The sequence below is a fragment of the Streptomyces sp. NPDC017991 genome (assembly GCF_044328075.1).
Lineage (GTDB): Bacteria > Actinomycetota > Actinomycetes > Streptomycetales > Streptomycetaceae > Streptomyces.
Genome location: NZ_JBIRGP010000006.1, coordinates 494574 through 543926, shown reverse-complemented (window position 1 = coordinate 543926; position 49353 = coordinate 494574). Strand labels below are relative to the sequence as shown.

The following is a 49353-nucleotide window of genomic DNA, read 5'->3' as shown; positions in this document are numbered from 1 at the left end:
ACCCGCTACGACAAGACCGCCGAGTCCTACCAAGCAGCCGTCACACTCGCCTCGCTCCTGATGTGGGCGTGACATTTGAAGACAACTCCTAGGGGCGCGGGGAACAGCGCAATCTCTGTCTTTCAGGGGCGCGGGGAACGGCGCAGTCTTCGTCTTTCAGGGGCGCGGGGAACGGCGCAGTCTTTGTCCTTCAGGGGCGCGGGGAACGGCGCGACCAGCCACAACGCACCCCGCACCCGCCCCACAACCCCAACCACCCCCCCCCCGTGGGCACCCCACCTCGGGGGCGCCGCCACCCCTGGGCGCCCCCACCCCGTGGGCCCCCTCACGCCCCCGCCCGGAGGGACCCGGCCAACTCCGCGATGTCCACCAGCATGCGCGAAGCGTCCGCCTCCCTCCCCGTGAACAACCGAAAGGCGTCCGCAGCCTGAAAGACAGCCATCCCCCCACCATCGAGCACCGCGCACCCGGCCCCCCGCGCGACGCGCAGCAACTCGGTCTCCAACGGCCGGTAGACCACCTCGGCCACCCACAACCCGGGCCGCAGCAACTCCGCCGCGAACGGCAGTCCAGGATGCGCGGCCATCCCCGTGGGCGTGGCATGCACAACGCCGTCGGCCCCGGCGAGCAGCGCGGGCAACCGCTCCGGACCACCGGCGTCCACCCGCCCCGCACCGAACTGCCGATTCAGTCCGGCGGCAAGCGAGCCGGCCCGCTCCGGCAGCGCGTCCACCACGGTGACGGACCCCGCGCCGAGCGTCAGCAGGGCGTGCGCGACGGCGGCCCCCGCTCCCCCCGCGCCCAGCTGCACCACCCGCTCCAGCGGAGCGTCGGGCAGCCCGCGCGCGAAGGACGCCGCGAACCCGGTGACATCCGTGTTGTGCCCGATCGCGCGCCCACCGTCGAAGACGACGGTGTTCACCGCGCCGAGCGCCTCGGCCTGCGGAGCGAGCGCGTCCAGGTGCTCGATGACGAGCTGCTTGCAGGGGTGGGTGATGTTCAGCCCGTCGAAACCGAGGTCCCTGGCGGAGCGCACCAGGTCGCCCACGGCCTCCGGCGGGACTCCGAGTTCGTCGATGTCGATGAGCCGGTACACATAGCGCAGGCCCTGCCGGTCGGCCTCCCGCTCGTGCAGGGCCGGGCTGAGCGAAGGGCCGACGCCCGCGCCGATCAGTCCGACGAGATACGAGTCCTTGACCACGGCGACCACGACGGACCTCCCGAGCAGCTCACTAATGTACGAACCAGTACGTTAGCTATACCAGCATCCCGCGGTCACGGGAAGGCCCGCCGGACACCCAGGGCCGCGCGCCGCCGCCTGCTTCTAGAATCGCGGGCACCGGCCCCTCGCCCGAGAGAACCCGAAAGGGCCGGAAAGAACCCGAAGGAACTCGATGACCAGCGTCGAAGAACCGGCAAGGCCGAACGGACGCATCCGTGACGCCGCCCGCACGAGGGCCGAGATCCTCGACGTGGCGACCCAGGAGTTCGCCCGGGCCGGCTACGACGGGGCCCGGGTCGACGAGATCGCCGCCCGCACCCGGACCACGAAGCGGATGATCTATTACTACTTCGGCGGCAAGGAGCAGCTGTTCACCGCCGTGCTGGAGCGCTCGTACGGTGTCATCCGCGAGGCCGAGCAGGGGCTCGACGTCGAGCATCTGGACCCGGTCGCGGCCATCCGGCGGCTGGCGGAGCTGACCTTCGACCACCACGAGGCGCACCCGGACTTCATCCGCCTGGTCAGCATCGAGAACATCCACGGGGCCGCGCACATCGCCGGCTCCGAGAAGCTCGGCAGGATCGGCTCGCCCGCGCTCGACGTGATCCGCCGCATCCTGGAGTCGGGGCGGGAGTCGGGCCTGTTCACGGCGGACGTCGACGCCGTTGACCTGCACGCGATGATCAGCTCGTTCTGCTTCTTCCGGGTCGCCAACCGGCACACCTTCGGCGCCCTGTTCGGCCGCGACCTGGTCGACTCCGCGCAGCGGGAGCACTACCGGAGCATGCTCGGCGACATGGTCATCGCCTACCTGACGGCGGACCGCACGGCCGGCTGAGTATCGGCAAGATCCTTCGGCACGACCTCTTGACACGTGGGAAACGTGAGCGCAACATCCGTAGCCAGCCACTACTAACTACCCAGTGGGTTAATTAAACGGGCAGCACCCCGGCACGGCCGTCCCACCACCCCCGGGATCCGCCGCTGCTGCCCCCCTCTCCCCCCAGCTCACCCGATCACCGCTCATCGCTCACCGCTCATCACCCTCCTCCCGCTCACTCCGCCTACGTTGGAGTTCCCCCGAAGGAGCACCGCCGTGTCCGTCCCCGCAGCACCCCTCGACGCGCCACCCGGTCAGCCGAGGAAGGCAGCGACAGCCGCCTGGATCGGCAGCGCGCTGGAGTACTACGACTTCTTCATCTACGGGAGCGCGGCAGCGCTGATCTTCCCGGAGGTCTTCTTCGACGAGTCCGACCCGGCCACGGCGACCCTGCTGTCGCTGGCCACGTTCGGGGTCGCGTACGCGGCCCGCCCGGTCGGGGCGCTGTTCCTCGGGCACTTCGGCGACAAGGTCGGCCGCAAGAAGATCATGGTCTTCACGCTGATCCTGATGGGCGTGTCAACGTTCCTCATCGGCTGTCTGCCCACGCGCGACCAGGTCGGCACACTGGCGCCGGTACTGCTGGTCCTGTGCCGGGTCCTGCAGGGCATCTCGGCCGCCGGTGAGCAGGCCAGCGCCAACTCCATGTCGCTCGAACACGCGCCACCGGACAAACGCGGCTTCTTCACCAGCTTCACCCTCAGCGGCACCCAGGGCGGCCAGCTGCTCGCCACGCTGGTCTTCATCCCGGTCGCCGCGATGCCCGAGGACCAGCTGCTCGCCTGGGGCTGGCGCATCCCGTTCTGGATGAGCATCGCGGTCGCCGTCGTCGGCTACGTGATCCGCCGCACCCTCCAGGAGACGCCGACCTTCACCCAGCAGGCCGCCACCGAGGGCGTCGTGAAGATGCCCCTGGCCGTGCTGATGCGCGAGCACTGGGCGGACGTCCTGCGGGTGGTCGCGGCGGCCCTCGTCGCCTCGGTCAGCACGATCTTCACGGTGTGGGCGCTCGCCTACGCGACCAGTGACGCGGTCGGTATGGACCGCACGTCGATGCTGTGGGTGGGCGCGCTGGCCAACCTCGTCGCGCTCGGCGCGATCCCGCTGTGGGCCACCCTGTCCGACCGCATCGGCCGCCGCCCGGTCTTCGTGATCGGTGCCGCGGGCAGCGGCGTACTGATGTTCCTCTACCTGTGGGCCATCTCCACGGGCTCCTACCCGCTGGTCCTGGTCCTCGGCATCGTCACCTTCGGTGTCGTCTACAGCGCCGCGAACGGTGTCTGGCCGTCCTTCTACGGCGAGATGTTCTCGACCAGGGTCCGTCTGTCGGGCATGGCCATCGGCACGCAGATCGGCTTCGCGATCGCGGGTTTCGCGGTGACGTTCGCCGCGCAGATCGCGGGCCCGGACGGAGACGACTGGCTGTCCGTGGCCCTGTTCACGGCCGCGCTGTGCGTCCCACCGGTGATCGCCGCACTGACGGCCCGCGAGACACACAAGGTCCCGACGGACCGACTGGGCGAGCGGACCCCTCAGGATTCACCTGACGTCCTCAGCCCTTCAGGCGTCTGAGGAGCGCCGGACGCCCTCAGCGCCGGGCGCCCTCAGCCCCTCCGGCGTCTGAGGAGCGGGGGTTCGGGGGCGGAGACCCCGAGTCAGTGACGGGACCGGGCAGGGGCGGCGGGGGCGAAACCCCCACCGCCCCTCCCCGGTCCCCCGTCAGCTCCCCCCGACAGCCAACGTGAGCCCCGGCTCCCCACATGCATCCGCCGCCCCGAGCACTGCGGTGAACGCCCCCGCCCGCACCACCAGCCCTTCCCCATCCCCCTCCACCCGCTCACAGACCACACCCAACGGCTCGGCGGCCACGGCCCCGTACCGCACAGCGAACACATCGAGCCCCTCCGGCGAGTCCGCCGAGACCCCGACCTCCAGCGCACTGGTCGTCCGCACATGCCGCCACCCGGCGTCAGGATCCCCGTACCCCCGCGGATCGGCGGCCAGCTCGAACGCGGCCTGCTGCTGCGTGAGTTCGCCGCGCGCGTCGAAGGAATCCGCAGCGCCCCGCCGCGGATGGGTCAGCCGCAGCTCGCCGACCGCCGCGACGAGCGGGAAGTCGGCCACCCGCCGGAACCGGTCGCCGTCGGCGGCGACATACGGCATGCCCGCGAGCAGGTACCGTTCCCCGCCGAGCCGTTCGACGATCACGGTCATCCACAGCCGCGTCCCGTCCGTGACGTACAACGACCGCACCCGGCGCAGCACTTGGTCCCGCCCGACGACGGGCTTGGTCACGAGCTTGGCGGCCAGCCCACCGACACGGTGGTCCGCCACCCGCACCGCACCCATCGGACGGCACAGCAGGAAGCCGTCCGCGGCGGGGCCGACGACGGGCCCGAAGCCGTGCTGCCGGTTGACGGCGGCCGCGATGAGCGCGGTACCGCCGGCCTCGATCACCGAGGGGGTCATCCGGTCGTCGAACGACACCGTGACCGTGCCGGAGCGCAGTTGGTGGCAGGCGAGTGCCGTGTTCGGGGCGCGGTGCCAGCCCGGGGTGTCCTGGATCTGCCAGACGAGCATGAACGCGAAGTGTCCGTCGACTCCTCCGTCGGCCCCGACCGCGTGCCGGCTCCAGCGCGTGTCCCCGGCGTAGCGGCCGATGTCCGCGCCGACACGGCGGCCGAAGTACCGCAGCCCGAGGACGGATTCGAAGGCGGAGTGCTGCTCGCTGTAGCGCGGGCCGCCGATGTCGAAGCCGCTCCCGCAGACCCGCGCGTCGATGTAACGGGCGAGGGTGTCGCCGTCCTGTGCGAAGACCTCCTCGCCGCTGACCCGGTGGGCCTGGGCGAGGAAGGACAGGGAGATCGGCCCGTAGTTGTTGTCGTAGGCGCCCCCGTGCTCGGGAGGCAGCGGCGCGCCCCGGTCCCGTACGCGCCGGGCCCGGATCTCGTCGAGGTACAGCCGCAGGGCCCGCTGCCGGACCGGCTCGCCCTCCTCGGGCGGGAGATGGCGGGCGAGCATCAGCCCGCCGACCACACAGCCGATGGCCTGGTTCGAGGCGTCCTGCGGGTTGAAGACGGTGACCTCGGTCAGCCAGCGCCAGTATCCGCCCGCCACGCCCAGGAGTTCGCGGTACTGCTCGTCGTCGACGAGCCCGCCGGAGGACGCGTCCAGGACGTTGACGGCCTGGAGCAGCGCCCACACCGTGCTCGGCCAGTCCCCGACGGGGTGCGCCCCGGGCTCCAGCACGTAACGGGCGTACGGGAGACCGGAGTCGCGTGCCGTCAGGTTCGGGTAGCCGGGGTTGTCCTCGGTGAAGACGCGCTCGCGCAGATGGAAGCGGAGGCTGCGGCGCACGGCCTCCGGCAGGCGCGGGTCCTTGGTGCGGTGCCAGGCGAGCGCGAGCAGGGAGGTGATACCGAGCGAGGTGTCGCCGATGTCGTCGCCGGCGGCCGGGTTCTCCAGGTTGCCCTCGGGGGTGAGACGGGCCAGGGCCGCCTCGGTGACGCCGGCCAGCACGGCGTCGTACGCGGCCGGGTCGTCCGCGAGGTCGTGCAGCGGGCCGCGCTGATGGAGGAGGTGCACGTACTAGCCCTTCATACCGGAGGTGGCCAGGCCTTCCACGAGCCGCTTCTGGAAGATCAGGAAGCAGATGAGGGTGGGCAGCAGAGCGAGCGTCGACATGGCGAACATCGCGCCGTACGAGGAGCCGCTCGTCTGGTCCAGGAACAGCGTCAGGCCGAGTGGGACGGTGAACTTGTCGTTCTGCTGGAGGTAGACGAGCTGGTGCAGGAAGTCGTCGTACGTCCAGATGAAGGTGAAGATCGTGGTGGTGATCAGCGCCGGTTTCATCAGGGGCAGGATGATCTTCCAGTAGATCTGGAAGGGGTTGGCGCCGTCCATCATGGCCGCCTGGTCCAGCTCACGCGGGATGGACCGGATGAACTGCACCATCAGGAAGATGAAGAAGGCGTCCACCGCGAGGAACTTCGGCACGATCAGCGGCAGGAACGTGTTGATCCAGGTCAGGTTGTAGAAGATCGTGTACTGCGGGATCAGCACGGCCTGGGTGGGCAGCATCAGCGTGCCGAGCATCAGGCCGAACCAGATCTTCTTGCCGCGGAACTCGAAGCGCGCGAAGGCGTAGGCGGCCAGCGAGCAGGAGATGACGTTCCCGATCACCGCGCCGATCGTGACGATCAGCGAGTTGGTGATGTAGAGGGAGAAGGAGTTGCCGGAGCCGCTCCAGCCCTCGGAGTAGTTCTCGGGGCGCAGCGAGCCGGGGACGAGCCCCGGCTGGGTGAAGATCTCGGTGTCGGGCTTGAGCGAGCTGCTCAGCATCCACAGCAGCGGATAGAGCATGACGATCGCCACACCGATGAGCACGGTGTGGATGAAGATGCGGCGCGTTCCGGTGGCCGCACGCAGCTTTCGCAGCGGCGGCTTCGAGCTCCGCGGCGGCGACTTCGAGGGCCGGGTCGGGGTGATGGCGGACATGGGAGGGAAGGCTCCTCGCTCTGACGTCGGTCCGGCGTCGGTCGGTCGTCGTCGGACGTCAGTCGTCGTAGTGGACCCAGTAGCGGCTGGCGATGAAGTTGACCGCCGTGAACCCCGCGATGACCAGGAACAGCACCCAGGCGAGCGCGGAGGCGTATCCCATCTGGAGGTCGGTGAAGCCCTTCTTGTACAGGTAGAGGCTGTACAGCATGGTCGAGTTGAGGGGGCCGCCGGAGCCGTTGCTGATGACGAAGGCGGGGGTGAACGTCTTGAACGCGTCGATGATCTGCAGGACCACGTTGAAGAAGACGATCGGTGTCAGCAGCGGCAGGGTGATCCTGAAGAAGCGGGTGACGGGCGTGACGCCGTCGATCGCGGCCGCCTCGTACACGTCCTTGGGCAGTTGCTTGAGGCCGGCGAGGAAGATGACCATCGGGGTGCCGAACTGCCAGACGGCCAGCAGGATCAGTGTGTAGATCGCGGTGTCGGGGCTGGAGATCCAGTCCTGGCCCGCGATGCCGAACCAGGCGAGGAAGTCGTTGAAGAGGCCGTCGCCGCCGAAGACCTGCCGCCACACGATGGCGATGGCCACCGCGCCGCCGAGCAGGGACGGCAGATAGAAGGCGGCCCGGTACAGGCCGATGCCCCGCAGGTCCCGGTTGAGCAGCATCGCCACACCGAGGGCGAGTGCCAGCTTCAGCGGCACCGAGACGACGACGTACAGCAGCGTGGCGTGCACCGAGTCCCAGAAGACCGGGTCCTCGGTGAACATCTTGTCGTAGTTGTCCACCCCCACCCACCGCGCGGGCGTCAGCAGGTCGAAGTCGGTGAAGGACAGGTACAGCGAGTCCAGCATCGGGTAGATCGTCAGCCCGAACAGGCCGATGAACCAGGGGGCCAGGAAGGCGTACGGCCACCAGCCCCCGCCCCGCCGTCTGGCGAGGCGGCGGCGCATACGGTCACGCTCCCGCTGGTCGGAGGGGGTCACGGGAGCGGCCTGCTCCTCGACGCCCCCGCCGCTCTTCGCAACGGTCATACTCATCTCTCCCTGACCCTCTCGCGTCGTGCTGTCGTGCTGTCGTACGGCGAAGGCTGAGCCGTACCTTACGAAGCCCGCCACGGCTCCAGCGCCTTCGAGGGGGCGGGCCTCGGCGCTTTCAGCGGCGCGGGCACCAGCGCCTTCAGGGGCGCGGGGAACGGCGCAGCCTTTAGGGGCGCGGGGACCTGCGCGACCAGCCACAGCGGACCCGCAGCTTCGAACGGCCCCACCCCGAGCGGCGCTGGTGCCGTGGCAGGCACTAGCCTTCGAGGATCCCCGCGGACTGATCGAAGAACGCCCCGAGCTGCGCCTTGATCGACTTCTTCCCGAAGGCCACCGCCAGGTTCGACTGGAACAACAGGTCCCAGATCTGGTCGGCCCCCTGCGGCGGAGGCGCGGGCGCCGCGAGCGCGTCGCCCGCCTTGCCGACCCGCTGCGCGATGTAGTCCGCGTTGGCCATGTTCAGCTTGTCCGTCTCGGTCAGCCCGGACGCGATCAGTCCACGCGCCTTCTCCGTCGGCGGAATCCCCCGCAGCAGCTGCATGTCCTTGATCGCGGTGGCGTCCTGGGCGAAGTACGACATGATCTTCACCGAGTCGGCGACCTTCTTGCTGGCCTTCGTCGCGCTCAGCAGCACACCGCCGTTGACGAAGTTGCCCTCGCGGGCGCCGGAGAAGTCGCCCTGCGGAGTGGGCAGGAAGTCGAGCTGCGCGTCGGTGATGGAGCCGCCCGCGCCGTAGACACCGGAGTCGAAGGTGAACAGCGCCTTGCCGATGACGACCGCGTTCTTGGTGAGGTCGTTGTGCGCGGCGGAGGTGATCGCCGGCGGCGGGGAGGCGTTGGCCTCGCGCATCTCGGCCCAGTACTCCCACCACTCCTGGAGGGTGTCGGCGGTGAAGCCGAGCTTCTTGCCGTCCTCGCTGAAGAAGGTCTCGCCCTTCTCCCGCGCGAAGACCTCGAAGCACTGGAGGGTGGAGCCGCCGCCGTCGTCGACGCCGTAGATCTTGCCGCCGCTCTTCTTGTGGACGTCGGTGCCGATCTTCTTCAGGTCGGCCCAGGTCCATTCGCGGTCGGGCAGTTCCAGGCCGAGCTTCTCAAGGCCGGTGCGGTTGACGGTGAGCTGGTTGACTCCGATGCCGGACGGCACACCGTAGAGCTTGCCGTCGACGGTGCCCGCGGCGAGGAGCGTCTTGGAGAAACCGGTCAGGTCCAGGCTCTTGCCGACGTACGAGTCGATCGGGGCGAGGACACCCTTGCGGGCGTACTGCGCGACCAGCGCGGTGTCCATCTGGAGCAGGTCGGGGGCGCTGCCGCCGGCGATGTTGGTGTTGAACTTGTCGAAGTATCCGTCGTAGCCGGAGTAGGTCGGCCGGATCTTGATCTTCGGGTTCTTCTTCTGGAAGGCGGCAAGCACCTTCTTGTAGGCCGCGTGCCGGTCGTCGCTGCCCCACCAGATCATGGTCAGGTCGCTGCTGGTGCTGCCGGCGCCGGTGCCTCCGCTGCAGGCACTCAGCGAGGTGCCGAGTGCGCCGGCGACTGCGATGCCGCTCGCGGAGCGGAACAGGGTTCTGCGCGAGATCTGGTGACCCACCGGGTCCTCCTGAAGGTGCGTTACGGATCCCCTGGCCGTCGAGCGGCTCGGGTCTTTGTCCCTGGGGTGGGGCTTTCCGGCGTGCGGCCTCGCCCGGCCGCATCGCTCTGACGAGTGGGGGTCCCCGGCCCAGGTTCCGTCGTCACATTCGCGTCGTCCGCCCGATGGGTGGGCCGGATGGCGCCCTGCTGGGGCACTGCCCGGCCGAAGCCTGGGGGAGGGAATGTGGCGACAGGCCCTGGGGCCGCAGCCGCACGAGCGCGCCCTCGCACGGCTGCCGTACGTCGCGTACGGCGGGACGCCTCACCCAGGGCCGGGTCCCGCCGACCATGGAAAGCGCTTGTCCGGACATTGGCAGACCCGCGGCTGACCCGTCAATGCTTGACTCGCACCCCACCGGTCACGGTTTCGATTCCATGGGCCACGGCGAGGCGGCTCGCACCGGCCACGGTCCCGCTGTCGCCGACCATGCTGCTGACCACCTCGGTGGGCCAGCTGAGCCGCGCCAGTTCGTCCCGTACACCGGGCAGGAGCTGCGGAAACGCGCCGATGGCGCCACCCAGCACGATCAGTCCCGGGTCCAGCACAGCGACCACCGCGGCGGCCAGCCGGCCGATGTCGGCGGCGTGCCGGCCGACCACGGCACGGGCCGTGGAGTGCCCCTCCTCGGCGAGGGCGAAGAGCCGCTCGGGAGTGCGGGGGCAGGGGCCGTCGGCGCCCCGCCAGGCCTCCTCGGCCCGGCGCAGGAGCGAACGGGAGCCCATCCGCTCCTCCAGGGCCTCCCTGCGCGGTTCGCGGCCGTCGTCCCACGGGTAGGGCAGCCGGGCCAGCTCGCCCGCGGCGCCGTTCGCGCCGCGCAGCACCCGGCCGCCGATGACGATGCCGAGGCCGATCCCCACACCGATCCGCAGATAGCCGAACGAGTCACGGTCGCGGGCGGCGCCCTGGTGCAGTTCGGCGAGCGCGGCGCAGTTGACGTTGTTCTCCAGGTGGACGGGGACCTCGGGCGGCAGCGCGACCGCCATGGCGTCGAAGGCGGGTCCTGCCTTCTCGGTCGCGGGGCGCATCCCGGTGCCGTCCCGGTCCCGCGTGGTGACGTCTCCGACGGCGACGACGACGGCGCGCAGCGGGGCTCCGGCGGGCAGGGCGCCGAGAGCCGCCCGGACCGTGTCGGCGGAGTCCGCCCGGGGCCCGGTGCCCCGGGCGAGCAGCGTGCCGTCCAGGGCGCAGCCACGCACCCGCGTGTGGGTGGGGCCGAGATCGACGGCGAGCACGGCACCCGCGGCCGGGCCGAGGCCGTAGACGGCGGCGGAGCGGCCCGTGCCGCCGGAGGCGGTGCCGGAGCAGGCGGCCAGGTCGGCGCTCTCCAGCTCGGCCACGGCGGTGGAGACGGTCGGTTTGGACAGACCCGCGCCGGCCGCCAGCTGGGGGCGGGTCGCGGTGCCCGACGCGGCCAGTACGGCGAACACCGCGCGGGCGCTCTCGCTCAGGTTCATGCTCTCCCTCAGGTCATGCCGCGGCGGTCCGCCGCTCGGGTCTGTCCGGCCCTCGTCGCAACCGTTGTACGGCATGGGTTCCGCAACCCTTGACGCACCCTACTTCGTTAGTTAACTTCCTAACGAACTCGTGCGGTACTCGCCTGCCGCACTCCCCCGAAGCCCGTCCCGGGGCTTCCCTAGTCGTTGTTCACAGGCACGGTTCGCCCGCCGTTCGCTTCGCCCGCGCGCACCGCGTACCGCGGTGTCGCGCGCCGACGAAGGAGACTCGTGCCGGACTTCACGCCCGTCGCCGTCGGTATCGACGGGGGCGGCACCACGACGCGTGTGCGCGCGAGCCGGAGGTGACTCCGGCTCCGGGCCGGGCCCGATCACGTGCGCCGGCGCGGTCGCTGTCTCCGTGGCTGCTTCTGTGGCTGCTTCTGCGGCTGTCGCGGGCACAGTCGCCGATCACGTGCGCGAGAGCACGGGATGGAGACCGCACGATCCGGTGTCCGCCGTCGCCTGGCCGGCCGTGCTGATGGACGACGTACTGCCCCGGGGCACCCGCCCGGCCACGGTGGCCGTCGGTGGGCACGCCTGTGGGACACCCCGCCGGTGCGAGGAGATCCGCTCCGCTCTCCACACGCTCCTGCGGATCCCTGCCGTGTCGTCGGCGACGCCGAACTCCTCGTCCCCGCCGCGGGTCCGGACAAGGGCGCCGGCCTCGTCGCCGGAACCGGCTCGGTCCCGGTGGGTGTGCTGCCCGACGGCACCGGGATCCAGGTGGGCGGCTGGGGCGCGGTGCTCGGCGACGAGGACGGGTCGGCCGGTCTCGTGCGAGGCCGCGCGTGCTCCGTGGGCGGCACACGACCGGGGCGAGCCGCCGGACACCCTCGCCGCCCGGCTGACCGCCGCGTTCGGGGTGCCCGAAGTGCCCGCGCCGGGCACGGCGTCGGAGAGTGCGGCCGATGTCTCCGCGGAGTGGGGACGCCATGCCCCCCGTGTGTTCGCGGCGGCCGAGGAAGTCGTTCAACTCGCGTTCATCGCTCCGGGATCAGCTCGCCTGATCGGCACAGCCGAGTTCATTCCTTCCGTCCCTTTCATCGCTTCCGCCTGACGTCAGCACGATCAGAAGGAGAGGCACCTCCATGCCCGGTGCGCACCCCCGTCCCCCTCGCGGCAGAACCCGTACCGGTACCGATACCGGGATCGACCGGCGCGTGTTCCTGCGGGGCTCCGTGGGCGTCTCGGCCGGACTGATCGCGGCCCCCGCGGTCGCCGCCTGGCCCGCCACCGCGTCGGCTTCGACAGCGGCGGCGACGGCAACAGCAACAGCAACAGCAACGGCGGCAACGAACACGTCCGCCGCCTTCGTGGACGCGTACACCACGAACGTCGTCGGCAACCTCACGTCCGAGACCAACGCGGCCGTGCACATCCTCGACGGCTTCGCGCGCATCTGGAAGACGGGAGCGGCCTGGGACACCGGCACCCCGCTGATGCCCGAGGTCCTGCGCGCCAACATGCGCTACTGCGCCCGCGTCACCCGGCGCCGCACCGAGGCCGAGGCGCGGACGGCCTTCGTCCAGGACCGCCAGCACCAGAGTTACGCGGTGATCGCCGGCCTGGGCCCGCTCGCCGACCTCTACCGGAGCGGGGCCAGGGCCGTCACCGGCATCACCTCGGCGCCGGACGGCATCCCGGCGGGCCGGATCAACGACACGCTCCCGGCCGACGCGCCCACGGGCTCCGCGCTGGGCGCCGGTTCGCACACCTCGGACCTCGGCAAGGTCGCCGAGCTGGTCGACACCGTGCGCGGCCCGTTCGCGTCGAGCAACCCGTCCAAGCTCGCCTACCAGTACCCGCGCCCGTGGCGCATGACCGAGGACAGCCGGATCGTCGCCGCGGGAGCGACCGACGAACTGGGCTTCCCCGTCTACGAGTCCGACGTCGTGGTCGTCCCCCAGCTGCTGAGGCAGCGCGGCACCGACCCCGCCGACGACGGGGGCTTCACCAGCGGCCACACGAACGCCTTCCACCTCGCGGCCCTGTCCCTGGCGTACGCGGTTCCCGAGCGGTTCCAGGAGTTGGTGGCCCGTGCCTCCGAACTCGCCCACACGCGCATCGTGTCGGGCATGCACTCCACCGTCGACGTGGTGGGCGGCCGGGTCCTCGCCACGGCTCTCGCGGCGGCGGCGCTCGCCGATCCCGCGAACGCCGGACTGAAGGCGGCGGCCCGCGCCCAGGCTGCCGCGTACTTCCAGGAGCGGACCGGCTCGACCGCGGACACCCTCTACGCCTACGCGCATTCGGCGGGCCCGGACACCGACCCGTACGCGGACCGCGCCACCAACTGGGCAGCGGTCGAACCCCGGTTGACGTACGTGCTGCCCAGGCGGTCCGCGCACGACCGTATGAGCGTGCCGAAGGGCGCCGAGGTGCTGCTGGAGACGCGGCTGCCCTATCTCACCGCGGCCCAGCGGCGCGAGGTGCTGCGGACGACCGCGCTGCCCGCCGGATACGTCCTGCTGGACGGCTTCGAGAAGTGGGGGCGGCTGAACCTCTTCGCCGCCGCCGACGGGTACGGGGCCTTCGACACCGACGTGCGGGTCACACTGGACGCCGCCGCGGGGGGCTTCGGCGCCGCCGACACCTGGCGCAACGGCATCGGCGGCCGGGGCGGGCTCGTCAAACGCGGCAGCGGAACGTTGTGCCTTGCCGGCGACAACGAGTACACCGGGGGCACCACGCTGGAGGAGGGCGTCCTCGCGACCGCCTCGGCCTCCGCGCTGGGACGCGGTGACGTACGGGCCGGGGGCGGGACCCTGCGGGTGACCTCGCCCCTGCGGGTGCGGGGAGCGTACGCCCAGGCGTCCGGTACGACGCTGGAGGTGACGCTCGCGGGTGACGGGGCGCCGGCGCTCACGGTGGACCGCCGTGTGCTGCTCGACCGGGGCGGCCGGCTCGTCGTACACCTCGACGGGTCGTACCGGCCGCGGAGGGGCACGGTCCTTCCCGTGATCGGGGCGCGGGCGTTGCGCGGGCGGTTCGGCGAGGTCGTGGTGGACGGGGTCCGCGCCGAAGCGGTCTTCACGTCCCGGGGGGTGTCGGTCCGGCTTCCGTAACCGGCCACCCCACACGACCGCTCCCCGAAGAGCCCACGTCCTTCGCCTGCGGTCCGGTGGGGGCCGATCCTCGCGCCCGTACGCATGCGTCTGATTCGCCTGCGGGCCGGTGGGGGCTGAGCGCGCAGTTCCCCGCGCCCCTAAAGACCCCGCCCCCCAAGGGGCGCGGGGAACTGCGCGGCCCGCCCCCACCGGCCCGCAGCCGAACACACTTCCGTAAGTCGGTTCAGTGGCCCTCTATCGCCCATGCCCGGCCGGCGTCAGCGCGCGCCCCGGGCGCCGTCGGCGCGGCCAGCCAGTCGGCCACCGCGGCAGCGATCGGCTGACCCGACTCGATCTGCACGAATCCGAACTGTCCCGACTGGTTGCACTCCAGGAACCACCACATCCCCTCGGCGTCCTCCGCGAAGTCGAAGGCTCCGAAGGCCAGCTGGGCCTCCCGGAGGTAGGTGCGGACCCCGGCGGCGACGGACGACGGCGTGTCCACCGGCTGCCACAGGGCGTCCGAGGTCGCGAACCGGACATCCACCTCGTCGGGGTCGGAGTCCGGGGCGACCGTCTTGCGCGCGGCGAACATCCGGTCGCCGACACAGGTCAGCCTGATGTCCGCCCGCTTGTCGACCCGCCGTTGGAGCAGGGTGGGGCCGAAGGCGACGGCCGTGAAGTCCGTGTCCGGCGCGACCCTGCTGGTGGGGACCGCCCGGGGCGGTTCCTGCGGGTGCGCGCCCGACACGGGCTTGACCACGAGATCCGGGAAGCGGTCCGCGAAGTCACGGGCGGCCTGCGGGAACGTCGTGATCAAAGTCGCGGGTACGGGCAGACCGCAGCGCTGGGCCAGGGACAACTGCCAGGGCTTGTGACGGGCCCGGCGGGCCGCGTCGGGGTGGTTCATCCAGCGTGCGCCGGTGGACCGCAGCATGCCGTAGAGCGCCTGCGCGGACTCCTCGGTCAGCCAGTCGGAGGGCTCGGCGGCACGGGAAGCGGCCGCACCGGGCCTGCGGACCCAGACGGACCGCAGCCCACCCATGCTCACCAGCCGGCCGCCGGCGGACAGATGCCCGCGAAAGCCGCCGCGCACATACTCGCCCGACAGGGCCACCGGGCCGGGCAGGTCCGCGGGATCGAGGCGGACGACGGGAACTCCGTGTCCGTCGAGCTCCGCCACCACCATGTCCGCGGTCACATCCTGTTCGCACGTCAGGATCAGAACCGTCATCTTCGGGGGTCCGGAATCAGTCGTCGAAGTGGGTCTTGGAGCCCGCTGTGGAAGTCGTGGACCCCAACTCCCGCAACACGGCGTAGTCATGCGCGGCCAGTCGTCCGTCCGGAAGGACATTCAATTGCAGTCTGGAGTCATAGGCGTACGGAACGCTGACCTCCAAATGCTGTGCCGGACGGGCGTAGTTGAGCGCGAACGGTCGCATCGGTTCTCCTTGCTCGGTGCGGACCCGGCGAAGCGGATCGTGACGCTCCGGCGTCACGTTACCTGGCGGGCCCACAGGGCTTCCACGGAGATATACGAATCGAACTGGCGAATGGTTGCCTCACGCTGCGTAGTCATCGGACGGGTACGGTCCGTGACGTGAGCCGGCCGCGTCGATCGTCCGTGCACAGGGCAGCCATTCATCTCTGAAGACGCAGGTCCAAGAGTTACGGATCCGAGGTGGAGCCGCAGTTCAGCGCACTGACGCACACGTTCCTCCGCCGCGCGCCCCGCGCGCCGGTGTGGTGTCCCGGGACCGGTGGTGCTTGGGCACACCGGTCCACGAGCCCTCGTACGGGTCCGGCCGCGGCCGTGAATTTCATTCGGAGGACACCCCCCACACAACTGCTTTCGTAGCGCTTCCCGACCTCCACGCCTCGCCGCCGACCGTTCGCAGGCATCCCTTTTCCGCCGCTTTCGGACCGTCAACCGGAGGCAGGCACGGACCAGTTGCGGCAGGAAGTGGATCCGGCGGAGGCCGGTCCGGACCCGGCGGCCCTGGACCGTCTCGACCGGTGCTTCGCCGTCGCGTGAACGACGGCCTTCTTCCCGGGTACCTCGTTTCCATGACTCGTCACGGACGTGTCGCGCATCTCACGTGGCCGCTGCCGGCAGGCTCAGCCGTCGGACCGGAGCGTGAAGTCGACTCCCCCGTCCGTCAGTTCGCTGAGCCATGCCCCGGAGCGCTCAGGCGTCTCCGCCGCGCGGCTGAGGCCCGGGGGCAGGGTGCCTCGCAGGATCGCCCGCACGCCGACCGCCAGCGTCCGTGAGACGCAACGCGCCATCGCGCTCTCCTGTGCGTCCCCCTGCGTGTCCAGGAGGTAGCGTCCCGACCAGGAGCGTCCCGAGCCGTCGCGTACGTCCAGGGTCACCGCGAGGACCACCCGGTCGCGGTCGGCGTCGGTGGTCGGGTGGCGGGCGGCCAGTTCCCGGGACAGTTCGGCGATCCGCCGGTCGTCGCCTTCGCGGAGTTCCGCGAAGACCGGCTGCCACGCGTCGAGCCAGCCGTCGAGGCGCAGGGTGCCGCGGACGAACGTCTGCGGCTTCCAGGCAGGCGGCAGCCCGTACTGCCCGACGAACGGGACGCTGTCGCGGTTCGGGTAGACCTCGAAGGACTCCCCGTCCACCACATGGGGCCGGGTGGCCTCCCAGGGGCGCGGGGCCGTCGTCTCGGCGCCGGACTCGATGTAACGGGCGGGCGAGCGCAGGGCGTTGAGGACGCCCGCCGGGGCCCAGCTGAAGCGGTATCTGAAGTCGTTCGGGACGGCGGGAACGCCTCCGCAGTACGAGGTGAGGCTCACCTCGGCCGCGGTGTCCGCGCCGATCTCCGCGCGGGCTCGGGCGATGAGGCTGTGCGCGAAGAGGTGGTCGATGCCGGGGTCGAGGCCCGCCTCGGTGAGGACGACGACACCGGCAGCCGTGGCCGCCTGGACCTGGTCCAGTACGGCGTCGGAGACATAGCTGGAGCAGGCGAAGTGGGCGCGGCCCTCCACACAGGCGGCGAGCAGTCCCGCGTGCTCGGGGGCGGGCAGCATGGAGACCACCACGTCCCCGGGGGCCAGCTCGGCGGTGAGGGCCCCCGGAGTGTACGCGCGGGGCTCGGCGCGACCGGTGAGGCCGAGCGCCGCCAGGGCCCGCCCGGCCCGCTCCTCGGTGCGGTGCCACAGCCGTACGCGGTCGGCCGCCCCGCAGAGCGCGGCGAGCCCGCTGCCGGTGGACAGGCCCGCGCCGATCCAGTGGACGGTCCCGGACGGCGGCACGAGTACGGGCCTGGATGCGGGCCCGGGTGCGGCGGTCTCAGGCATCGCCCACCCCTTCGTCCGATGCGTCGAGTTCCCGGCACGCCTGTGTGAACCGGTCCAGACAGCGGCCCCACGCGCCACCCACCCCGAACTCCTGGAGCAGGGGCGTCAGTGCCGCCGAGAAGTCCTCACTCGCCTCCTCGGGCAGCAGGGACGGCAGGTTGTCGATGGCGATGAGATCGAGGGCGGGCCGTTCGTGGAGACGCCGTACGGGCTCCGCCCAGTCGGTGACCGTGTCGTAGACCGGCAGGACGTTGTACGGGGACCCGACGTCGCAGGTCACGTCGCACACCGTGCGCAGGCGGCGGTCCTGCTCGGCGAGGTCCTTGTCGGTGAGGAAAGGTGTGGAGGGGCCTGTGGTGAGCACCGTGTTCACCATCAACTCGTGGGCCAGCAGGGCAGGTCGGTCCAGGGCACGGGTCTCGGGGAGGTCCCAGCAGGTGGGTTCGAGGCCCGCCTCGGCGAGCGCCGCCCGTGCCCCGCGTCCGGAGCGGCCCAGCGCCCCGATCACCAGCGGGGCGAACCGTTCGTCGCCGGGGGCCGGGTGGAGCCCGTCGTCCAGTTCCTTCTTCGGCAGGGGCCGCAGTGGAACCGTCAGCCTGCCCCGGTGGTGCAGGACCGCGAGGGCGGCGCCCACATAGCCCGCCCAGTAGCCGAAGGCGGCGAGCCTGCGTCCGTCCTCGTCCACCAGGTACTCCAGGTCGAACAGTCTCCCGCCGCCCGCGACGAAGCGCCGCAGCAGCGCCCCGGCGCCCGGCTGTGCCTTGTACGCGTGCCCGAAGAAGATGTGCCGGTGCCGCAGCTCCCCCGGCCCGTCGGGTCCGTCCGGCAGTTCCTTGAGGCCGACGACCACCGCGTCCGCCGGTGCCCCGGTCCAGGAGCCCGCCCCGACGACACGGCAGCCGGCCTCCTCGTACGCCTCGGCGGGGAAGATCCGCTGCGGGGACTCCTCGACGGTGAGCGTCACGCCGGCCCCGACGAGCCGCCGGGCGTCGGACGGCACGACCGGGGTGCGCCGCTCGGTCGTACGGGTCTCGTGGCGCAGCCACAGGTGCAGCTCGGTCATACGAGGTTGACCTCCGGTCTCGGGGCGTCGGCGGCGAACCGGTCGGCACGCAGCGGGGTGATGTCGACGAACGGATCGTCCCCCAGGTACAGATCGCGGACCACCTCTCCGACGGCGGGTCCCTGGAGGAAGCCGTGCCCGGAGAACCCGGTCGCGTAGAGGAAACGGGAGACCTGGCCGGCCTCGCCGATCAGTGCGTTGTGGTCCGGGGTGATCTCGTACAGGCCGGCCCAGCCCCCTGTCCTGCGCACGTCGAGCAGGGCGGGGGCGCGGCGCTCCATGGCCTCGTACAGGCGGGGGATCCAGCGGTCGTGCGTCTCGACGGCGAAGCCGGGCCGCTCGTCGGGGTCGGACATGCCGACGAGGAGGCCGGGGCCCTCGGTGTGGAAGTACAGGCTGCTGGTGAAGTCGATGGTCATGGGGAGGTCCGGCGGGAGGCCGGGGACCGGTTCGGTGACGGCGATCTGGCGGCGCAGCGGCTCCACCGGCAGGTCCACGCCGGCCATCGCGCCGACGGCCCGGGACCAGGCGCCGGCCGCGCAGACGACGGTGGACGTGGCGATCCGGCCCTGTCGGGTGACGACGGCCGTGATGTCGTCACCGCGCTTGTCGATGGCGGTGACCTCGCAGTGCCGGACGATCGTCGCGCCGTGGCGGCGGGCGGCGTCCGCGTATCCGTGCACCACGGCCTCGGGGGTGCAGTGGCCGTCGTCCGGGGAGAAGGCGGCGGCCAGCAGTCCGTCGGTGGTGATCAGCGGTGCGAGCCGGCGCGCCTCGGCCGGGTCGGTCATACGGCTGGGCACACCGAGGCCGTTCTGCAGTTGGACCCCGGCCTCGAACGCCTCGACCTCCTCGGGCGTCGACAGCAGGAAGAGGTAGCCGACGCGGCGCAGTCCGATGGCGTGGCCCGTCTCCTCCTCGAAGCGGGCGAACGCCTCCAGGCTGCGGGCGCCGAGCTGGATGTTGAGTTCGTCGGAGAACTGCGCGCGGACGCCTCCCGCGGCGCGCGCGGTGGACCCGGAGGCCAGTTCGTCCCGTTCGACCAGGACCACGTCGGGCACGCCTGCCCGCGCCAGGTGACAGGCGATGCTGGTCCCCATCACCCCGCCGCCGATGACGACGACTCCCGCGCGCCCCGGCACGGCGGTCACGGGCGGCACGTCCTGCGGTCCGAGGTCATCCCCCATTCCTTCCCCTGTCCGCGCCGGTGTCACCCCATCCGGCGTCTCCGGACGGGCCTGCCGGCCGCCGCGCACCGTGCGTCGGACCGGCGGCGCGCGGGGCGGCTGCGGTGAGGAGGGGCCGGGCGGTCCCGAAGGGCGACCGGGCGGGTCAGACCCGGTGGCCCACCACCGCGTCCAGGTGCGGCAGGTCGTGGTCCAGGCGCTCGCGCTTGGTGCGCAGGTAGGTGATGTTGTCGTCGCAGGGCGGGATCAGCAGCGGCACCTGCGCGTCGACCCGGATGCCGTTGCGGATCAAGGCCTCCCGCTTGCGCGGGTTGTTGGACATCAGCCGTACCGAGCGGACACCGAGGTCGTGCAGCATGTCCGCGCCCACGCCGTAGTCGCGGGCGTCCACGGGCAGTCCGAGCGCGAGGTTCGCCTCCACCGTGTCGAGGCCCTCCGACTGGAGCTTCATCGCCTGGAGCTTGGCCAGCAGACCGATGCCGCGGCCCTCGTGCCCCCGGAGGTAGATGAGGACACCGCGGCCCTCCGCGGCGATCTCCCGCAGCGCGGTGGTGAGTTGCGGGCCGCACTCGCAGTGCCGGGACCCGAACGCGTCACCGGTCAGGCATTCGGAGTGCAGCCGGGTGAGTACTCCCTCGCCCCGGGCGCCCCTGATGTCACCGTGGACCAGGGCCACTTGTTCGTCTCCGCGAGTACGGTCCAGGTAGCCGACGGCCTCGAAATCGCCGTACACGGTGGGCAGCGGAGAACTTACGACCCGCTCGACACCCGAGGACTGGGATTTCCCGGCGAGTGCGCCATCTATTTCTGTCATGATTCTGGTTCCTAAGCAGAGACGAAAGGTCGCGAGAACATGGTCAATTCGGACGGTTCGGAAATACGGCTCACGGCGTCAGGGCCATTGCCGACGGACACCACGGAGGACGTGCGCACGCGAGGCGCCGGTGTCGCCCGGCAGGTCGCCGTGCTCCCCGTCGGCAGCTTCGAGCAGCACGGCCGGTATCTTCCGCTGTCGACCGACACGCTCGTAGCGTGTGCGATCGCCCGGGAGGTCGCTGCCGCATTCCCCGTTCATCTCCTTCCTCCGGTGACGATCTCCTGCTCCCACGAACACGCGGCCTGGCCGGGAACGGTGAGCATTTCCTCCGTGACACTCCATGCGATGGTGCGGGACATAGCCGATTCGCTGCGCCGGTCGGGCGTGGACACACTCGTACTGATCAATGGTCATGGCGGCAATTACGTGTTGGGCAATGTCGTTCAGGAATCCTCCGCCGCCGGTGCTCGAATGGCTCTGTTCCCGGCGGTCGAGGACTGGGAAACGGCGCGGGAGGCGGCCGGGGTGGAGACCTCGCTGCTCACCGATATGCATGCGGGGGAAATCGAGACCTCCATTCTGCTGCACACCGATCCCCAATATCTCAGGCCCGGTTACGAGACCTCCGACTTCGTCGCCGACGACCGGCGGCATCTGCTCTCCCTCGGCATGTCGGCCTATACCAGGTCCGGTGTCATCGGCCGCCCTTCGAGAGCGTCCGCCGAGAAGGGGAAGGAACTTCTCGCCTCGCTCGCCGACTCCTTCGGAGCGTACTTCTCCCTGCTGACATCCGACTCCGACGTACCGCTCGTGCCGCTCGCATCGCACGTACCGCCGGCCGTCGATCCGCACTGAGCGTCCCCGTTCCCTTCGGCGCGGACCAGAAGCGCCTCCCCCGGTGACCGCGGCAGCGCGTCCGGGTCCGCGCCGGCCGCCGCCTCGCCGGTCTCCCGCGGGCCGCGCAGTCCCACGTACCAGCGCCCCACCAGGACGGCGACGCCGGGCAGGCTCGCGGCGAAGCTGAGGACGCCGTAGACGACGGCGACGGTCAGGCCCTGGGTGGCACCCAGGCCCGCGGCGCCGAACGCCCAGGCGGTGACGCCCTCCCGGGGTCCCCAGCCGCCGACGTTCAGCGGCAGTCCCATGGCGATCAGGGCCAGCAGCGCCAGGGGCACCAACTCGGCGGCGGGCGCGGCCGATCCGGCCGCCCGGGCCGCGAGCAGGAACATCAGGACGTGTCCCGCGAGGACCACGACGGACGAGATCACCACGCCCGGCCAGCTCCCGCGCGCCAGCAGCGCCCCGCGGGCCTCGGTGAGCGCGCCCCGCACGGCCCGGTAGCGGCGGGAGGTGCGCGGCGCCCTGCCCCTGCCGCGGACGGCGCCCACGGTGACGACCCCGCACACCGAGACGACGGCCAGCAGCGCGACGAGGTGCCTGGTCTCCGACAGGACGGGCGAGGGCTGGGTGAGCAGGACGGCCACGCCGACCGCGGCCAGGACGGCCTGTCCCGCGACCCGTTCGAGGACGACCGCGCGCACACCGCGTCCGACGTCCCCGGCGCTCTGCCCGTGCCGTACCGCCCGGTGCACGTCCCCGAGGACGCCACCGGGCAGCGCCGCGTTGAGGAACAGCGCGCGGTAGTAGTCGGCGACGGCCGCGCCCAGCGGCAGTTCGAGGCGCAGGCCCCGGGCCACCACGCACCAGCGCCAGGCGCTGAACACCGTGGTGAGCAGACCGATGCCGAGCGCCGCGAGGAGTGTCACCCCGTCGATGCGGCGCAGGCCGTCCAGGAAGACTCCGGTGCCCAGACGCCAGGTCAGCACCGTGAGGATGACGACACCGGCGATCGTGCCGAAGTGGGTGCGCAGGAACCGGACGCCGGAGCGGGCGCCGCCCGGCCGGCCGCCGCGCGGACGCGCGACGGGTTCGCCGGGGTCCGCACCGGCGTGGGTCCGCTCCGTCGCCTCGTCCGGGTCGCTGCCGCGGACCGACGCCGACAGCTCCTCGTCCAGGGCGGCCAGTGACCGTTCCTCCCGCGCCACGGTTCCCGCGCTCATCACGATCCCCCGGCCGGCCGGGCCAGCGCGAGCAGATCGCTGTGGTGGACCACCACGGTCAGCTCCCCCGCCTCGCAGGCCGCGAGACGCTCACGCAGATACGTCTCTGCCCGGGCGGCCAGTTCGGGGCGCTGCTCGACGGCCGCGCCGACCCAGCCGCGCAGCCACTCCGCCGTCAGCGCGGACTCGTCCCGGCCGAGCTGCCAGGCGCTGGGGTGCACCCGTACGGTCGCGCCGTGCCCGGAGAAGGCGTCGCAGGCGGCGCTGACCGCCTCCGGCCCGAGGAGTCCTCCGCGCCGCTGGTGGTCGTTGAACGCGTCGGCGATCTCGGCGTCCAGCGGGTCGGCCGGGGTGAGTTCGACCCGGCCCGCCACCGAGAGGGTGAGGAGGGCGGGGCAGCCGGCTCCGGCGCAGGCCGCGGCCAGTGCCTCGATCTCCTCGGCGTTGAGGACGTCGAGGAGCGCGGAGGCCGTCACCAGCGAGGCCCCGGCCAGGGCGTCGACGGTCAGCCGGCCGACATCGCCGCGCTGTGTCTCCACCGTCACCCGGCTGCCGTCGGCGGCCGAACGGGGCGAGCCGACGGCCGCGAAGTGCAGCAGATACGGGTCCCGGTCGTGCAGCACCCAGTGCTGGGGGCCGTCGAGCCGGGGCGCGAGCCAGCGTCCCATGGAGCCGGTGCCGCAGCCGAGGTCGTGGATGACGAACCCGCCCGCCCGTCCCGGCAGGTTCGCGAGCCGGATCCGCAGCGGATCGAGCAGCTCGGACGCCCGGGCCGAGGCGTCGACGCCCTCCCGCAACTGCAGCCACTCGGGGGCGTAACGGGTGGTGTCGTCGGTGGCCTCGCCGCGGGTGCGGTCGCCCAGCCGAATCGTTCCTGTGTCCTGTCCGCGCTCCCCCGCCCCCGGGCCCTCCGTCGGCGCCGTGCTCGTACTGACGTCCGTGCTCGTGCTCGTACTAGTGCTCGTACTGGTGCTGGTGCTGGTGCCGCTCATGCCGCCCCCCTCCTTGCCTCGCTCTTCAGTCGCCCCATGACACCCGACAGACTCCGGGCCGTGGCGGCCCAGCCGCCCAGTGATGCCCGGCGGGCCCGCGCGGCTGCCTTGAGGCGCCGGCGTACGTCGGGCTCGCCGAACCAGCCGCGCAGTTCCGCGGCGAGGGCCGCGGGGTTCTCCGGCGGGACGAGCAGACCGGGCACCCCGCCGTCGGGCGCGCGCCCGACCGCCTCGGGGAGACCGCCGACGTCCGTGGCCAGTACGGGGATCCCGCGGGCCAGCGCCTCGGTGACGGCCATGCCGTACGTCTCGGCGTAAGAGGTGAGGACCATCAGGTCGGCGGAGGCGTAGCTGGCGTCGAGTGCGGCACCGGACCGGGGTCCGGCCAGCTCCAGCCGGTCGCCGAGTCCGTGCTGCTCGATCAGGGCCCGCAGTCCGTCCACGTACTCGGGGTCGTGGTCGAGGCCGCCGACGAGGGCGCAGGTCCAGGGCAGGTCGGTGACGGTGGCGAGGGCCTCGATCAGCCGGTGCTGGCCCTTGCGCGGGGTGACCGAGGCGACGCACAGCAGTCGCGAGACGCCGTCGGTGCCGGGGGCGAGGGGCGCGATGTCGGCGCCGGGGGTGGCGACATGGACGCGGTCGGGCGCCAGTCCGTGGTGGGCGACGAGCCTGCGGGCCGCCCACTCGCTGGTGGCCACGACCGCCGGCACGGCACGCAGGGTGTGGCGCTCCCGGGCGTCCAGGTCCGCGGCCACCTCGGGCGTGAGCCCGGTCTCGTCGCCGAGCGGCAGATGTACGAGGACGACCAGCCGCAGCCGTTCGGCCTCCGGGATGATGATCTCGGGGACAGCGCAGGCGACGATCCCGTCGAGCAGGACGACCGTGCCGTCGGCCAGCTCCGCGAGAATGCGGGCCAGTTCGTCACGGGCGGGCGCCTGGGGCCGGGGCCAGCTTCCGTCGACGGCGTGCTTGTGCACCTGCCAGCCGAAGCCGGGCAGATCGAGGCTGACGCGGGCGTCGTAGACGTTGCCGCCGCTCGGCATGGTCGAGTCGTTGACCCCGCCGGGCATCACGAAGTGCATGGCGCGCAGGGACATGGGGATGATGTCGGCGTATGAGCTCACAGGGCACGCTCGTAACTCGCCCAGGCGATGTGCGACTCGTGCAGGGTGACCGTGATGCCGGCCAGTCCGCGGGCTCCTTCGCCCAGTGCTCCCTTTTCCACTCGCTCGGCGAGGCGGTCGGCGACGACCTTCGCCAGGAACTCCGTGGAGGTGTTGGTGTCGGCGAACACCGGCTCGTTGTCGAGGTTCCGGTAGTTCATCTCGGCCACCACCTCCCCCAGTTCCCTGGTGGCCAGTCCGATGTCGACGACGATGTTGTCGTCGTCCAGCTCGGCGCGGCGGAACGTGGCGTCCACGAGGAACGTCGCTCCGTGCAGTCGCTGTGCGGGTCCGAAGACCTCTCCGCGGAAGCTGTGGGCGATCATCAGGTGATCGCGGACGGTGATGCTGAACAACGGACGACCCTCCAGGTGCGGTGCGTCTGACCCCTCTGCCGGGGCGTGCTCTGTAGTACGGCCGGTCCGTTCTCCGTGTTCACAGCGTTCGGGTCGGAGTTTCGGACGCGTTCACCGAGACAGGGGCGCCAGCGGGGCGCGTGGTGCGAACTTGATTATCGGCGTTGGATTTTGACTACTCGGCGTGCGGATGTGACCGCTTGCGAGCGGAGTTGACGGGCAGTCCCGGTTCGGGACCGGGCCCGGAACTATGTCGTGCTCGGGTCTACGTCGTGCTCGGGTCTACGTCGTGCTCGGGTCCACGTCGTACCGCACGAGATGACACATCGCGGTCGTCTCGCCCGTGGTGAGCCCGGCCATCGCCGCGGGCAGGTCCTCGAAGGCGCACTCGCCCGTGATCAGGGTGTCGAACGCGGGGTCGGCGAGGAGTTCGAGGGAGAGCGCGAGCCGGTCGGCGTAGGTGCGGCGGGAGCTCCTGGCGGGCGAGACCGACCCGACCTGGCTGCTGCGGACGGTGAGACGGCGGGAGTGGAACGCCTCGCCGAGCGGCAGGGTGACCTTGCGGTCGCCGTACCAGCTCAGTTCGAGGACCGTGCCCTCCGGGGCGAGGAGTTCGAGGGCGCGGGAGAGCCCGGCCTCGGTGGCGCTCGCGTGGACCACCAGGTCGCGGTCCCCGGCGGCGTCCTCCGGGAGCGCGAACCCGATGCCCAGGGCCCGTGCGATCTCCGCGCGTGCCGGGTCGGCGTCGACCAGCTGGACGCGGGCGGCGGGATACCGGGCCAGCAGCGCGGCGACGCTCGCGCCGACCATGCCCGCGCCGACCACGGAGATCCGGTCACCGATCAGCGGCGCCGCGTCCCAGAGGGCGTTGACGGCCGTCTCCACCGTGCCGGCCAGTACGGCGCGTGAGGCGGGCACGTTCTCGGGCACGGGCGTGACGGCGCTCGCGGGGACGACGTACCTGCTCTGGTGCGGGTAGAGGCAGAAGACGGTCCGTCCGAGGAGTTCGGCGGGCCCCTCCTCCACGGTGCCGACATTCAGGTAGCCGTACTTGACGGGCCCGGGGAAGTCGCCCTCCTGGAAGGGCGCCCGCATGGCGGCGTACTGGCTCTCCGGGACCCCTCCGCGGAAGACGAGCGTCTCCGTGCCACGGCTCACCCCGGAGAAGAGTGTGCGCACCAGAACCTCGTCCTCGGCGGGTTCCGGCAGGTGGGTGTCCCGGAGTTCGCCACGGCCGGGAGAGCTGAGCCAGAAGGCGCGGGCGGAGCGGTCCATTCGGCATCCTCCTGAGTAGTTCATGTGAATCGGCTGAGGAAACGGGCTGAACGATCGGGCGGCGAGCCACGTACCGACCTTTGCGAAGCCGCGCACAAGGTACGCGGCAATGATCGTCTCTGTCACCTGGCCGGAGGATGTGCGGTGGCCCTGAACAACACGTACGACGCGAGGCTCTTGCAGCAGGAGACGGCCGTGGGAGCGGGCGTGCAGCTGCTGTTGCTGACCGTGCTCGGCACGGCCATCGGCCTGGGCCCCGCGGGCTGGCTCACCGGGCTGGCGTTCGGACTCGCGACCTGGGCGGTGCTCTCACGCGCCCTGCACCGCACGCGGCCCCGCTCCTTCGGGGCCGCCAACCGTGTGACGCTCGGCCGGGCGACCCTGGTCGGCGGGGTGACCGCCCTGGTCGCCGACTCCTTCCAGAGCCCGCCGCCGGTCACGGTCCTGGTGGCGCTCACCGCGGTCGCCCTGATCCTCGACGCGGTCGACGGCAAGGTCGCCCGTCGCACCGGCTCCTCCACGGCGCTGGGCGCGCGCTTCGACATGGAGGTCGACGCGTTCCTCATCCTGGTGCTCAGCGTGTACGTCGCCACGACGGTCGGGCCCTGGGCCCTGCTCATCGGCGGTATGCGGTACGCCTTCGTGGCCGCCGCCAAGTTCCTGCCCTGGCTGAACAACGCGCTCCCGCCGAGCACCGCGCGCAAGACGGTGGCCGCGCTCCAGGGAGTCCTGCTGCTCCTCGCGGGCTCGGGGATCCTCCCGTACGTCCTGACGTTCGGGGTCGTCGCCCTGGCGCTGGCCCTGCTGACCTGGTCGTTCGGCCGGGACATCGGATGGCTGTGGCACACGCGGGGCCCTGCGGGGCGCGCAGCGGTACGGGCGGAGCTGGACCTCGTCCGCGAGACGGCGACGGCGGGCGCGCCGTAGCCCCGGCCCCGTCCGCGGCACCCTCTACCGGCACGCCGCAACCGTAGCCCCGTGAGGGGCGCGGGGAACTGCGCACTCAGCCCCCACTGACCCGCGGTCGGCGTACGACGTCGACCGCGGGTCACACGTGGCTGAGCGTGCAGTTCAGCGGGCCCCGTAAGGGGCGCGGGGAACTGCGCGAGCAACCCCCACCGACCCGCAGACGGCATACGACGCCGACCGCGGGTCAGATGTGGCTGAGCGCGCAGTTCCCCGCGCCCCCTCGGTGGGGATCCATCAAGCGATCTTGTTCAGTTCGGCGATCTCCTCGTCCGGCAGGACCAGGTCTGCCGCCGCGATGTTCTCCCGCAGGTGCGCCCGCGAGGACGTGCCCGGGATGAGGACGATCGACGGCGAGCGCTGCAACAGCCAGGCCAGAGCGACCTGCTGGGGCGACGCGCCCAGCCGCGCGGCGACCTCCGTCAGGATCGACGACTGCAGCGGGCTGAAGCCGCCGAGCGGGAAGAACGGCGCGAACGCGATCCCCTCCGCCGCGCACCGCGCGACGAGGGCGTCGTCCTGGCGGTTGGCCAGGTTGTAGAGGTTCTGCACGGTGACGACCGGCGCGATGGCCTGCGCCTCGGTCAGCTGGGCATCGGACACGGAGCTGACGCCGAGATGCCGGATCAGCCCCTGCTCCCGCAGCTCCGCCAGCGCGCCGAACTGGTCGCTCAGCGGCTCCTCGTCCGTGCCCTCGGCGGAGCCGACCCGCAGGTTCACCACGTCGAGCGCCTCCACGCCGAGGCGCTGGAGGTTCTCCCGGACCTGGGCCTTGAGGTCCTCGGGTTCCCGCGCGAAGATCCAGGCGCCGTCGTCGCCGCGGCGGGCGCCGACCTTGGTCACGATGCGCAGGTCGTCGGGGTAGGGGTGCAGGGCCTCCTTGATGATCTCGTTGACCACGAACGGTCCGTAGTAGTCACTGGTGTCGATGTGGGTGATGCCCCGCTCGACGGCCTCCCGCAGCACCGCGACGGCCTCGTCCCGGTCCTTGGGGGGCCCGAACGCGTGGGGGCCCGCCAGCTGCATGGCCCCGTACCCCATGCGGGTGAGGGTCAGGTCGTCGGCCAGGGTGAGGGTGCCGCCGGAGAGCGTGCCGGTCACGTCCGTCATGGTGATGCCTCTCGCTGTACTTCTCGACTCCTTGCACCTCGACTCTGCGCCGGGCAGGACGCGGACGGCAGTACCCCGCTGTTCCTGGGAGTGGCAGGGACAGTCACCCGCGCCGGGACGGAACTACGGTGGAGGTATGAACGGCACGAACGTCCTCGGAGAGTTCCTGCGCGCCCGCCGGGCCCTGGTGCGGCCGGAGGACGCGGGTATCCGCGGCGGCGGCCTGCGGCGCGTCCCGGGCCTGCGCCGCGAGGAGGTCGCGATGCTCTCCGGCATCAGCGCCGACTACTACCTGCGCCTGGAGCAGGGCCGCGACCGCAATCCGTCGCTCCAGGTCCTCGAAGCCCTGGCCGACGTCCTGAATCTGGACGCCAGTGCCACGGAACATCTGATCGGACTTGCCCGGGCCCGGCCGTCGCAGGCTCGCGGGACGGGTTCCACGGCGGGTCGCGGACGCGGGGCCGCGCGCAGGCCCGAGGCCGTGCCGCCCGACATCCTTCAGCTCATGGAGGCATGGCCGAACAATCCCGCCTACGTCGAGAACAGGTTCACCGACGTGCTGGCCGCCAACGCGCTGGCCAGGGCCCTGTCCCCGAACCACGCCCCCGGCAGCAACATCATGCGGGCCGTCCTCCTCGACGAGAGCGAACGGGAGCTGCGCCGGGACTGGGACGAGCTGACCGAGGCGGGGGTCGCCGCGCTGCGGGCCAATGTCGGGCCCGACGTCGACGATCCCCGCCTGGTGGAACTCGTGGGCGAGCTGTCCGTACGCAGTGAGCGTTTCCGGTATCTGTGGGGCCGGCACGACGTGCGGCCCAAGCAGTCACGTCTCCTGCGGCTGCGCCATCCGAAGGTCGGCGACTTCGAGCTGCACTCCAGCAAGCTGGGCATCGTCGGATCGGACGGACTGATCCTGAAGGTCTTCCAGGCCGCGCCCGGCAGCCGGGACGCCGAACTCCTCGCCATACTGGGGAGTCTGACGGCGTCCGGCGAGGCGGACCGGGACCCGGCCGACTCCGAGAGCCGCCGGGCCGTCGAGGACCAGTGACGTCAGTTGCGTACGGCGGGGGCGATGGTCTCCTGGTTCGTACGCGCCAACTCCAGCTCCACGCTCAGGCCCTTGTCCGGCTGCTGGTCGCCGGAGGCGCGGGGCTTGCCTGCCATACGGCGTACGTGCTGGACCGGGACGAGCAGCGCGGCCAGTGCCGCGGCCAGGCACAGCAGTGCCAGCAGGGTGAACCCGTGGGTGTAGCCGGAGGCCTCCGGCAGACCCGAGGACTGCAGGTGGCCGGTGACCAGGACGCTGGTCACCGCGGCGCCGATGGACCCGCCGATGGTGCGGATGTTGGCGTTCATCCCGGTCGCGGCGCCGGTCTGCTCGGCCGGGACACTGCCGACGATCAGGTTGGCCATCGAGGCGAAGGCCAGGCCGATACCGAGCCCGAACACACCTGACACGAAGGCCACCTGCCACTGCTCGTCATGCCACAGGGCGAGGAATCCGCAGGCGACGGCACCGAGCGCGGCACCGGTCGTGAGCAGCTTCTTGGCTCCCACCACGGGTTCCAGCCGGCCGCTCAGGATGCCCGAGAAGAACATGGCGACCAGCATCGGCAGCATGAGCAGTCCGGACGCGGTCACGCTCGCACCGAATCCGTACCCGGCGGAGCTGGGCGTCTGGACGAAGGCGGGCAGGAAGGACCAGATCGAGTACATGCCCGCGCCGAACAGCAGCGCGGCGGTGTTCGTGGTCCACACGGCGGGCAGCCGCATGACCTTGAGGTCGATCAGCGGCGAGCGCGAGCGTGCCTCGGAGAGCAGCCACAGGACGAAGAGGACGACCGCGGCGGCGAACAGCCCGATCACCCGGCCCGAACCCCAGCCCCACCGGGTCGCCTGGCTGAGCGGCAGGAGCAGCGCCACCAGCCAGGCCGACAGCAGGATCGCGCCGAGCCAGTTCACGCGGCCCTCGGCACGCCTGGGCGACTCGGGGACGTAACGGAGGGCTATGAGCGTGGTCGCCGCGACGACTCCGACGGGCAGCCAGAACAGCCACCGGTAGTCGAGCGCGGTCACGATGGGACCGGCCGCGACCATGCCGACACCGCCGCCCGCGGCGATCACGGCGGACAGGTTGCTGATGCTGGGGCTCACCCGGGCCGGGGCGAACTCGTCGCGGATGATGCCGAAGGACAGCGGGAACAGCGCGCCGCCTATGCCCTGGACGACCCGGGCGACGATCAGTACGCCGATGGTCGGGGCGAGCGCGGCGATCAGACAGCCGATCATCACGGTCACCAGGACGGCGACGAGGGTGCGCTTCTTGCCGATCAGGTCGCCGACCCGGCCGAGGATCGGGGTGAAGACCGAGGCGGACAGCAGGTACGCCGTCATCACCCAGGTCGCGGTGGACTGCGAGGTGTGCAGTTCGTGCTGGACGGTCGGCAGGGCCGGCGCGATCAGCGACTGGAGCATGGAGAAGACGCCCGCACCGGTCGCGAGGACCGCGAAGGTGAGGCGGGTGGACTTGCGGGGCATGAAAAAGCCTCTCCGAACTGGTTGCGGCCCGGGTCCTGTCGTCACGTTCCCGTCGTCCGCGCATGCCGGAGCGGCGCGGGACGCGGTGTTGGTCGTGGGACGGGCCCCCTGTCCGAGGCGGCCGGAAGCGGCAGCCGGGGGCGGGGGAAGGTCGCGGAAGGTGTCAGGGAGTGTCAGGGGCGGGCGGTGCGCTCGGCGCGCGGCCCGGACGCGGAGACGGGGGTGGCGTCGTGCCGGCGGCGCGTGCGGCCGCACGTGTCCCCGGTGGACGCACCCCGCACTGCTAAAGTGGAGGTACCCCTCCACTGTAGCGGAGGCACACCTCCGCTTCAACCTCGTCCCGCCCGGGAGGCAGCAGTGACCGCCCAGTCGTTTCCCATCAGCGAGATCGTCGCGACCCGGCGGCCCTACCGGAAGGACGCGGCGCGCAACTACGACGCGCTGCTCGCCGCCGCCCGTGAGGCCTTCGCGGAGCACGGCGCGGAGGCCTCCCTGGAGGACATCGCCCGTCGCGCGGGCGTCGGCATCGGCACGCTCTACCGCAACTTCCCCACCCGCAGACACCTCTTCGAGAGCCTGTACGCGGACGAGGTCAACTCCCTGTGCGAGGTCGCCCAGGAGGTCGCGGACCTCGAACCGTGGGAGGCGCTGACGGCCTGGCTGGACCGGTTCGCCGGCTACATGGTGACCAAGCGGGCCGTGCGCGAGGCCCTGAACGACGAGTCGGCGATCTTCGCCGCCTGCCGCGAGTCGATGTACGCGGCCGGCACCCCGCTGTTCGAACGGGCCCAGCGGGCCGGCGAGGCGCGTACGGACATGACCTTCGTCGATCTGCTGCGCATGGTCGCGGGCATCACCGCGACGACGTTCGACGACGACGCCCAGCGCGACCGGGTGATGGCCATCGCCCTGGACGGTGTACGCGTCTCCCACTGACCTGCCGAGGGTCCGCCCGCTCCAGGGGCCTCGGCGGGCCCTCCTCCCTGCGGAGGATGCCTTCGCGGAGGAGGCGGCCGAAAACGGTTCCTCCCCAGGCCAGAGGGGCGGCCCCGGCGGTCCGTCTACCGTGGGGGCCATGACCCTGATGGACTCGTTCGCCGGACGGCGTGTGCCCCCGGCCGTCACGGACGCGGGTCTGGCTCTGCTCTTCACCGCGGGGGCGTTCGTCCCGCTCGTCCCGATGCCGGCCGACGTGCCCGCACTGCGCACCCCGGACGCCCTGTTCGTCGTACTCGCCCTGCTGTCCGCACTGCCGCTGGCCGTCCACCGGCGCTTCCCCCTGCCGGTTCTGCTGGTCATGACGGTGGCGGTGGCCGCGCTCCAGGGACGGCACTACATCCCGCACCTGTCGGGTCCGCAGGGCACCTCCATCGGACCCTCCTACATGGGCGTGGCCACGGCGGTTCTCCTGACCGCCCTGCGGGGCGCGCCCAGGACGGCCACCCTGGTCGTGGCCGTGGTCATCCCGGCCGCGGCCGTCACCGAGGCGGTCCTCGCGCCGGACGGGCACCGCATCGCCACCCTGCTGGCGGACGGCGTGCTGCTGGTCGCGGCGTGGGCTCTCGGCCGGCTGACCCGGGCGCGCGCCGCCATTCGCGACCAGGCACTGGAACGGGCCTCGGCGCTGGGCCGCGCCCAGGAGGCCAACGCGCGCGCCGCCGTCATGGAGGAGCGGGCCCGGATCGCCCGCGAGCTGCACGACATCGTCGCGCACAACGTCAGTTTGATGGTCGTCCAGACGATCGCCGCCGACCGGATCCAGGACCGCGACGGCGACAAGGCCCACGAGCTGCACGGCACGATCGAGGAGACGGGCCGGGCGACCGTCACCGAACTGCGCAGACTCCTCGACGTGCTGCGTACGGAGGACGAGGCGGACGCCGATCCGAGCAAGGAGCCGCCGCAGCCCACCGTGGAGGCCCTGCCCGCGCTGGTGGACGCGGTGCGCGCGGCGGGCCTCACCGTGGACTTCACGACGACCGGGACACCCGCCGAACTACCGGCCGGCTCGCACCTGACCGTCTACCGCGTCGTGCAGGAGGGGCTCACCAACACGCTCAAGCACGCCGGCCACACCCACGCCGAACTGACCGTCGCCTGGGAGCGCAGGCACCGGCGGCTCACCGTCCGGCTCTGCGACGACGGGCCCCGGCCGGGCGAGGGGGCGGCGCCGCGCCGGGCCGACCTGCCCGACGGGCCCGGTCACGGACTGCTCGGCATGCGGGAACGCATCGGTGCCGTGGGCGGTTCACTGCACACCGGCCCGCGCCCGGGCGGCGGCTACTGCGTGCACGCGGTCGTACCGCTGCCGGCGTCGACGCCGGCACACACACCAGCAGCGGCACCGACACCGGTACCGGACGATCCCCCGTACGACATCGCGGGGCACTACGAAGGGCACTCCCCGCATGCAAGCCATCCGCGTCCTGCTGGTCGATGACCAGCCCATGATCCGGACGGGGTTCCGGCTCATCCTCGAAGCGGAACCGGACATCGCGGTCGTCGGTGAGGCGGCGGACGGCGTCGAGGCCGTCGAGAGCGCCCGGTCCCTGAGCCCGGACATCGTCCTGATGGACATCCGGATGCCGAACATGGACGGCGTCGAGGCCACGCGCCGTATCGCGGAGACGGGCTCGCCGAGCCGCATCGTCATCCTCACCACGTTCGACCTGGACGCCCACGTGGTGGACGCCCTGCGCGCGGGGGCCAGCGCCTTCCTCGTCAAGGACGGGCCGGCCGACTCGCTCGTCGGCGCCATCCGTACCGTGGCCGCCGGTGACGCCGTGCTCTCGCCCCGGGTCACCCACCGGTTGCTCGACCGCTTCGCCCATCTCGGCGCGCCCGCGTCCCCGGACGTACCGTCCCGCCTCGGCGCGCTCACCAGCCGTGAACTCGATGTGCTGCGGGCCCTGACCCGTGGACTGTCCAACGCGGAGATCGCACTGGAACTGGGCGTGGGAGAGACGACGGTCAAGACGCACATCGCGCACATCCTGGAGAAGTACGGGCTCCGCGACCGGGTGCAGGCCGTCATCCTGGCGTACGACTGCGGGCTGGTGGTGCCGCGCAGCCCCCGGTGAGTCAGTACTCCAGTTCCGGCCGCAGGCGCAGCGGGCCGCCGACGGTGTGCAGATGCCTCAGCACCTGGGCGTACGAGTCGAGGAGGCTCGTCTCGTGGTACGCGACGCCGTGCCGGGCGCAGAAGGCGCGGACGAGTTCCTGGGCGTGGCGCAGGCTGGGGCGCGGCATGGACGGGAACAGGTGGTGCTCGATCTGGTAGTTCAGTCCGCCGAGGGCCAGGTCGGTGAGCCGGTGGCCGCGGATGTTGCGTGACGTCAGTACCTGCCGGCGCAGGAAGTCGATCTTGTCGTCCTTGCCGAACAGGGCCATGCCCTTGTGGTTGGGGGCGAACGAGCACCCCATGTACAGCCCGAAGAGTCCCTGGTGCACCGCGATGAAGGCCACGGCCTGGAGCGGGGTCAGGACCAGGAACAGGGCGGCGAGATAGCCGGCGATGTGCGTCGTCAGCAGGGCCGCCTCGGCCAGCCTGGTCACGCGCCCGGTACGCGTACGGCCGCGCTCGAAGGTGGCCTGTACGCCGGCGACCTTCAGGGCCAGTCCCTCAAGCAGCAGCATGGGGAAGAACAGCCAGGCCTGGTGGCGGCCCAGCCAGGCGTACGCGCCGCTGCGGACGCGGGCCTGGTCCTCGGTGAAGGCGATCGCGCCGTCGGCGATGTCGGGGTCGCGGTCGACGTGGTTGGGGTGGGAGTGGTGCCGGGTGTGCTTGTTGATCCACCAGCCGTAGCTGAGGCCGACCAGCAGGTCGGCGTGGACGCGGCCGAGCACGTTGTTGACCCGCTTGGAGGAGGCGATCTGGTGGTGTCCGGCGTCGTGCCCGATGAACGCGGTCTGGGTGAACATCACCGCGAGGAACGCGGCGGTCACCAGCTGCCACCACGACTGTCCGATCAGCGCGAAGGCGGTCCATCCGGCGGCCAGCAGGAGCAGGTTCGCCCCGACCTTGACCGAGTAGTAGACCGGGCGCCGCTTCAGCAGCCCGCTCTGCCTGACCTCGCGGGAGAGCGCGGCGTAGTCGCTGCCGCGGCGGGCGGGCGGAGGCTTGGTCATACGGGCGGGATCGCCCGGTCGGGCGCCCCGGTCGATGGTGTCGGTGTTGCTCACGTGCTTCCTCTCGGGGTGCGGGCGGGCCTACTGCGCGCCGCGGGGCACCCGGGTCTCATCGGCCGGGCAGGGCTCGTCGGCCGGGCGGGGCTTGTCGGTATGGCACCGGATGCACCCCGAGGCAGGCCCGCGTACGGGTCTGCCTCGGAAAGGGCCTGCCACGGTGGCCCGGGGAGGGGGCTCCTCAGAGCGCGCGGACCTGGTCCGCCTGCATTCCCTTGGGACCCTGGCTGGCCGTGAACTCCACCTTCTGGTTCTCCTCCAGGGAGCGGAACCCCTCGGTGTCGATGGCCGAGTGGTGCACGAAGATGTCCTCGCCGCCCTCATCGGGGGCGATGAAGCCGAAGCCCTTCTCCGCGTTGAACCACTTCACTGTTCCAAGAGCCATGTGATGTCTCCTTCGAATCGAGATGACGAGCTGAGCGGAGAGCGCGCGCGTTCGCGCGACTCCGGGTTGCTGGTCGCCAGTCGTCGAAGAAAACCCCCGAAAACGACATAGCGCCCGCTGTCAGAACTCCGCGGGCGCTTCCACGTTCGCAAACTTCAACTACAACCACTCTCCACAACGTCCGGTGTGCCGGTTACGTTCCCGATGGGCGGAAAAGGCCAGGAGCCCGGCTTCGGCCGCTTCCCGGCGGGTCGGCGCCGAATGCGGGAGGGAGTACGGTTGCGTCACCGGGCGCACCTCGTATGCCGTCATCCGTTTCGGCGTCGCACTCGGAGAACGGCAATGGCCGACGCAGATCGAATCCGGCCGGAAATGAGCCGCACGATGCCTTCTGGCTCGTACCGTCCCGCCGCCTCCCGCAGTCCCTTCCGCACCCGGCGATAGCGACCCTCCCAGCTCCTCGGACGCCTCCGGGCATTCGGGAGCCTCGTGCACGGTCCGACCAGACCCGAATACAGAGGACACGGGACACATGTACTCACAGGACGCGATCTCCGGCCACCGCCGCGGCCGCCCCGAACCGACCGCCGAGATGCTCTCCGGACTGGCCTGCCTCATGTGCGGCACCGACTACCGGAACGCACCCGACCCCGAGGCCGTGGTGGTCTCCCACCACGACGGCGGACAGATCCTCGCCTGCCACGGAACCTGCGCGCGCATGGCGTGCGGATCCGTCAACGGCCTGGGTGAGACGGCCCTCCCCCTGGACGAACGCGTGCGCAGGCACCGGGGAGACCGTTCCTGATCCGGCCGGTCCGGCGTTGCACACCCCGAACGAACCGGCACCACGATCGAACCAGCACGACGATCGAACCAGCACGACGATCGAACCAGCACGACGATCGAACCAGCACGACGACAACGAAATAGAAGGACGCGCATGAGTCTGTTGAGTCTCGGAGTACTCGCCTCCTCCCGCAAGGAGAACGAGTTCCGGCTGCCGTTGCATCCCGGTCACCTCGACCGGATCGCTCCCGACGTCCGCGCGAAGATCTTCCTGGAGGAGGGTTACGGCGGCCGGTTCGGCGTCGGTGACGACGCGCTGCGGCCACTGGTGGGCGGACTGCGCTCCCGCGAGCAGCTCCTCGACGAGTGCGATGTCCTCCTGCTGCCCAAGCCGATGCACGAGGACGTGGCCCAGCTGCGCCAGGGCCAGGTCCTGTGGGGCTGGCCGCACTGCGTGCAGGACGAGCGGATGACCCAGCTCGCCGTCGACGGGCAGCTCAGCCTCATCGCCTGGGAGGCCATGAACCACTGGACCTCCACCGGCGCCTTCAGCGTCCATGTGTTCCACAAGAACAACGAACTGGCCGGCTACTGCTCGGTCCTGCACGCCCTGCAGCTCGGCGGACTGACCGGCAGCTACGGCCGCCGGCTGCGCGCGGTGGTCATCAGCTTCGGGGCGACCGCACGCGGGGCGGTGACGGGTCTGGGCGCCATGGGGATCTCCGACGTCACGGTGCTGACCCAGCGTGCCGCCGCGGCCGTCGCCTCGCCGATGCCGTCGGTCGTGATGGGCCACTTCGCCGAGCGCGAGGACGACCCGTCCCGTCTTGAGGCGCTCACCGGGCTCGGTCCCGTGCCGCTCGCGGAGTATCTGGCCGGGTTCGACGTGATCGTCAACTGCATAAGGCAGGACACCGACGCGCCGCTGACGTTCGTCACCGACCAGGAACTCGCCCTGTTCAAGCCGGGCACCTTCTTCGTCGACGTCTCCTGCGACGAGAAGATGGGCTTCGAATGGGCCCGGCCGACCACCTTCGAGGACCCGATGCCCACGGTGGGTACCGGCTGCCACTACTACGGCGTGGACCACAGCCCGTCGCACCTGTGGAACTCGGCCACCTGGGAGATCAGCGAGGCGCTCCTGCCGTATCTGCGCAAGGTGCTGAGCGGCCCGGCGGCCTGGGACAGTGACGCCACGATCAAGAACGCCATCGAGATCCGCGACGGTGTCGTCCTGAACCCGAAGATCCTCTCCTTCCAGAAGCGGTCGGCCGCCTACCCGCACGCCGTCGAGGTCCCGGCCGCGGCGCTTCCGCCGGCTCCGGTGCTTCCCCCGGAGTCGACGAGCGTGGCGTCGAAGAACAGGGTCACCTCTCCCGCGGGAGCGTCACCGGGCGGTCGTCCCTCAGCTCTGTGAAGAGTGTCCGCGCGCGGCGGTCGTCCCACTTCACGGCGCTGCCCTTGGAGGTGGCGAGCGCGGGGTCGGACACGGGCACGTTGAGCTGCCGGCCGCCGCCCGCCGTGACGCCCCGCATCGCGCGGAACAGTGTCATGAGGTCCCGCAGGTCCGTGTCCTTGTCGACCACCAGCGTGTCGAGGCCCGCGCCGAGGGTCGGGAAGGACCTGGCGGGGTTGAGGAGGGTTCCGGGGGTGACCGCCTTCGCGGCGAGGGCGGTCAGGAACTTCTGCTGGTTGCGGGTACGGCCCAGGTCGCCCTGGGCCTCCTGCTTGCGCTGGCGGACGAACGCCAGCGCCGCGGCGCCGTCGAGGGTCTGGCAGCCCTTGCGCAGGTCGGCGCCCGAGTTGGGGTCCCGCACGTCCCGGTCCAGGCACATGTCCACGCCGCCGACCGCGTCCACCACTCCGACGAAGCCCGCGAAGCCGATCTCCGCGTAGTGGTCGACGTGCAGCCCGGTGTTGCTCTCCACGGCCCGTACGAGCAGGTCGGGGCCGCCGAGGGAGAACGCGGCGTTGAGCTTGTCCGGCTCGGCGCGGTAGCTGCGGCCGGTCTCGGGGCGGACGTACGACGGCACGGTCACCCAGGAGTCGCGCGGCAGGCTCAGCATGGTGGTGCCGTTGGCGCCGGTGTGCAGCAGGATCATCGAGTCGGTGCGGCGGCCCTCGGCCGAGCCGGTGCGCAGGTCCTTCCTGGCCTGCTCGGACAGGCCCGCCCGGCTGTCGGAGCCCACGATCAGGTAGTTGGTGCCCTTTCCGGCCGGCGCGCGGTCCGGGAGCGCGCCGAGGTCGACCCCCTGGTCCAGTTCGGTGTCGGCCCACACATAGGTGCCGACGGAGGACGCGACCAGCGCGGCGAGCAGCAGGGCCGCCAGCCGCACGGCCCTGCGACGCCGGGTGCGGCGGGGCCTGGGGGATCTGCCGTTGTCGGCGCTCCGGTGGGGCCGGCTCCCGTCGTCCGTACGGTCCTCGCGCGTACGGCCCGGGGTGGCCGGCGAGGGCATACCGGGCAGCGGTGCCGTACGTGTCGAGGGCGGGGCGCCGTTGCCGCGCCCCGCCCTCGAACCGTGGCCGGTCCCGTGGTCGGTCCCGTCGTTCATCCGCCTGTCCAGTCCTTCGACACCTGGGGGCACCCCGTCACGGGGTCATCTCGTGGGCACGCTCTTATACGGGGCGGGGTCGCCGATCTGTTCAGCGGCGGTGCCGGAACGCTTCATGATCTTCCATTTCAGCCGGCTGCCGAGCAGCACGGCGACCACGGACTGGAAGACGACGAGATACATCAGCTGCCGGTAGACGACGAGTTGGAACGGCATCCACCACAGGGTCCGTACGCGCTCCCCGTCGAGCCGCAACGCGTAACCGGCGCACAGCAGTTGGACGCCCATGAAGGCGAACCACACCGCGGCCGAGCTGAACGGGTCGAGGAACAGCACGCCGTACAGGGCGAACACGTCGATGACCGGTGCCAGGAGCGGGAGGGCGACCTGGAAGATCGCGAGGTAGGTGAGTCCGCGCCGGCCGAAGCGGCCGGCCACGCCCGTCTCCAGGACGGCGCCGCGGTGCTTCCACATCGCCTGGATCGTGCCGAAGCACCAGCGGTAGCGCTGACGCCACAACTGCCGCAGGGAGGTGGGCACTTCGGTCCAGGCGACGGCGGACTCCTCGTAGAGGACGCGCCAGCCCGCCCGCCACAGGGCCATCGTGAGATCGGTGTCCTCGGCGAGGGTGTCGTCACTCACCCCGCCGACGCCCGTCAGCGCGTCCCGGCGGAAGGCCCCGATGGCACCGGGCACCGTGGTCATGCACTCCAGCACCTCGAACATCCGGCGGTCGAGGTTGAAGCCGAAGCAGTACTCCAGGTGCTGCCACTTGGCGAGCAGGCCCCGCCGGTTGCCGACCTTGGTGTTGCCGCTGACCGCGCCGACGGCCGGGTGCGCGAGCGGCTGGACGAGGTGGTGCACGGCGTACGGTTCGAAGACGGTGTCGGCGTCCACCATCACGAGGATGCCGTGACTGGCGTACTCCAGACCGGTGTTGAGGGCGGCGGCCTTGCCCGCGTTGGCCTTGCGGATCACCAGCACCCGTGCGTCACCGACGCCTTCGGCGAGTTCGGCCGTGCGGTCCGTGGAGCCGTCGTCGATCACGATGATCTGCAGCCGGGGGTAGTCGGAGGCCAGCAGTGAGCGGAGGGTGGCCTCGATCCCGGCCTCCTCGTTGTAGGCGGGGACGAGCACGGTGACCGGTTCCGTCACCTCCCGCAGCCAGGGCGCGCCGGGCCGGGAGCGTTCGAGCCGGCGCACATGGGCGCGGGCGAAGTGGACGAGCAGGAGAAGCCGCAGCACGCCGAGCGCCCCGGCGATGCCGAGCGTCCAGGTCATCACGTCCGAGAACGCGCGCCCCAGCCAGGTGGCCCGGATCAGGGCCGTACCGCTCCAGCGCTCGACCGCCGACACCCGCTCGTACGGGGTCAGCCGCACCCCGGCCGAGACGGTGGTGAAGCGGTCGACCCCCGGGTTGCCGAGCAGCTTCTCCGTCTCCCGGTAGGCGGTCGCCGTCTGGCTGAACTGACGGACCAGGCCCTGTGCGGGCTTGCGGGACGCCTTGTCGGCGGCGACCAGTACATAGCCGTGGGCGGTGGCGCGCCGGGCCGCCGCCCACTCACGGCCGCACAGGGTGTCGGGCGAGGTGGTCCGCGGCATCCGCAGCAGCTGGGTGCGCAGGCTGGCGGTGCCTGCCAACACGCTTTGGGTCAGGTCCAGTTCGGCGGAGAAGCGCAGTGCGGACGTCTCGCCCAGGGCGGCTCCCGTGTAGGTGTTGGAGCCGATCTCGTGGCCCTCGGCGCGGATCCGCCGTACGAGGTCCGGGTGACGCGCGGCCTGTGATCCCAGCAGGAAGAAGGTGGCGCGGGCCCGGTGCTTCTTCAGCAGATCGAGGAGGCGCGGGGTCCAGACGGGGTCTGGGCCGCCGTCGAAGGTGAGCGCGACGGTGCGGGCGGGCATCGAGGCGGTCTGCACGCCGTTGCGGTTGATGCCGATGACGGGGCCGCCGCGTACGACGGCGTCGGGTGCGGGTGAGGTGCAGGCGGACCGGGTGTCCGCGGCGTCGACCTCGTGGTTGGTCCAGCCCTCGAAGAGGAGGGCCGCGAACATCGCGGGCAGGACGAGTATCAGCAACAGCCAGTGCCCTCGCGGATCGCGGGACTGCTTGTGCCGAGCCCTCACCAAGCGCCACCCCTCCCCCCGACCGCTCTTCTGCCCTCCCCGGCATCGGTGACCGAAGCGCTGGAAGAGGTCTGCTGCCACAGGCTGGCGGGGCCGGAGTTACGCATGGGGCGCGAGTCTAGCCACAGCCTCGCGCTCGCACGGGGCCGACGCCGAGGCTCACAGGAAGGGGGCTGCCGGCCCGCCGCTCAGACCGGCAGCCGCGGCACGCTGTCGATCAGCCGCCGGGTGTACGGGTGGGCCGGGTCGCCCAACACCTGCGCGGTGTCGCCCTGTTCGACCAGCCGGCCGCTCTCCAGTACCGCCGTGCGCTCGCACAGGGAGGCCACCACCGACAGATCGTGGGAGACCATGACGAGGGTCAGCCGCCGCTCCTCCTTCAGCTCGGCCAGCAGGTCGACGACCTTGACCCGGGTGGTGACGTCGAGCGCGCTCACGGGTTCGTCGGCGAGCAGCACGCGCGGGTCGCACACGATGGCGCGGGCGATCGCGATGCGCTGACGCTGGCCGCCGGAGAACTCGTGCGGGTAGCGGGAGGCCGCGTCCGCCGGAAGCCCGACCCGTTCGAGGGCGGCGGCCACCTTCGGCGCAGCGGTCGTCCGGGAGTCGAGGCCCAGGGAGCGCAGCGGCTCCGCGACGATCGCGGCGACGCGACGGCTGGGGTCGAGTGAGGAGTACGGGTCCTGGAACACGCACTGGACGCCTCGCCGGAAACGGCGCATCTGCCGCCGGTCGCGCGGGGCGAGCCGCTCGCCGTCGAAGTGGACGGTACCGGCCGTGGGGCGGGCGAGTCCCAGCAGGAGCCGCAGCAGGGTGGTCTTGCCCGCGCCCGACTCCCCCACCAGGGCCAGCGACTGCCCCGGCTCGACGGCCAGGGACACATCCTGTACGACGTCGGCGGCGGCGCCCCGATAGCGTACGGCCACGTCCGTGAGCTCCAGTACGGGTGTCGGCTTCGCCACCTCCGTCGGCTTGGGCTCCGGTGTCATCGCGGGCTCCTCAGGTCCAGGGCGGACTCCAGCTTCCGGGCGCCGGCGACCAGCGCCCTGGTGTAGTCGGCCTTCGGCGCGGTGACGACGTCCAGGACGGGGCCCTCCTCGACGGCCCGCCCGTCCTTCAGCACCAGGACCCGGTCGGTCACCCTGGCGACCACGGCGAGGTCGTGGCTGACGAACAGCACGGCCATCTCGCGTTCGCGGACGAGGGTGTCGAGCAGCTCCAGCATCTCGGCCTGGACGGACACGTCGAGCGCGGTGGTGGGTTCGTCGGCGATGAGCAGGCTCGGTTCGCAGGCCAGCGCCATGGCGAGGGCGACGCGCTGACGCTGGCCGCCGGAGATCTCGTGCGGGAAGGCGTGGGCGATGCGCTCGGGTTCGGGCAGCCGTACCCGCGACAGCGCCTCCTTGACGGCGGCGCGCAGGTCCCGGCCCTTGATTCCGGTCCTGCGTGCCAGGGGCTCGGCGATCTGGCGGCCCATGCGCATCAGCGGGTCGAGGGCGGTCAGGGGTTCCTGGAAGACCACGGCCGCGTCCCGGCCGCGTACGGCGGTGAGGCGCTTCTCCGGGGCGCCGACGATCTGTGTACCGGCCAGTTCGACGCTGCCGGTGGCGGTCATGCCGTCGGGCAGCAGGCCCAGCAGGGCGAGTGTGGTCAGGGACTTGCCGGAGCCGGACTCGCCGATCAGACCGAGCCGTTCGCCGCTGCCGACGGTGAAGGAGAGGTCGTCGACGAGGGTGCGTCCGCCGTCGGTGCGCACGGTCAGGCCGCGCACGTCCAGGAGGGGGGCGGGGGAGGTCATGTCCGCCTCCTTCTCGTAGCCGGGTCGAGGGTGTCGCGCAGTCCGTCGGCGATGAGGTTGACGCCGACGACGAGCACGACCAGCAGGATGCCGGGGGCCAGCGCGCCCGCGGGTGCGGTGGTGAAGGTGGCCTGTGCCTCCTGGAGCATGCGGCCCCAGGAGGCGTTGGGCGGCGGGGCGCCGAGGCCGAGGTAGGACAGTCCGGCCTCGGCGAGCACGGCGAGGCCGAACTGGAGCGCCAGGTTGACCACGAGGGTGGGCCAGATGTTCGGCAGGACGTGCCCGGCGACCGTACGCGGCCAGGAGGTGCCCGAGGTCCGGGCCGCCGTGACGTAGTCCCGCGCCAGGACCCGCTTGACGAGGATCCGGACGAGCCGGGCGACCACCGCGCTCTGGGCCAGCCCGATGGCGAGGATCGCGGAGCCGAGGGTGGCCGAGCGGGCCGCGACGACGAGCATCGCGAGCAGCAGGGTCGGGAAGGCGATGAGGATGTCGAGGAACGCGGCGAGGGTGTCGTCGAGCCACCCTTGCGCGAACGCGGCGAGCACGCCGAGGGTGACCCCGACGAGCGCGGCGATCGCGACCGACCCGAGGCCCGCCTGTACCGCGATACGGGCGCCGGTCATCAGTTGGGTGAGCAGGTCCCGGCCCAGCTTGTCGGTGCCGAGCAGGTGTCCGTCGCCGGGACCCGCGAGCCGGCCGCCGGAGGTGTCCTCGGTGTCGAAGGGCAGCCAGACGAGCGAGACGAGGGCGAGCAGCACGATCAGGACGGTCAGCGAGCAGCCCGCGAGGAGCGTGGCGGAACGGCGGCGGCGCGAGACCGGCGTCGCCGACTCCGCGGGCTCCGTCTCCTTGAGCGGGGCGGGCGGCAGGGTCATCGGGCACCTCCGGAGAGCCGTCCGCGCAGCCGCGGGTCGATGATCCGCTGGACCAGGTCGGCGGCGAAGCCGATCAGGAGCACGGCGAGGGTCGAGACGAACAGGACGCCCTGGACGACCGGGTAGTCGTGCTGGGCGATACCGGTGGCGAGCAGCGAGCCGAGTCCTGGCAGCGCGTACACCGACTCCACGACGACCGCGCCGAGCAGCGTCGAGGCGAGTTCGATCCCGAGGATGGAGATGACCGGTACGGAGGCGTTGCGCAGCCCGTGCCGCCACATGGCCCGCGGGAAGGACGCGCCGAGGGCCCGGGCGGTGCGCAGATAGTCGCTGCCGAGGACGTCGAGGGTGGCGGAACGGACGTACCGGATCAGGGAGGCGCCCATCACGAGCGCGATGGTGACCACCGGCAGGACGAGTGAGCGGATGGCTTCGGCGGGCGCGGCCCAGCCGTCCTGCGGGAAGCCGCCGGAGGGGAGCCAGCCCGCGTTCAGCGCGAACACGGCGATGAGGATCATGCCGAGCCAGAACACCGGGACGGCGATGCCCAGCTGGGAGATCCCGCTGAGCACCGCCCCGTACCAGGTGTGGCGCTTGTACGCGGCCACGAAGCCGACCGGTACGGCGATGACGACGGCCAGCACGAACGCGGCCAGCGTCAGCGGGACTGTGACGTTCAGGCGGGCGCTGACCTCGGGGCCGACCGGCAGCGAGCTGACGAAGGACGTGCCGAGGTCGCCGCTCGTCAGCTGCCCGAGCCAGTGGGTGAACTGTTCGGGCAGCGGACGGTCGGAGCCGATGGAGTGGCGGGCCGCGGCGATCTGTTCCGGACTGGCGCCCACCGAGGTGAGCGCGTTGGCCGGGTCGCCGGGGAGCAGGCGCAGCAGTACGAAGAGCACCACGCTCGCCAGGGCCAGCGACACCAGGAGGAACGCGAGTCGGCGCAGGAGATAGCGCCCCATCAGCCCTTCTTCTTGATGTCGTAGGCGTAGAACTGCGAGTTGAGGCCGTTGAGCGGGTAGCCGGAGAGCTTGCTGCTCGCGACGACGATCTGCGGGTAGAGGTAGAGCCAGTCGCTGGCCGCGTCCTCGGCGGTCTTGCGGTTGACCTTCTTGAGCAGGTCGGTCTGCTCGTCGGTCGTGGAGGCCTCCTCGGCCTGCTCGACCCACTGGGTGACCTGCTTGTCGTCGTAGCCCCAGTAGAAGTCGGGGTTGCCGTACCAGACCAGGTCGCGGTCGTTCACGTGCTCCTGGAGCGTGGCCGTGAAGTCGTGGTTCTTGTAGACCTTCGTGTACCACTCGTCCGGCGTGATCGTGTTGATCTTGACGGTGATGCCGACCTTGGCGAGCTGCGACTTGATGAAGGTCGCGGCCGTGGGGTGCGGGTCGTAGTTCGGGGTGTCGAGGGTGAAGCTGAAGCCCTTGGCGTAGCCCGCCTCCGAGAGCAGCTTCTTCGCCTTGGTGACGTCGTACGCGTTGACGTCGGTGAGGTCTTCGTACCAGGGGTCGGTCGGCGGCACCATCGAGCCGATGAGCTTGCCGTAGCCGCCCCAGACGGAATCGAGCAGCTTCTTGTCGTCGATGGCGGCGGAGACGGCCTGGCGGACCTTGACGTCCGTGAACGGCTTGGCCTTGTCGTTGAAGGCGAGGAGCAGCTTGGTGGTGGAGTCGCCGTCGTTGACCTTGTAGTTCTGGTTGCTCTTGAACTGCTCCAGGGCGTCGGGCGACTGCTCGCTGGTGACCACGTCGACGGCGTTGGTCAGCAGCGCGTTGTTCAGCGCGGAGGCGTCCTTGTAGTAGTGGTAGACGACCTTCTTGTTGGCGGCGGCGTCGCCCCAGTAGCCGGCGAAGCGGTCGAGGCTCAGCGCGGAGCCGCGGGTCCACTTGGCGAGCTTGTAGGGGCCGGTGCCGTCCTCGGTCGTCTTGAGGTTCTTGGCCTCGGAGTTGATGATCCAGACGTAGGAGAGGTTGTAGACGAAGGAGATCGACTTCTTCGACAGGGTGACCTCGACGGTCTTCGCGTCGGGGGTGGCGATGTCCTTGACGACTTCGAGGTTGCTCTTGCGGGCGGACTGCGAGTCGTCCGCGAGGACCTTCTCCAGGCTGTACTTGACGTCGGCGCTGGTCAGTTCCTTGCCGCTGTGGAACTTCACGCCGTCGCGCAGGGTGAAGGTGTAGGTGAGGCCGTCCTTGCTCACCTCGTGGTCCTGGGCGAGGAGGCTCTCGACCTTGCCGTCGTCGGTGAGCTTGAACAGACCCTCGTAGACGTTGCCGTTCAGGGCCTCGGTGACGCCCTGGCCGCCGCCCGCGGTGTTGTCGAGGTTCTGCGGCTCGTAGAGGGAGCCGATGTTGACGGTGGCGTTCTTGTCCCAGGTGCCGGAGGAGGCACTGCCGCCACCCGAGCCGCCGCCGCAGGCGGTGAGGCCTAGGGCGAGGGTGGCGACGGTGGCGGTGCCGTAGAGGGAGGCTCTGGCCTTGCTGTTCTTGCTGGCCTTGCTGGTCTTGTTCATGGGTGTCAGGTGCCTTCGGTGCGAGGAGCCTCGGGTGCTGCGGGGAGCCGCCCGGTGCTGCGGGATTCGGTGAGGAGGGGCGATCAGTGCTGGGCCGGGAAGCCGTCGCGGAAGAGGGGAAGCTTCTCGCCGGCCTCGACGGCCAGGTGGAAGCGGTTCTGCCGCGGCGGCATCGGACAGTTGTACTGATCGGAGAACCCGCAGGGCGGCACGAAGGCCCGGTTGAAGTCGAGGATCACCCGGTTGTCGTCCTGGGTACGCCGTACGAACAGGAAGCGGCCGGCGCCGTAGGTGGTGTCCCCGTTCGTGGGATCGCCGAAGACGAGGAGCAGGGTGCCGTCGTCGTCGAAGGCGCTGAGGGTGTACTCGCGGCCGTCGACGGTGAGCGTGATGTCGCCCGGAACGACCAGTTCGCGGGTGCCGCCGTTGTCCCGGAGGTGCTCGAAGGCGACGCGGCGGGCGCCGGGCACGGGGGTGTAGGTCGCCTCCAGGACCCACGCCGGGTCGTACGGGAAGGCGGTGACGCCGTCGAAGTGACGGATGGCGGGCGATTCCGCGTCCCAGAGGCGCAGGCCGTGCTCGGGTTCGCCGGTGACGAGGTCGGTGCGCCGGAGCGTGGTGACCGTCACGCTGTCCGGCTGACCCGCGCGGGCCGCCTCGGTGTCGGGCTGCTCGCCCGCGGGCAGCCAGCGGGTCTCGACGAGGGCGAGGTTGCCGGCCGGCGAGGTGAGCGAGCGGTGGCGCTCGGCACGCCAGGCCTTCCACTCCTCCCCGGGGTCGACGGAGGCCGGGGCGGCGGTGGGCTGGGACACGGCGGACTCATTCGACTAGGAGGGCAGCAACGATCCCGGATCGCCGACGGGACGCCTGGACGACGGGACAGCGGTGATGACAGGACAGCGGGATGACGGCACGAACACGGATCGTTAATAGATGGTCAAAGCATGTCCTTTATCGTTCATAAGGTCACCTAATGTCAAACATACATCTCGGCCGGCGAGACGGCGAGTCTCAGATCTGGACGGCTCCACGTAGGGCCGCCACCCCGGACCACCGCCCCGCTCACACCTCGATCGTTGCCGTCTGAACGTTTTCTTCGTCCTGTCGGTGCGCGGCCCTAGCGTGTCCATGTGGCTCAACTCACCATGACCTGGGCCTACTTACCCACACGTAAGCGACGAAAGCGGCACGATGAAGCTGGTCGAACTTGTAGAGGCCGGCGACGTCGCCGGAGTGGTCCGGGAGCTGGGCGCCCTGCCGCCGGAGCGGCGCGGGGCGTGCGCGGCCGGATTGGCGGCCCTCCGCGAGGCGATCTCCCGGCGGGCGAACACCGCGGAGGTGAGGGCATCCCTGTTCGCCGCCGAACTGGGCTGCCAGGTCACCCCCGAGGCCGCGGCGTCCTGGCTCCTGACGTACCGGTACTTCAAGGTGGACACCTGGACGGTGGACGTGCTGAACCTGCACCCCGCCGCCTGGCGCGCCGAGCTGGTCGCACGCCTCGGCGAACGGGCGACGGCCTCGGACACGCTGTACACGATCACCGAACACCTCGTCCACGACACCGGCTGCCCGCCGCCGGCCTCCCGGAAGTTCGTCCTGGCCTGGCTGCTCAACCGCGCCAACAACCGGGAGCGGCCCGCGCGGGTACTGGGCGGGGCACCGGGCGCCGACCTCCTGGAGCGGCTGCGCGCGGACGCCTTCACCCCGAAACTCGTCCCCCTGGCCGTGGAAAGACCGGGGCGTATCGTCTTCGGCCGTGCGGTGTGGCTGCTGGAAGCTCTCGTCGCCCTCACCGCCGAGGGCTTCGCCGACCGCGGCGAACTGGTCGACAACCTCTTCGCGGACATGGTCCGTGATCCGCCGGGAGGAGCCCAGGCGGCGGCCATGCTGGAGGCACTCGCGCTCACCCCGGCCGAACACGCCCGGGTGGCCCCCGCGCGCGCCGCGCTGGCCGGGCAGCTGCTCGGGCACCTGCTGGACGACGGCACGCGCGTGGAGACCGCGCCCTTCCTGGCGTTCCTGCGGGCCCTGAACTCCGCCCCGGCCGAGAACGCGCTCCTGGTACGGGACCATCTGGCGCTGCTCGACCGGTCGTTGCCGGTGGCCGCCTACGCCCAGGAGATCCTGACCGCCTTGGACGAGTCGGGGCTGCTGGAGCCCGACGCCCGCACCGAGGCGTGCGTACGGGTCCTGCTCCGTCCCGAGAAGAAGCTGGTCCGCGCCCAGCTGACCTGGCTCGACCGCGCGATCCGGCGGGACCCGGCGCGCGCGGACAGGTCGCTCGTCGACATGGCCATCACCTTCGGACACCGGGACCTGGCGCTGCAGGAGCACGCACTAACCCTGACGGCTCGTCACATCAAGGCTGCCGGGGAGTCGGTTCTCCCGGAGTTACGGACGGCCGCCGAACGGCTCAGCCCCGGGCTCGCGGCGCGTGCGGGCGAGTTGTTCGGCGCACAGCAGGACGTGGACGGCACACCACAGGTCGTCGTCAGCGAGGCGTACGCGGACACACTGCCTCCCGTGCCGCTGCCGAGCCCGGTGCCGGAGCCCATGGCAACAGTCACCGAGGTCGCGCACGAGGTGGCGGCGGTCGTCGCGAACGACCAGGACGTGGTGGCCTTCGAGCGCGCACTGGACGGCCTGGTCCGCCACGCCCATGTGGACCGGACCGCGCTGTCCGAGGCACTGGAGCCGGTCATGCGCCACCGTCCGAAGGACGCCTACGACTGGGTGCAGGCGGACCTCTACGACGTGGCGGCCACGGTGCGGGGCGACGAACCGAGGTCCCGGGTCGGCCTGCTGCACCGGGTCGTCCACCTAGGCCGGACTCGCCCGAGCAGCAGTTTCTCGCTGGCCGGTTCGATGCTCGCCGCACGGCTGGCCGAGGCGATGGAGATCGTCGAGTCCGGCACCCAGCCGTTCCTGCTGGCCGTGCCGACCCTCTCCACCGGCGCACTGGACGCCGCCGTACTACTGGAACGGATCTCGGCGCTCGCCGGCCTGGGCATCACGCCCGCGCCGGTCGACCTGGCCCAGGCCCTGCTGCGGGTCACCCCGACGGCGGACGACGAGGTGCTCCGCGCGGCCGGGGCTCTCGACTCCCCCGCCGGCCGGCGGCTGGCGCACTGGCTGCGCGAGGGCGGGCTTCCGCACCAGGACTCGGAACCGGAGGGCTGGCCCCACTGCAAGCCGCCGAAGCCCGCCTCGCAGGGGTGGTGGACACCCGCGCGCCCCGGGGTGGCCCTCGACCCCGGGTTCCCGTCGGCCGCGGCGGCGCTGGTCGGGCCGTACGCCGGCAACAACGGCCTCGCCGACCCGATCCGGCCCTTCTGGGTCGCCCAGTTGCCGCACCACCGCGAGGAGTTGATGGCGCGCGACTACTTCGAGCCGCGCATGTCCCAGACGGGGTGGCCGCGCGTCCTGCCGCTCGTCGCGGAGTCCGGAGGTCCGGCGGGTTACTCGGTGCACCTGGCCGTGGCCTTC

Annotated in this window: 40 protein-coding genes and 2 pseudogenes (1 of these 42 cut by a window edge); 13 read left to right on the top strand and 29 right to left on the bottom strand. The window is 71.4% G+C overall.

The annotated features are described in order from the left end of the window. Positions 1–325: 325 nt before the first annotated feature. Positions 326–1201: a shikimate dehydrogenase gene (locus ACH4DZ_RS21125; RefSeq protein ID WP_398288767.1), complete on the bottom strand. Its 876-nt coding sequence runs from the start codon at positions 1199–1201 to the stop codon at positions 326–328. A gap of 193 nt (positions 1202–1394) precedes the next feature. On the opposite strand from ACH4DZ_RS21125, the gene ACH4DZ_RS21120 reads away from it, so the two are divergent. Together ACH4DZ_RS21120 and ACH4DZ_RS21115 are read left to right on the top strand one after the other, a co-directional pair. Then, positions 1395–2060, top strand: a complete 666-nt coding sequence (locus ACH4DZ_RS21120; RefSeq protein ID WP_398288733.1) for a TetR family transcriptional regulator — start codon at positions 1395–1397, stop codon at positions 2058–2060. Positions 2061–2318: 258 nt separating this feature from the next. Then, entirely contained in the window at positions 2319–3674 is a 1356-nt protein-coding gene (locus tag ACH4DZ_RS21115; protein ID WP_398288731.1) for an MFS transporter, read from the top strand. Positions 3675–3821: 147 nt separating this feature from the next. Here ACH4DZ_RS21115 and ACH4DZ_RS21110 read toward each other — a convergent pair whose 3' ends face one another. The 5 genes from ACH4DZ_RS21110 to ACH4DZ_RS21090 all read right to left on the bottom strand — a co-directional run bounded on the left by ACH4DZ_RS21110 (position 3822) and on the right by ACH4DZ_RS21090 (position 10725). After that, on the bottom strand, positions 3822–5687 hold the full coding sequence (locus ACH4DZ_RS21110; RefSeq protein ID WP_398288730.1) for a hypothetical protein: 1866 nt from the start codon (positions 5685–5687) through the stop codon (positions 3822–3824). A gap of 3 nt (positions 5688–5690) precedes the next feature. Beyond that, positions 5691–6599 carry a carbohydrate ABC transporter permease gene (locus tag ACH4DZ_RS21105; RefSeq protein WP_398288729.1) on the bottom strand — a complete coding sequence of 303 codons (909 nt, stop codon included), beginning with the start codon at positions 6597–6599 and terminating at the stop codon, positions 5691–5693. 58 nt (positions 6600–6657) lie between these two features. Continuing rightward, complete coding sequence (locus ACH4DZ_RS21100; protein ID WP_398288728.1) at positions 6658–7635, bottom strand: carbohydrate ABC transporter permease; 978 nt, start codon at positions 7633–7635, stop codon at positions 6658–6660. Positions 7636–7897: 262 nt separating this feature from the next. Then, complete coding sequence (locus ACH4DZ_RS21095) at positions 7898–9229, bottom strand: ABC transporter substrate-binding protein (RefSeq protein ID WP_398288727.1); 1332 nt, start codon at positions 9227–9229, stop codon at positions 7898–7900. Positions 9230–9603: 374 nt separating this feature from the next. Next, positions 9604–10725: an ROK family protein gene (locus ACH4DZ_RS21090; protein WP_398288726.1), complete on the bottom strand. Its 1122-nt coding sequence runs from the start codon at positions 10723–10725 to the stop codon at positions 9604–9606. 270 nt (positions 10726–10995) lie between these two features. Between ACH4DZ_RS21090 and ACH4DZ_RS21085 the strand changes: the two are divergent. Together ACH4DZ_RS21085 and ACH4DZ_RS21080 are read left to right on the top strand one after the other, a co-directional pair. Beyond that, a pseudogene (locus ACH4DZ_RS21085) lies at positions 10996–11746 on the top strand (hypothetical protein); the annotation flags it as partial. A gap of 109 nt (positions 11747–11855) precedes the next feature. Further along, positions 11856–13832, top strand: coding sequence for a phosphatase PAP2 family protein (locus ACH4DZ_RS21080; protein WP_398288725.1), 1977 nt, complete (start codon positions 11856–11858; stop codon positions 13830–13832). Between the two features lie 226 nt (positions 13833–14058). Here ACH4DZ_RS21080 and tgmB read toward each other — a convergent pair whose 3' ends face one another. The 6 genes from tgmB to ribA form a co-directional block, all read right to left on the bottom strand. Beyond that, positions 14059–15048 (bottom strand): ATP-grasp ribosomal peptide maturase, encoded by a 990-nt coding sequence (tgmB, locus tag ACH4DZ_RS21075; protein WP_398288724.1) that lies wholly within the window; start codon positions 15046–15048, stop codon positions 14059–14061. A 16-nt stretch (positions 15049–15064) separates the two neighbouring features. Continuing rightward, positions 15065–15256 carry a putative ATP-grasp-modified RiPP gene (gene tgmA, locus ACH4DZ_RS21070; RefSeq protein ID WP_398288723.1) on the bottom strand — a complete coding sequence of 64 codons (192 nt, stop codon included), beginning with the start codon at positions 15254–15256 and terminating at the stop codon, positions 15065–15067. Positions 15257–15932: 676 nt separating this feature from the next. Beyond that, on the bottom strand, positions 15933–17120 hold the full coding sequence (locus tag ACH4DZ_RS21065; protein ID WP_398288722.1) for a saccharopine dehydrogenase family protein: 1188 nt from the start codon (positions 17118–17120) through the stop codon (positions 15933–15935). Then, positions 17113–18183: a saccharopine dehydrogenase gene (locus ACH4DZ_RS21060; RefSeq protein WP_398288721.1), complete on the bottom strand. Its 1071-nt coding sequence runs from the start codon at positions 18181–18183 to the stop codon at positions 17113–17115. The genes ACH4DZ_RS21065 and ACH4DZ_RS21060 overlap by 8 nt, the downstream gene beginning before the upstream one ends. After that, positions 18180–19370: an NAD(P)/FAD-dependent oxidoreductase gene (locus ACH4DZ_RS21055; RefSeq protein ID WP_398288720.1), complete on the bottom strand. Its 1191-nt coding sequence runs from the start codon at positions 19368–19370 to the stop codon at positions 18180–18182. The genes ACH4DZ_RS21060 and ACH4DZ_RS21055 overlap by 4 nt, the downstream gene beginning before the upstream one ends. Positions 19371–19515: 145 nt before the next feature. Further along, on the bottom strand, positions 19516–20184 hold the full coding sequence (gene ribA, locus ACH4DZ_RS21050; protein WP_398288718.1) for a GTP cyclohydrolase II: 669 nt from the start codon (positions 20182–20184) through the stop codon (positions 19516–19518). 39 nt (positions 20185–20223) lie between these two features. On the opposite strand from ribA, the gene ACH4DZ_RS21045 reads away from it, so the two are divergent. Continuing rightward, positions 20224–21042, top strand: a complete 819-nt coding sequence (locus ACH4DZ_RS21045; protein WP_398288716.1) for a creatininase family protein — start codon at positions 20224–20226, stop codon at positions 21040–21042. 209 nt (positions 21043–21251) lie between these two features. Here the strand turns inward: ACH4DZ_RS21045 and ACH4DZ_RS21040 are convergent. The 5 genes and pseudogenes from ACH4DZ_RS21040 to ACH4DZ_RS21020 form a co-directional block, all read right to left on the bottom strand. Next, a pseudogene (locus ACH4DZ_RS21040) lies at positions 21252–22247 on the bottom strand (lysylphosphatidylglycerol synthase domain-containing protein); the annotation flags it as partial. Continuing rightward, positions 22247–23239, bottom strand: coding sequence for a class I SAM-dependent methyltransferase (locus ACH4DZ_RS21035; RefSeq protein WP_398288715.1), 993 nt, complete (start codon positions 23237–23239; stop codon positions 22247–22249). The gene ACH4DZ_RS21035 and the pseudogene ACH4DZ_RS21040, both read right to left, overlap by 1 nt. Further along, entirely contained in the window at positions 23236–24336 is a 1101-nt protein-coding gene (locus tag ACH4DZ_RS21030) for a glycosyltransferase family 4 protein (RefSeq protein ID WP_398288766.1), read from the bottom strand. The genes ACH4DZ_RS21035 and ACH4DZ_RS21030 overlap by 4 nt, the downstream gene beginning before the upstream one ends. Positions 24337–24359: 23 nt before the next feature. Then, complete coding sequence (locus ACH4DZ_RS21025) at positions 24360–24758, bottom strand: 6-carboxytetrahydropterin synthase (protein WP_055513514.1); 399 nt, start codon at positions 24756–24758, stop codon at positions 24360–24362. A 282-nt stretch (positions 24759–25040) separates the two neighbouring features. Further along, the gene (locus ACH4DZ_RS21020) at positions 25041–26033 is read right to left on the bottom strand and encodes a zinc-binding alcohol dehydrogenase (RefSeq protein ID WP_398288713.1); all 993 of its coding nucleotides are present in this window, start codon (positions 26031–26033) and stop codon (positions 25041–25043) included. A gap of 144 nt (positions 26034–26177) precedes the next feature. Here ACH4DZ_RS21020 and ACH4DZ_RS21015 point away from each other — a divergent pair, with 144 nt between their 5' ends. Next, positions 26178–26960: a CDP-alcohol phosphatidyltransferase family protein gene (locus tag ACH4DZ_RS21015; protein ID WP_398288712.1), complete on the top strand. Its 783-nt coding sequence runs from the start codon at positions 26178–26180 to the stop codon at positions 26958–26960. Positions 26961–27236: 276 nt separating this feature from the next. On the opposite strand, the gene ACH4DZ_RS21010 is transcribed toward ACH4DZ_RS21015, so the two are convergent. Further along, complete coding sequence (locus ACH4DZ_RS21010; RefSeq protein WP_398288710.1) at positions 27237–28109, bottom strand: oxidoreductase; 873 nt, start codon at positions 28107–28109, stop codon at positions 27237–27239. A 136-nt stretch (positions 28110–28245) separates the two neighbouring features. Here ACH4DZ_RS21010 and ACH4DZ_RS21005 point away from each other — a divergent pair, with 136 nt between their 5' ends. Beyond that, positions 28246–29157, top strand: coding sequence for a helix-turn-helix domain-containing protein (locus ACH4DZ_RS21005; protein ID WP_398288709.1), 912 nt, complete (start codon positions 28246–28248; stop codon positions 29155–29157). Between the two features lie 2 nt (positions 29158–29159). Here ACH4DZ_RS21005 and ACH4DZ_RS21000 read toward each other — a convergent pair whose 3' ends face one another. Then, positions 29160–30647 carry an MFS transporter gene (locus ACH4DZ_RS21000; protein ID WP_398288707.1) on the bottom strand — a complete coding sequence of 496 codons (1488 nt, stop codon included), beginning with the start codon at positions 30645–30647 and terminating at the stop codon, positions 29160–29162. Between the two features lie 357 nt (positions 30648–31004). Here ACH4DZ_RS21000 and ACH4DZ_RS20995 point away from each other — a divergent pair, with 357 nt between their 5' ends. From ACH4DZ_RS20995 to ACH4DZ_RS20985, 3 genes are all read left to right on the top strand, one after another. Then, positions 31005–31583 (top strand): TetR/AcrR family transcriptional regulator, encoded by a 579-nt coding sequence (locus ACH4DZ_RS20995; protein ID WP_398288706.1) that lies wholly within the window; start codon positions 31005–31007, stop codon positions 31581–31583. Positions 31584–31722: 139 nt separating this feature from the next. Then, the gene (locus ACH4DZ_RS20990; protein ID WP_398288705.1) at positions 31723–33087 is read left to right on the top strand and encodes a sensor histidine kinase; all 1365 of its coding nucleotides are present in this window, start codon (positions 31723–31725) and stop codon (positions 33085–33087) included. Continuing rightward, positions 33056–33727 carry a response regulator gene (locus tag ACH4DZ_RS20985; RefSeq protein ID WP_398288704.1) on the top strand — a complete coding sequence of 224 codons (672 nt, stop codon included), beginning with the start codon at positions 33056–33058 and terminating at the stop codon, positions 33725–33727. The genes ACH4DZ_RS20990 and ACH4DZ_RS20985 overlap by 32 nt, the downstream gene beginning before the upstream one ends. Before the next feature lies 1 nt (position 33728). On the opposite strand, the gene ACH4DZ_RS20980 is transcribed toward ACH4DZ_RS20985, so the two are convergent. Continuing rightward, positions 33729–34775 (bottom strand): fatty acid desaturase family protein, encoded by a 1047-nt coding sequence (locus ACH4DZ_RS20980; protein ID WP_398288765.1) that lies wholly within the window; start codon positions 34773–34775, stop codon positions 33729–33731. Positions 34776–35013: 238 nt separating this feature from the next. Further along, positions 35014–35217 carry a cold-shock protein gene (locus tag ACH4DZ_RS20975; RefSeq protein WP_398288703.1) on the bottom strand — a complete coding sequence of 68 codons (204 nt, stop codon included), beginning with the start codon at positions 35215–35217 and terminating at the stop codon, positions 35014–35016. A gap of 532 nt (positions 35218–35749) precedes the next feature. Between ACH4DZ_RS20975 and ACH4DZ_RS20970 the strand changes: the two genes are divergently transcribed. Beyond that, positions 35750–36022: a hypothetical protein gene (locus ACH4DZ_RS20970; protein WP_398288702.1), complete on the top strand. Its 273-nt coding sequence runs from the start codon at positions 35750–35752 to the stop codon at positions 36020–36022. A 135-nt stretch (positions 36023–36157) separates the two neighbouring features. Beyond that, positions 36158–37420: a N(5)-(carboxyethyl)ornithine synthase gene (locus tag ACH4DZ_RS20965; RefSeq protein ID WP_398288701.1), complete on the top strand. Its 1263-nt coding sequence runs from the start codon at positions 36158–36160 to the stop codon at positions 37418–37420. On the opposite strand, the gene ACH4DZ_RS20960 is transcribed toward ACH4DZ_RS20965, so the two are convergent. From ACH4DZ_RS20960 to ACH4DZ_RS20925, 8 genes are all read right to left on the bottom strand, one after another. Beyond that, complete coding sequence (locus ACH4DZ_RS20960) at positions 37371–38558, bottom strand: LCP family protein (protein WP_398288700.1); 1188 nt, start codon at positions 38556–38558, stop codon at positions 37371–37373. The genes ACH4DZ_RS20965 and ACH4DZ_RS20960 overlap by 50 nt on opposite strands. Positions 38559–38603: 45 nt before the next feature. Further along, the gene (locus ACH4DZ_RS20955; protein WP_398288697.1) at positions 38604–40682 is read right to left on the bottom strand and encodes a bifunctional polysaccharide deacetylase/glycosyltransferase family 2 protein; all 2079 of its coding nucleotides are present in this window, start codon (positions 40680–40682) and stop codon (positions 38604–38606) included. 188 nt (positions 40683–40870) lie between these two features. Next, positions 40871–41671: an ABC transporter ATP-binding protein gene (locus tag ACH4DZ_RS20950; protein ID WP_398288695.1), complete on the bottom strand. Its 801-nt coding sequence runs from the start codon at positions 41669–41671 to the stop codon at positions 40871–40873. Continuing rightward, complete coding sequence (locus tag ACH4DZ_RS20945) at positions 41668–42480, bottom strand: ATP-binding cassette domain-containing protein (RefSeq protein ID WP_398288694.1); 813 nt, start codon at positions 42478–42480, stop codon at positions 41668–41670. The genes ACH4DZ_RS20950 and ACH4DZ_RS20945 overlap by 4 nt, the downstream gene beginning before the upstream one ends. After that, the gene (locus ACH4DZ_RS20940; RefSeq protein ID WP_398288693.1) at positions 42477–43358 is read right to left on the bottom strand and encodes an ABC transporter permease; all 882 of its coding nucleotides are present in this window, start codon (positions 43356–43358) and stop codon (positions 42477–42479) included. Before ACH4DZ_RS20940 ends, ACH4DZ_RS20945 begins: the two co-directional genes overlap by 4 nt. Continuing rightward, complete coding sequence (locus ACH4DZ_RS20935) at positions 43355–44320, bottom strand: ABC transporter permease (protein WP_398288692.1); 966 nt, start codon at positions 44318–44320, stop codon at positions 43355–43357. The genes ACH4DZ_RS20940 and ACH4DZ_RS20935 overlap by 4 nt, the downstream gene beginning before the upstream one ends. Continuing rightward, entirely contained in the window at positions 44320–45867 is a 1548-nt protein-coding gene (locus ACH4DZ_RS20930) for an ABC transporter substrate-binding protein (RefSeq protein ID WP_398288690.1), read from the bottom strand. The genes ACH4DZ_RS20935 and ACH4DZ_RS20930 overlap by 1 nt, the downstream gene beginning before the upstream one ends. Before the next feature lie 83 nt (positions 45868–45950). Then, positions 45951–46679, bottom strand: coding sequence for a DUF1684 domain-containing protein (locus ACH4DZ_RS20925; protein WP_398288689.1), 729 nt, complete (start codon positions 46677–46679; stop codon positions 45951–45953). A 379-nt stretch (positions 46680–47058) separates the two neighbouring features. Between ACH4DZ_RS20925 and ACH4DZ_RS20920 the strand changes: the two genes are divergently transcribed. Next, on the top strand, positions 47059–49353 hold the 5' portion of the coding sequence (locus ACH4DZ_RS20920; RefSeq protein ID WP_398288688.1) for a DUF6493 family protein. 393 nt of this gene lie beyond the right edge of the window; 2295 of the gene's 2688 nt are visible here — the first part of the coding sequence; the start codon lies at positions 47059–47061; the stop codon falls past the right edge of the window.

Excerpts from the sequence above, each read along its gene's own strand:
- ACH4DZ_RS21120 (WP_398288733.1), top strand. The coding sequence starts at position 1,395 with ATGACCAGCGTCGAAGAACCGGCAAGGCCGAACGGACGCATCCGTGAC.
- ACH4DZ_RS21105 (WP_398288729.1), bottom strand. The coding sequence starts at position 6,599 with ATGTCCGCCATCACCCCGACCCGGCCCTCGAAGTCGCCGCCGCGGAGC.
- ACH4DZ_RS21100 (WP_398288728.1), bottom strand. The coding sequence starts at position 7,635 with ATGACCGTTGCGAAGAGCGGCGGGGGCGTCGAGGAGCAGGCCGCTCCC.
- ACH4DZ_RS21090 (WP_398288726.1), bottom strand. The coding sequence starts at position 10,725 with ATGAACCTGAGCGAGAGCGCCCGCGCGGTGTTCGCCGTACTGGCCGCG.
- ACH4DZ_RS21080 (WP_398288725.1), top strand. The coding sequence starts at position 11,856 with ATGCCCGGTGCGCACCCCCGTCCCCCTCGCGGCAGAACCCGTACCGGT.
- tgmB (WP_398288724.1), bottom strand. The coding sequence starts at position 15,048 with ATGACGGTTCTGATCCTGACGTGCGAACAGGATGTGACCGCGGACATG.
- tgmA (WP_398288723.1), bottom strand. The coding sequence starts at position 15,256 with ATGCGACCGTTCGCGCTCAACTACGCCCGTCCGGCACAGCATTTGGAG.
- ACH4DZ_RS21065 (WP_398288722.1), bottom strand. The coding sequence starts at position 17,120 with ATGCCTGAGACCGCCGCACCCGGGCCCGCATCCAGGCCCGTACTCGTG.
- ACH4DZ_RS21060 (WP_398288721.1), bottom strand. The coding sequence starts at position 18,183 with ATGACCGAGCTGCACCTGTGGCTGCGCCACGAGACCCGTACGACCGAG.
- ACH4DZ_RS21055 (WP_398288720.1), bottom strand. The coding sequence starts at position 19,370 with ATGGGGGATGACCTCGGACCGCAGGACGTGCCGCCCGTGACCGCCGTG.
- ribA (WP_398288718.1), bottom strand. The coding sequence starts at position 20,184 with ATGACAGAAATAGATGGCGCACTCGCCGGGAAATCCCAGTCCTCGGGT.
- ACH4DZ_RS21045 (WP_398288716.1), top strand. The coding sequence starts at position 20,224 with ATGGTCAATTCGGACGGTTCGGAAATACGGCTCACGGCGTCAGGGCCA.
- ACH4DZ_RS21035 (WP_398288715.1), bottom strand. The coding sequence starts at position 23,239 with ATGAGCGGCACCAGCACCAGCACCAGTACGAGCACTAGTACGAGCACG.
- ACH4DZ_RS21030 (WP_398288766.1), bottom strand. The coding sequence starts at position 24,336 with ATGTCCCTGCGCGCCATGCACTTCGTGATGCCCGGCGGGGTCAACGAC.
- ACH4DZ_RS21020 (WP_398288713.1), bottom strand. The coding sequence starts at position 26,033 with ATGGACCGCTCCGCCCGCGCCTTCTGGCTCAGCTCTCCCGGCCGTGGC.
- ACH4DZ_RS21010 (WP_398288710.1), bottom strand. The coding sequence starts at position 28,109 with ATGACGGACGTGACCGGCACGCTCTCCGGCGGCACCCTCACCCTGGCC.
- ACH4DZ_RS21005 (WP_398288709.1), top strand. The coding sequence starts at position 28,246 with ATGAACGGCACGAACGTCCTCGGAGAGTTCCTGCGCGCCCGCCGGGCC.
- ACH4DZ_RS21000 (WP_398288707.1), bottom strand. The coding sequence starts at position 30,647 with ATGCCCCGCAAGTCCACCCGCCTCACCTTCGCGGTCCTCGCGACCGGT.
- ACH4DZ_RS20990 (WP_398288705.1), top strand. The coding sequence starts at position 31,723 with ATGACCCTGATGGACTCGTTCGCCGGACGGCGTGTGCCCCCGGCCGTC.
- ACH4DZ_RS20985 (WP_398288704.1), top strand. The coding sequence starts at position 33,056 with ATGCAAGCCATCCGCGTCCTGCTGGTCGATGACCAGCCCATGATCCGG.
- ACH4DZ_RS20980 (WP_398288765.1), bottom strand. The coding sequence starts at position 34,775 with ATGACCAAGCCTCCGCCCGCCCGCCGCGGCAGCGACTACGCCGCGCTC.
- ACH4DZ_RS20975 (WP_398288703.1), bottom strand. The coding sequence starts at position 35,217 with ATGGCTCTTGGAACAGTGAAGTGGTTCAACGCGGAGAAGGGCTTCGGC.
- ACH4DZ_RS20970 (WP_398288702.1), top strand. The coding sequence starts at position 35,750 with ATGTACTCACAGGACGCGATCTCCGGCCACCGCCGCGGCCGCCCCGAA.
- ACH4DZ_RS20965 (WP_398288701.1), top strand. The coding sequence starts at position 36,158 with ATGAGTCTGTTGAGTCTCGGAGTACTCGCCTCCTCCCGCAAGGAGAAC.
- ACH4DZ_RS20960 (WP_398288700.1), bottom strand. The coding sequence starts at position 38,558 with ATGAACGACGGGACCGACCACGGGACCGGCCACGGTTCGAGGGCGGGG.
- ACH4DZ_RS20950 (WP_398288695.1), bottom strand. The coding sequence starts at position 41,671 with ATGACACCGGAGCCCAAGCCGACGGAGGTGGCGAAGCCGACACCCGTA.
- ACH4DZ_RS20945 (WP_398288694.1), bottom strand. The coding sequence starts at position 42,480 with ATGACCTCCCCCGCCCCCCTCCTGGACGTGCGCGGCCTGACCGTGCGC.
- ACH4DZ_RS20940 (WP_398288693.1), bottom strand. The coding sequence starts at position 43,358 with ATGACCCTGCCGCCCGCCCCGCTCAAGGAGACGGAGCCCGCGGAGTCG.
- ACH4DZ_RS20935 (WP_398288692.1), bottom strand. The coding sequence starts at position 44,320 with ATGGGGCGCTATCTCCTGCGCCGACTCGCGTTCCTCCTGGTGTCGCTG.
- ACH4DZ_RS20930 (WP_398288690.1), bottom strand. The coding sequence starts at position 45,867 with ATGAACAAGACCAGCAAGGCCAGCAAGAACAGCAAGGCCAGAGCCTCC.